The organism is Brevibacterium sediminis, from assembly GCF_024895295.1.
GTDB lineage: Bacteria > Actinomycetota > Actinomycetes > Actinomycetales > Brevibacteriaceae > Brevibacterium > Brevibacterium sediminis.
The window spans coordinates 1-56,189 of sequence record NZ_JAHQRN010000009.1 but is presented as its reverse complement, the minus strand read 5'-3'; the positions used below and the strand labels follow the sequence as shown (position 1 = coordinate 56,189).

Annotated in this window: 55 protein-coding genes (1 of these 55 running past the window's edge); 13 read left to right on the top strand and 42 right to left on the bottom strand. The window is 65.0% G+C overall.

Going from position 1 to position 56,189, the window contains the following annotated elements; translation table 11 throughout:
* On the top strand, positions 1-69 hold the 3' portion of the coding sequence (locus tag KTJ89_RS17225) for a hypothetical protein (protein ID WP_259358659.1). The gene continues 309 nt to the left of window position 1, outside the view; only the last 69 of its 378 coding nucleotides appear in the window; its start codon lies off the left edge, out of view; its stop codon occupies positions 67-69.
* Positions 70-101: 32 nt separating this feature from the next.
* Entirely contained in the window at positions 102-521 is a 420-nt protein-coding gene (locus KTJ89_RS17220) for a VOC family protein (RefSeq protein WP_259358658.1), read from the top strand.
* 67 nt (positions 522-588) lie between these two features.
* Here KTJ89_RS17220 and KTJ89_RS17215 read toward each other — a convergent pair whose 3' ends face one another.
* The 5 genes from KTJ89_RS17215 to infC form a co-directional block, all read right to left on the bottom strand.
* Complete coding sequence (locus tag KTJ89_RS17215) at positions 589-876, bottom strand: hypothetical protein (RefSeq protein WP_172174463.1); 288 nt, start codon at positions 874-876, stop codon at positions 589-591.
* Positions 877-1,024: 148 nt separating this feature from the next.
* On the bottom strand, positions 1,025-1,846 hold the full coding sequence (locus KTJ89_RS17210; RefSeq protein WP_259358657.1) for a TrmH family RNA methyltransferase: 822 nt from the start codon (positions 1,844-1,846) through the stop codon (positions 1,025-1,027).
* Positions 1,847-2,036: 190 nt separating this feature from the next.
* On the bottom strand, positions 2,037-2,426 hold the full coding sequence (gene rplT, locus KTJ89_RS17205; protein WP_039206669.1) for a 50S ribosomal protein L20: 390 nt from the start codon (positions 2,424-2,426) through the stop codon (positions 2,037-2,039).
* Between the two features lie 128 nt (positions 2,427-2,554).
* On the bottom strand, positions 2,555-2,761 hold the full coding sequence (rpmI, locus tag KTJ89_RS17200) for a 50S ribosomal protein L35 (protein ID WP_039206667.1): 207 nt from the start codon (positions 2,759-2,761) through the stop codon (positions 2,555-2,557).
* A gap of 100 nt (positions 2,762-2,861) precedes the next feature.
* A complete protein-coding gene (gene infC, locus KTJ89_RS17195; RefSeq protein ID WP_229664191.1) occupies positions 2,862-3,512 on the bottom strand; it encodes a translation initiation factor IF-3 in 651 nt (216 codons plus the stop codon).
* Positions 3,513-3,790: 278 nt separating this feature from the next.
* On the opposite strand from infC, the gene KTJ89_RS17190 reads away from it, so the two are divergent.
* The gene (locus KTJ89_RS17190) at positions 3,791-4,162 is read left to right on the top strand and encodes a DUF1844 domain-containing protein (RefSeq protein ID WP_039206663.1); all 372 of its coding nucleotides are present in this window, start codon (positions 3,791-3,793) and stop codon (positions 4,160-4,162) included.
* A 469-nt stretch (positions 4,163-4,631) separates the two neighbouring features.
* On the opposite strand, the gene KTJ89_RS17185 is transcribed toward KTJ89_RS17190, so the two are convergent.
* Positions 4,632-5,312, bottom strand: coding sequence for a TetR/AcrR family transcriptional regulator (locus KTJ89_RS17185; RefSeq protein WP_139908371.1), 681 nt, complete (start codon positions 5,310-5,312; stop codon positions 4,632-4,634).
* Positions 5,313-5,447: 135 nt separating this feature from the next.
* Between KTJ89_RS17185 and KTJ89_RS17180 the strand changes: the two genes are divergently transcribed.
* Positions 5,448-6,428, top strand: coding sequence for an NmrA family NAD(P)-binding protein (locus tag KTJ89_RS17180; protein ID WP_259358656.1), 981 nt, complete (start codon positions 5,448-5,450; stop codon positions 6,426-6,428).
* Positions 6,429-6,527: 99 nt separating this feature from the next.
* On the opposite strand, the gene KTJ89_RS17175 is transcribed toward KTJ89_RS17180, so the two are convergent.
* From KTJ89_RS17175 to KTJ89_RS17130, 10 genes are all read right to left on the bottom strand, one after another.
* Entirely contained in the window at positions 6,528-6,902 is a 375-nt protein-coding gene (locus KTJ89_RS17175) for a VOC family protein (RefSeq protein WP_259358655.1), read from the bottom strand.
* 13 nt (positions 6,903-6,915) lie between these two features.
* Positions 6,916-8,565, bottom strand: a complete 1,650-nt coding sequence (locus KTJ89_RS17170) for an AbgT family transporter (RefSeq protein ID WP_259358653.1) — start codon at positions 8,563-8,565, stop codon at positions 6,916-6,918.
* Positions 8,566-8,614: 49 nt separating this feature from the next.
* Positions 8,615-9,961: a M20 family metallopeptidase gene (locus tag KTJ89_RS17165; RefSeq protein WP_259358643.1), complete on the bottom strand. Its 1,347-nt coding sequence runs from the start codon at positions 9,959-9,961 to the stop codon at positions 8,615-8,617.
* Positions 9,962-10,007: 46 nt separating this feature from the next.
* The gene (locus tag KTJ89_RS17160; RefSeq protein WP_259358641.1) at positions 10,008-10,844 is read right to left on the bottom strand and encodes an SseB family protein; all 837 of its coding nucleotides are present in this window, start codon (positions 10,842-10,844) and stop codon (positions 10,008-10,010) included.
* A gap of 4 nt (positions 10,845-10,848) precedes the next feature.
* Positions 10,849-11,586, bottom strand: a complete 738-nt coding sequence (gene priA / locus KTJ89_RS17155; protein ID WP_166823785.1) for a bifunctional 1-(5-phosphoribosyl)-5-((5-phosphoribosylamino)methylideneamino)imidazole-4-carboxamide isomerase/phosphoribosylanthranilate isomerase PriA — start codon at positions 11,584-11,586, stop codon at positions 10,849-10,851.
* A gap of 58 nt (positions 11,587-11,644) precedes the next feature.
* Positions 11,645-12,328 carry an imidazole glycerol phosphate synthase subunit HisH gene (gene hisH / locus KTJ89_RS17150; protein ID WP_259358635.1) on the bottom strand — a complete coding sequence of 228 codons (684 nt, stop codon included), beginning with the start codon at positions 12,326-12,328 and terminating at the stop codon, positions 11,645-11,647.
* Positions 12,325-12,927: a hypothetical protein gene (locus KTJ89_RS17145; protein WP_139470129.1), complete on the bottom strand. Its 603-nt coding sequence runs from the start codon at positions 12,925-12,927 to the stop codon at positions 12,325-12,327. The genes hisH and KTJ89_RS17145 overlap by 4 nt, the downstream gene beginning before the upstream one ends.
* A complete protein-coding gene (gene hisB, locus KTJ89_RS17140) occupies positions 12,924-13,520 on the bottom strand; it encodes an imidazoleglycerol-phosphate dehydratase HisB (protein ID WP_259358609.1) in 597 nt (198 codons plus the stop codon). Before hisB ends, KTJ89_RS17145 begins: the two co-directional genes overlap by 4 nt.
* Positions 13,517-14,695, bottom strand: coding sequence for a histidinol-phosphate transaminase (locus KTJ89_RS17135; RefSeq protein ID WP_374990294.1), 1,179 nt, complete (start codon positions 14,693-14,695; stop codon positions 13,517-13,519). Before KTJ89_RS17135 ends, hisB begins: the two co-directional genes overlap by 4 nt.
* Before the next feature lie 138 nt (positions 14,696-14,833).
* Positions 14,834-15,172, bottom strand: a complete 339-nt coding sequence (locus tag KTJ89_RS17130) for a LysM peptidoglycan-binding domain-containing protein (protein WP_062244074.1) — start codon at positions 15,170-15,172, stop codon at positions 14,834-14,836.
* Between the two features lie 234 nt (positions 15,173-15,406).
* Between KTJ89_RS17130 and lexA the strand changes: the two genes are divergently transcribed.
* On the top strand, positions 15,407-16,162 hold the full coding sequence (gene lexA, locus KTJ89_RS17125) for a transcriptional repressor LexA (RefSeq protein WP_092012603.1): 756 nt from the start codon (positions 15,407-15,409) through the stop codon (positions 16,160-16,162).
* A 66-nt stretch (positions 16,163-16,228) separates the two neighbouring features.
* On the opposite strand, the gene KTJ89_RS17120 is transcribed toward lexA, so the two are convergent.
* Together KTJ89_RS17120 and hflX are read right to left on the bottom strand one after the other, a co-directional pair.
* Positions 16,229-18,199, bottom strand: a complete 1,971-nt coding sequence (locus KTJ89_RS17120; protein WP_259358607.1) for an ATP-dependent DNA helicase — start codon at positions 18,197-18,199, stop codon at positions 16,229-16,231.
* Entirely contained in the window at positions 18,196-19,668 is a 1,473-nt protein-coding gene (gene hflX / locus KTJ89_RS17115) for a GTPase HflX (protein WP_259358606.1), read from the bottom strand. Before hflX ends, KTJ89_RS17120 begins: the two co-directional genes overlap by 4 nt.
* Positions 19,669-19,797: 129 nt before the next feature.
* On the opposite strand from hflX, the gene KTJ89_RS17110 reads away from it, so the two are divergent.
* A complete protein-coding gene (locus tag KTJ89_RS17110; RefSeq protein ID WP_259358605.1) occupies positions 19,798-20,412 on the top strand; it encodes a class I SAM-dependent methyltransferase in 615 nt (204 codons plus the stop codon).
* A 2-nt stretch (positions 20,413-20,414) separates the two neighbouring features.
* On the opposite strand, the gene dapF is transcribed toward KTJ89_RS17110, so the two are convergent.
* The 13 genes from dapF to KTJ89_RS17045 form a co-directional block, all read right to left on the bottom strand.
* Complete coding sequence (dapF, locus tag KTJ89_RS17105) at positions 20,415-21,404, bottom strand: diaminopimelate epimerase (RefSeq protein ID WP_259358604.1); 990 nt, start codon at positions 21,402-21,404, stop codon at positions 20,415-20,417.
* Between the two features lie 75 nt (positions 21,405-21,479).
* A complete protein-coding gene (gene miaA / locus KTJ89_RS17100; protein ID WP_259358603.1) occupies positions 21,480-22,400 on the bottom strand; it encodes a tRNA (adenosine(37)-N6)-dimethylallyltransferase MiaA in 921 nt (306 codons plus the stop codon).
* A 6-nt stretch (positions 22,401-22,406) separates the two neighbouring features.
* The gene (locus KTJ89_RS17095; protein ID WP_259358602.1) at positions 22,407-23,072 is read right to left on the bottom strand and encodes a hypothetical protein; all 666 of its coding nucleotides are present in this window, start codon (positions 23,070-23,072) and stop codon (positions 22,407-22,409) included.
* Position 23,073: 1 nt separating this feature from the next.
* Complete coding sequence (gene miaB, locus KTJ89_RS17090; protein WP_259358601.1) at positions 23,074-24,570, bottom strand: tRNA (N6-isopentenyl adenosine(37)-C2)-methylthiotransferase MiaB; 1,497 nt, start codon at positions 24,568-24,570, stop codon at positions 23,074-23,076.
* Between the two features lie 35 nt (positions 24,571-24,605).
* Positions 24,606-25,565, bottom strand: coding sequence for a regulatory protein RecX (locus KTJ89_RS17085; RefSeq protein ID WP_259358600.1), 960 nt, complete (start codon positions 25,563-25,565; stop codon positions 24,606-24,608).
* Positions 25,546-26,637, bottom strand: a complete 1,092-nt coding sequence (gene recA, locus KTJ89_RS17080; RefSeq protein WP_139908395.1) for a recombinase RecA — start codon at positions 26,635-26,637, stop codon at positions 25,546-25,548. The genes KTJ89_RS17085 and recA overlap by 20 nt, the downstream gene beginning before the upstream one ends.
* A gap of 191 nt (positions 26,638-26,828) precedes the next feature.
* Positions 26,829-27,236 carry a VOC family protein gene (locus KTJ89_RS17075; protein WP_259358599.1) on the bottom strand — a complete coding sequence of 136 codons (408 nt, stop codon included), beginning with the start codon at positions 27,234-27,236 and terminating at the stop codon, positions 26,829-26,831.
* A gap of 120 nt (positions 27,237-27,356) precedes the next feature.
* On the bottom strand, positions 27,357-27,584 hold the full coding sequence (locus KTJ89_RS17070; protein ID WP_139470110.1) for a DUF3046 domain-containing protein: 228 nt from the start codon (positions 27,582-27,584) through the stop codon (positions 27,357-27,359).
* Positions 27,584-27,913, bottom strand: coding sequence for a helix-turn-helix domain-containing protein (locus KTJ89_RS17065; RefSeq protein ID WP_098731348.1), 330 nt, complete (start codon positions 27,911-27,913; stop codon positions 27,584-27,586). The genes KTJ89_RS17070 and KTJ89_RS17065 overlap by 1 nt, the downstream gene beginning before the upstream one ends.
* Before the next feature lie 177 nt (positions 27,914-28,090).
* Complete coding sequence (locus tag KTJ89_RS17060; protein ID WP_374990293.1) at positions 28,091-28,633, bottom strand: CinA family protein; 543 nt, start codon at positions 28,631-28,633, stop codon at positions 28,091-28,093.
* The gene (pgsA, locus tag KTJ89_RS17055; protein WP_172174408.1) at positions 28,626-29,294 is read right to left on the bottom strand and encodes a CDP-diacylglycerol--glycerol-3-phosphate 3-phosphatidyltransferase; all 669 of its coding nucleotides are present in this window, start codon (positions 29,292-29,294) and stop codon (positions 28,626-28,628) included. The genes KTJ89_RS17060 and pgsA overlap by 8 nt, the downstream gene beginning before the upstream one ends.
* Positions 29,295-29,419: 125 nt before the next feature.
* On the bottom strand, positions 29,420-32,203 hold the full coding sequence (locus KTJ89_RS17050) for an FtsK/SpoIIIE family DNA translocase (protein WP_259358598.1): 2,784 nt from the start codon (positions 32,201-32,203) through the stop codon (positions 29,420-29,422).
* A gap of 408 nt (positions 32,204-32,611) precedes the next feature.
* Entirely contained in the window at positions 32,612-33,151 is a 540-nt protein-coding gene (locus tag KTJ89_RS17045) for an ArsR/SmtB family transcription factor (protein WP_139908400.1), read from the bottom strand.
* Between the two features lie 150 nt (positions 33,152-33,301).
* Here KTJ89_RS17045 and KTJ89_RS17040 point away from each other — a divergent pair, with 150 nt between their 5' ends.
* Positions 33,302-34,663 carry an MFS transporter gene (locus tag KTJ89_RS17040; RefSeq protein WP_374990292.1) on the top strand — a complete coding sequence of 454 codons (1,362 nt, stop codon included), beginning with the start codon at positions 33,302-33,304 and terminating at the stop codon, positions 34,661-34,663.
* 170 nt (positions 34,664-34,833) lie between these two features.
* Here KTJ89_RS17040 and KTJ89_RS17035 read toward each other — a convergent pair whose 3' ends face one another.
* Both KTJ89_RS17035 and KTJ89_RS17030 read right to left on the bottom strand, forming a co-directional pair.
* Positions 34,834-35,490, bottom strand: a complete 657-nt coding sequence (locus tag KTJ89_RS17035) for a response regulator (RefSeq protein ID WP_139468945.1) — start codon at positions 35,488-35,490, stop codon at positions 34,834-34,836.
* Positions 35,490-37,292 carry an ATP-binding protein gene (locus tag KTJ89_RS17030; RefSeq protein WP_259358597.1) on the bottom strand — a complete coding sequence of 601 codons (1,803 nt, stop codon included), beginning with the start codon at positions 37,290-37,292 and terminating at the stop codon, positions 35,490-35,492. The genes KTJ89_RS17035 and KTJ89_RS17030 overlap by 1 nt, the downstream gene beginning before the upstream one ends.
* Positions 37,293-37,435: 143 nt before the next feature.
* Between KTJ89_RS17030 and KTJ89_RS17025 the strand changes: the two genes are divergently transcribed.
* The gene (locus KTJ89_RS17025; RefSeq protein ID WP_259358596.1) at positions 37,436-38,929 is read left to right on the top strand and encodes a CitMHS family transporter; all 1,494 of its coding nucleotides are present in this window, start codon (positions 37,436-37,438) and stop codon (positions 38,927-38,929) included.
* A 13-nt stretch (positions 38,930-38,942) separates the two neighbouring features.
* Positions 38,943-39,404, top strand: a complete 462-nt coding sequence (locus KTJ89_RS17020; protein WP_259358595.1) for a universal stress protein — start codon at positions 38,943-38,945, stop codon at positions 39,402-39,404.
* Positions 39,405-39,456: 52 nt separating this feature from the next.
* Here the strand turns inward: KTJ89_RS17020 and KTJ89_RS17015 are convergent, their stop codons facing one another.
* Positions 39,457-40,611, bottom strand: coding sequence for an FAD-binding oxidoreductase (locus KTJ89_RS17015; RefSeq protein ID WP_259358594.1), 1,155 nt, complete (start codon positions 40,609-40,611; stop codon positions 39,457-39,459).
* A gap of 162 nt (positions 40,612-40,773) precedes the next feature.
* Positions 40,774-42,378 carry a malate synthase A gene (gene aceB / locus KTJ89_RS17010; protein ID WP_139908405.1) on the bottom strand — a complete coding sequence of 535 codons (1,605 nt, stop codon included), beginning with the start codon at positions 42,376-42,378 and terminating at the stop codon, positions 40,774-40,776.
* A 336-nt stretch (positions 42,379-42,714) separates the two neighbouring features.
* Here aceB and KTJ89_RS17005 point away from each other — a divergent pair, with 336 nt between their 5' ends.
* Positions 42,715-44,607, top strand: a complete 1,893-nt coding sequence (locus tag KTJ89_RS17005; protein WP_259358593.1) for an L-lactate permease — start codon at positions 42,715-42,717, stop codon at positions 44,605-44,607.
* 259 nt (positions 44,608-44,866) lie between these two features.
* Here the strand turns inward: KTJ89_RS17005 and KTJ89_RS17000 are convergent, their stop codons facing one another.
* Together KTJ89_RS17000 and dapA are read right to left on the bottom strand one after the other, a co-directional pair.
* Positions 44,867-46,513, bottom strand: coding sequence for a ribonuclease J (locus tag KTJ89_RS17000; RefSeq protein ID WP_259358734.1), 1,647 nt, complete (start codon positions 46,511-46,513; stop codon positions 44,867-44,869).
* A gap of 34 nt (positions 46,514-46,547) precedes the next feature.
* Positions 46,548-47,471 (bottom strand): 4-hydroxy-tetrahydrodipicolinate synthase, encoded by a 924-nt coding sequence (dapA, locus tag KTJ89_RS16995; protein ID WP_259358592.1) that lies wholly within the window; start codon positions 47,469-47,471, stop codon positions 46,548-46,550.
* Positions 47,472-47,645: 174 nt separating this feature from the next.
* On the opposite strand from dapA, the gene KTJ89_RS16990 reads away from it, so the two are divergent.
* Positions 47,646-48,959: an ATP-binding protein gene (locus KTJ89_RS16990; RefSeq protein WP_259358591.1), complete on the top strand. Its 1,314-nt coding sequence runs from the start codon at positions 47,646-47,648 to the stop codon at positions 48,957-48,959.
* A gap of 11 nt (positions 48,960-48,970) precedes the next feature.
* On the opposite strand, the gene KTJ89_RS16985 is transcribed toward KTJ89_RS16990, so the two are convergent.
* Both KTJ89_RS16985 and KTJ89_RS16980 read right to left on the bottom strand, forming a co-directional pair.
* Positions 48,971-49,663 carry a TetR/AcrR family transcriptional regulator gene (locus KTJ89_RS16985; RefSeq protein WP_259358590.1) on the bottom strand — a complete coding sequence of 231 codons (693 nt, stop codon included), beginning with the start codon at positions 49,661-49,663 and terminating at the stop codon, positions 48,971-48,973.
* Complete coding sequence (locus KTJ89_RS16980; protein WP_259358589.1) at positions 49,660-51,660, bottom strand: oxidoreductase; 2,001 nt, start codon at positions 51,658-51,660, stop codon at positions 49,660-49,662. The genes KTJ89_RS16985 and KTJ89_RS16980 overlap by 4 nt, the downstream gene beginning before the upstream one ends.
* Positions 51,661-51,894: 234 nt before the next feature.
* Here KTJ89_RS16980 and KTJ89_RS16975 point away from each other — a divergent pair, with 234 nt between their 5' ends.
* Positions 51,895-52,554 carry a class I SAM-dependent methyltransferase gene (locus KTJ89_RS16975; protein ID WP_259358588.1) on the top strand — a complete coding sequence of 220 codons (660 nt, stop codon included), beginning with the start codon at positions 51,895-51,897 and terminating at the stop codon, positions 52,552-52,554.
* A gap of 48 nt (positions 52,555-52,602) precedes the next feature.
* Here the strand turns inward: KTJ89_RS16975 and ypfJ are convergent, their stop codons facing one another.
* Positions 52,603-53,481: a KPN_02809 family neutral zinc metallopeptidase gene (ypfJ, locus tag KTJ89_RS16970; RefSeq protein WP_259358587.1), complete on the bottom strand. Its 879-nt coding sequence runs from the start codon at positions 53,479-53,481 to the stop codon at positions 52,603-52,605.
* Positions 53,482-53,549: 68 nt separating this feature from the next.
* Here ypfJ and KTJ89_RS16965 point away from each other — a divergent pair, with 68 nt between their 5' ends.
* Entirely contained in the window at positions 53,550-54,830 is a 1,281-nt protein-coding gene (locus tag KTJ89_RS16965; protein ID WP_259358586.1) for a heparan-alpha-glucosaminide N-acetyltransferase domain-containing protein, read from the top strand.
* On the opposite strand, the gene KTJ89_RS16960 is transcribed toward KTJ89_RS16965, so the two are convergent.
* Both KTJ89_RS16960 and dapB read right to left on the bottom strand, forming a co-directional pair.
* Positions 54,793-55,251 carry a tetratricopeptide repeat protein gene (locus tag KTJ89_RS16960; protein ID WP_139908413.1) on the bottom strand — a complete coding sequence of 153 codons (459 nt, stop codon included), beginning with the start codon at positions 55,249-55,251 and terminating at the stop codon, positions 54,793-54,795. The genes KTJ89_RS16965 and KTJ89_RS16960 overlap by 38 nt on opposite strands.
* A complete protein-coding gene (gene dapB / locus KTJ89_RS16955) occupies positions 55,251-55,997 on the bottom strand; it encodes a 4-hydroxy-tetrahydrodipicolinate reductase (protein WP_139908414.1) in 747 nt (248 codons plus the stop codon). Before dapB ends, KTJ89_RS16960 begins: the two co-directional genes overlap by 1 nt.
* Between the last annotated feature and the right edge of the window lie 192 nt (positions 55,998-56,189).

The window sequence follows — 56,189 nt, the reverse complement described above, 5'->3', positions numbered from 1 at the left end:
TGTTTAGCCGTGACCTTTGTGATCATGGTGGTCTACGACGGAATAGTGACGTATTCGTCATGGGGCTGAGCGATCGACGTCTCCCCCACTAGACTGCAGGCATGAAGCCACTGACAACGATCCTGTCATTGCCCGTCGCCGACCCGCAGTCCACCGCGAACTTCTACGCCGATGGGCTCGGCCTCGAAACCGACGGTGTGGAGGACGGCATCGTCGCCTTCGAGCTGCCGAACCTCTCCATCTTCTTCATCACCGCCGACGAATACGGTCAGTACCTCGAGCTCTCAGGCCAGCCCGGTTCGAAGAATCCGGTTCCCGGCGCCAGCATCATCTCGTGTGCATTCGCCACGCGTGCTGAGATCGACGAGGTACTTGACCGTGCTGTCGCCGCCGGCGGATCAGCCGATCCTGGTCAAGATGTCGATGGCTCGTACATGAGCTACTTCGCTGACCTCGACGGCTACATCTGGGAGCTCGTCGCCAATGAGCAGACCGCGAAGGCCGCAACTGCGGCGGAATAGTTTTTACGTACCTGCTGGACGGTCGCGGAGGGCATTCGCGCACGATGAGCGCACAGTCGTCCGCGTCTCAGCGGCCGCGGGAAGCTGAGACTCCTGCCGTCGCCGTTTTCGGGACATCGACGAAACCGAGTCTCTTCACCGCCGAGGTGTAGACGACATACTCTTTGATGAGTGCAACAGGCACCGTCACCGTGAACAGCAGTTGCGGTACCGACGGAGAGGCCCCCGTACCGAAATCGAGTACCCAGAAAATACACGCAACAGCCGAGAAGACGACCACTGTCTCGATCGCTTCCTTGAGATGATGGCTCCGCAGCGTCGCCAGAGACTTCGGCGCATCGGCAATATCAACCACGCTCGTCTCACCGCCCTGACTGCTGCTGTTAATCGACTAGGTTACTTGTCGCCACAGTAGCGCAGATCACCGCAGAATTGAACCACGCCCGCAGATCAGCCAGCCAGTCGTGAGCACCGTCCTCAACCAACCGAGGCCGCCCAGCCCCTCACATCCGTTGGTTGCGAGCACTCTCGTAGATGCAGACTCCGGCGGCAGTGCCGAGGTTGAGGCTTTCGGCCGAACCGTAGATGGGGACGGCCACGGATGAGTCGCACAGCTCCAGATCCTCGGCGCTCATCCCCCAAGCTTCGTTGCCGAAGACCCAAGCGGTCCGTGCGGTCAGATCCAGACCCGTCTCCCACGGGTGGTGCAGATCGTGGGCTTCGTCGTTCGCGTCGGCGGCGAGCACCTGCAGGCCGCGCGCACGGGCCAGTTCGGTCACTTCGGAGAGTCCGACTCCGGTGACGACGGGAATGTGGAAGAGCGAACCGGCGGTCGACCGCACGACCTTGTCGTTGTAGACATCCACCGACGACGATGTCAGCACGACGGCATCGGCACCCGCGGCATCGGCCAGGCGAATGATCGTGCCGGCATTGCCCGGATCGCGCACTTGCGACAGGACGACGACGAGCTGCGCCTCCTTGTCGAGCACCGAGGTCAGCTCCACATCGAGGGCGTTGCACACGGCCACGACGCCTTGTGAGTTCACGGTCGATGCGAGCTCGGTGAGCACCTCGGGTGTGACGATGCTGCACTGCATACGCCCGTGCTTTGCTGTGGAGACGAACGAGGGATGCTCCTCGGCGGCCTCCTCGGTGATGAAGAGCTCGACGACGGAGCCCTTGCGCGCCAGGGCCTCACGGACGGCCTGCGGACCCTCGACGAGGAACTGCCCCGTGGCCTTGCGATCACGGCGCTTGAGCAGCTTCGCGGCGTTCCTGATCCGCTTCGACTGAGGTGAGGAGATGACGTCAGGGAGTTTCATGAAACCGTGTTCTCGATCCGTTGAATGCTGAGGTAGAAGAAGTGGTGCCGAAGAGACAGCAGCTGATATGGGGACCATGCGAGTCCGAGCGAAAAAACCGACGGCCCCGAACCTGCAGTTCGGGGCCGTCGTCGATCACCGAGGCGATCGGTCAGTCACTTAAGTGACCGGAGTTTAGATAAGACGCTGCTCAGGCGGCGTCGGTCTTCGCAGCGTTGACGTCAGCAGGAAGAGCTTCCTTGGCAACCTTGACCAGGTGCGCGAAGGTGGCCGAGTCGTTCACAGCGAGCTCGGCGAGCATGCGACGGTCGACCTCGACTCCAGCGGCCTTGAGGCCCTGGATGAAACGGTTGTAGGTCATACCGTTGGCGCGGGCGCCGGCGTTGATGCGCTGGATCCAGAGACGACGGAAGTCGCCCTTGCGCTTGCGACGGTCACGGTAGCTGTAGACCAGCGAGTGGATGACCTGTTCCTTGGCCTTGCGGTACAGGCGCGAGCGCTGTCCGCGGTAGCCGCTTGCCCGGTCGAGGATGACCCGGCGCTTCTTGTGAGCGTTGACCGCTCTCTTCACACGTGCCACGTGTTACTCCTTTGAAAAGTTCGTATCTGCCGGCGGTGCCGGACTCTGGTTCAAGCTGTGGGAGCCGCTTTCGACTGCCCGTGGGAGATCCCGGAGACTGTCCGGGAAGGAAAGACCCGAAAGGGGTCTCACCTGCCCTTGAGCTTGCCCAGAAGCTTGCGGGCCATGGCGCGGTCGCCGCCGGTGAGTTCCTGGTCGGTGGACACGCGGCGCTTACGAGCCGAGGACTTGCCCTCGAACTTGTGCTGGTTGTTCACGCCTTCACGCATGATCTTGCCACTGCCAGTCACGCGCATACGCTTCTTGGCGCTGCTGTTCGTCTTCTGCTTCGGCATAGTGCCGTTCTCCTTTGCAATTCGTTGCCCGCGTCAACCGCTGGCAACTACTTCACACGCACAGACCAGGATGGACCTGGAACGCGACGTACTTAATTTCTCACGCGTCCGGGCGAGCTGCGTTCTTCTCTGCAGCGACCCGATCGCGACGGGACTTCACCTCAGCGGACTTGCCCTTGGCATCTGCCGATGCCTTCCGGGCCTCCGCCTTGGCGTCAGACTTTGACTTGTGCGGGGCGATGACCATCACCATGTTGCGTCCGTCGACTCGCGGTGAGGATTCGACGGAGCCAAGGTCGGACACATCTTCGGCCAAGCGGTTGAGCAGCTTGATGCCCATCTCGGGACGGGACTGCTCACGTCCGCGGAACATGATCATGACCTTGACCTTGTCGCCGCCTTCGAGGAAGCGGGTGACGTGGCCCTTCTTCGTCTCGTAATCGTGTTCGTCGATCTTGAGACGGAAGCGGATCTCCTTCAGCGCAGTGTTCGCCTGGTTCTTCCGGGCTTCTCTGGCCTTCTGGGCAGATTCGTATTTGAATTTTCCGTAGTCCATGAGCTTGGCTACGGGTGGCTTCGCCTGCGGGGCTACCTCGACGAGGTCGAGGCCAGCTTCGCCGGCGAGATCGAGTGCCTTGCGAATGGCAACGATACCGACCTGTTCACCGTTGGGTCCGACCAACCGGACCTCGGGAACCCGAATCCGGTCATTGATGCGCGTCTCGCTGATGTGTTCACTCCTTTTGCTCAAATGTGGTCGTGACAACGAAAAAGGCTCCCGTTGACACATGCCAAGGGAGCCTGCACACACGAGCAGTACGGTAGACGTACGTTCAGTGAATACACCTCGATCTGCACCCGATCAGACTATGCCTGACGGACAGATCTTTGGACCCGATCGCTCTTCGCGATCAAGGTGGGAGACAGACTCCGCTTCGCACCAGCTACCAGTGTACTACGCTTCATGACTCTTCGCACATCGAGGCCCTGGTGTGATCGCCGCATTGATTTATATGTCAAGCTTATGGCATGAGTTCTGAAGAATCTGTTCCCGCCGAGGCGATCGCCGACGTTACGCGCGACATCGCCGAGGTCCCCGCTGTCGAGGTCATCACCTCCAGCGCCGTCCACCTCATGTCCGCCGCCGCCGTCAAGTGCGGCCTGGCCGAGGACACCGCCGAAGGTCGCGGCGCCGACCTCCAGGACCTCGATGAGGCCCGCAAGCTCATCACCGCACTGGCCGGCTTCGTCACCGGTGCTGCCACCGTGATCGGCGACCACCACGCCCGCCCGCTGCGCGATGGACTGCGCAGCCTGCAGCTGGCCTTCCGCGAGGCTTCGGAATACCCCGACGCCCCCGGCGAAGGTCCCGGAGAGAAGTTCACCGGCCCCGTCCGCTGACACTCCCCCGCTGACCACTCACGCTACGGCCCTCGATCTTCGATCGGGGGCCGTTGTCGCATTCTCATTCGCCGAGGCGGCGCACTCATTCACGGACTCGACCCTCTGCGCCTTTCTTAGGTCCGCGTCGCCCGAAGGCGATTTCAGGGAGGACGCCCACCACCAGGCCGATTCCCAGATACAAGGTAAGAGTTCCCCAAGCGAAATCGACCTGAGAATCAAGGTCGACTTCTCGACTGCTCACACTGATTCCAGTCAGGACCTGAAATCCGTATAAGAGTCCTGCGCCAATCGCACAGGTGATGCCGGGAAGTAGGGCATGCGTGGCAAATCGTCGCATGGTCAGGTCCTCCATTCGCGTTGAGACCAGGTTGAGAGAGTGCCTTGCTCTTTGGGCTGCAGGACAGCCGTCAACCGACAGCATCACTCGCCGAGGCGGTCGTGTCCTTGCCCGCAGACGTTCACCGATTCACGCGCCGAGGCGGCCGATCACCTCGGACATGAGATCGCCTTCGACGTGGTCGAATCCCGGCCCGAACTGGCCGAACCGCAGACCGTTGATCAGCCCGACGATGGCCACCCAGACCGTGATGGTCTCCAGGATCACGGCATCGTCGTAGTCGAGTCCGAGTTCGTCGAGTCCCTGTCGCAGCGGCTCGAGCGTCGCGCTCAGCTCCTGAGCGTCGGCACTCTGGGCCGTGCCAGCTCCGTTGGCCGCCTCGGTGCCGGTCGCTGACTCCGCCACCAAGGACGCCAAGGCCACCATGATGCGTGTTCCCGGAACCACGGTCTCCTCACGGGGAGCCTCATACCCGTCGATCGGAGTGCCGTAGATGAGCGCCCACCGATTCGGATACGTGCGCGACCAGTCAAGCATCGCCAGCGCGAGCACCCGGACGCTCCGCTCCCCGGCCAAAGCCTCATCGACAGCATCGGCGATCTGCGTGAAGGCGTCGCGGATGAGGATCGTCAGCAGTTCATCACGACTCTTCACGTACCGATACACCGCACTGGAGACTACTCCGAGCTCACGGGCGATCGCTCGCAGCGACAGCCCGTCGACGCCCTCGTCATCGATCATGCGATTGCCGATGGCCGTGATCTGCGCTTCCGTTTCGATGCGGGCGCGCTGCCGCGGGGTCTCAGTCATGGCTTCACCTTACGATCCGAGAGCAATGATGACAACAGTGAGCACTGCTCTTGAATTGTCGGCTGCCGAGCCTTACGCTGATTCGAGAGAGCACCGCTCTCGTTTAATCATCGGAGGCATCGGAAGGGATCCGTCATGAAAACAGCACTCGTCATCGGCAATGGTCAGATCGGTTCGGAGATCGCGACTCAGCTCATCGCATCAGGCACAGATGTCCGCATCGCCACCCGCTCCGGCAGAGGTTCGTCCAGCGCCTCGGGCGGAGCGACCAACACCACCGCCCCATCGGAAACGTCGTCAACGTCTGGCACGACGACAGTCAGCGCTCCAACTCACCTCAAGGCCGATGCGAGTGATCGGGCCCAGTTGGCCGAGGTGGCGGCGGGAGTCGATGCGATCTTCGCATGTGCTCATGCCGCGTACGACAGCCGCACATGGGAGCAGCTTCTCCCCCGCCTCGATGCGGCGATCCTCGATACCGCCGCAGAACTCGGCATCCCCGTCGTCTTCCCTGAGTCCGTCTACGCTTTCGCCGGACTCGACTCCCCGATCACCGAAACCTCACCGTTCGCTCCGGTCGAGGACAAGGGACGAATCCGGCAGCGACTCATCGAAGCCCGTGACTCTCATCCCGCAACGAGCGCAAGCGTCATCGCCGGGGACCTGCTCGGCAGAACCGCGGAAAAGTGGTCGTCGGTCGTGCGGATGTGCATCACCGAACCCGTTTCCGCCGGGCGTAGGGCCATGGTGCCGGCACGGACTGATGTCCCGCACGGAATCACCGTCATCGCCGACCACGCAGCCGCAATGATCCAGGCGGCAGAGGATCTGAAGGACGTCCCCGCAGGGACGCACCAGCTGCGGATCGCACCGGCATCAAATCCGACACTGGCCGAGATCGCCGACTTCACCGCCGACGTCCTGGAGAAGAAGCACAAGCGTCCGCTCTCAGTCCCACGCTGGGCGACCCGTGCCATCGGTGCTTTCGAACGCTCCTTCTATGAGCTCAACCAGTTGGCACCGATCTGGTACGAACCCTGCGTCATCGCCTCCAGCGATTTGGCCGAAACAGTCGGCACAACCGACTGGCGCGAAGGCGTACGGCAGATGCTCTGAGGAATAACGGTCGCGAACGTCCTCTGACCGCGGATGTTCGACAGTGATCCGCAGAACTGCATGGTCGTTTCATGTTTCTGTCACCGATTGGGTTAGGACTCAGTCATGGAAGTCGTTCGGCTCTGCTGGGATGCGCTTCGCCATGAGACAGAACTTGTTGCCGTCCGGATCCGCGAGAACATGCCAGCTTCCGGACGGCACGACATCAGTCTTCGTGGCACCCAAAGCCATAAGTCTTTCGAGTTCGTCCGCCTGGCTGCGGTCAGTCGGACAGAGGTCGAGATGCAGACTGTTGTCCCCAAACGAATCGCTCGAACGCTCGAAGAGAATAGTCGGTGCATTCGACGCCCCGGAGATCGCGACACCGGTTTCATCTGTGGCCGTCACCTCGTAGCCCAGTGCTTCGCACCAGAATCGGCTCAGCCGAGCCGGGTCCGGGGTTTTGACGATAAGATCGCTGATTCGACTCACCATCGGCAATCGAACCTCACAGTCGGATCCCGTTGCCCGGGCCCAACGGCAGGTCGAAGACGAACCAGATGCCCAGCAGCACGGCCCAGGCCAGCCAGAACGGGATGACGAACGGGAACATCCGAGAGATGACTGTGCCCAACCCGGCGTTCGGCTCATACCGGCGAACGAGGCCGAGCAGCACGATCATGTACGGGTTGAGCGGAGTGATGACCTGAGTGGCCGAGTCACCGACGCGGAAACCGGCCTGGATGAACGCCGGTTCGTAGCCGAGCAGGGCGAATAGCGGGACGAACACGGCGGCCATGAGTGTCCACATCGACGATCCGGACACGATGAACAAGTTGAGCACGCTGGCCAGGAGCATGAAGCCGATGACCGCGGCGAACCCTGTCAGCCCGATCGCCTCGAGCCCCGACGCCCCTGCGACGGCGATCCACGAACCGATTCCCGTCCAGTTGAACAGGGCGATGAACTGGCCGAGGATGAACGCGAGAATGAGGAACGACATCATGTCGATGATCGACTGGCTCATCATTCTCACCAGGTCGTTCATCGATCTCACGGTGTGCACGACGATGCCGTAGACGACGCCCATGAGCATGAAGTAGGCGAAGACGATGAACACGATCGACGACAGCAGCGGGGACTCCGGGAGGAATCCGCCGTCCTCGTTCCGCCAGGGTGAAGCGGGGAGCAGGAATGCGAAGAGGAAGACCGCGGTGAGGACGAGCCCCGAGACGACCGCCCAGATCAGCCCTTTCTTCTCCTCCGGTTCGAGTTCGGCCTTGATCTCTGTGGACGACTCTTCGTCCGAGGATTCAGAGGATCCCTCTGTTTTCGCCGAGGCATCTCCGTAGGGGCTGTCAGGTGCCTGGTATTCGCGGGCCAGTCCGCTCGACGAGGCATTCGCGTATTCGCGGGGCACTCCCTTGCGCACCATGTTCGGTTCGATGAGGCGGTCGATGATGAAGCCGGCGATGATCGCCAACACAATCGACGAGGCGATGTTGAAGTAGTAGTTCGATACCGGGTTGACCGCGGTGTAATCGGTGTTCGGCAGGGTCTCCATCACCGAGGTGGTGATCCCGGCGAACAGAGCGTCGAGGCTCGTAGGGACGATCGAGGTCGAATAGCCGGCACCGGTGGCGGCGAACCCGCCGATGAGACCGGCCATCGGATGCCGTCCTGCGGCTTTGAATACGAGCGCAGCCAAAGGCGGGATGATGACGAACGCCGAGTCGGCCATGATCGACCCGACCACCCCGACGAAGCCGACGGCATACGGCAGCAGCCACTTGGGGCTCTTACCGAAGGCGATGCGCACGGCCGCGGCGAGCATTCCCGACTTCTCTGCCACACCGACGGCCAGCAGAATCGGCAGCACCGTGGCCAAGGGCGGGAACCCGATGTAGTTGTCGCCCATCGTCGTGGTCAGCCACGACAGACCCTCCCCGGTGAACAGGCCCTTGATCGCGATGGTCTCGTCGCCGCCGGGAATGGCCACGGTGACTTCGGCCATGGCCATCGCCGTGGAGACGAGGCCGGTGATGATGAACAGCCCGAGGAACAGTGTGAACGGTTCGGGCAGCTTGTTTCCGATGCGTTCGATCCAGTCCAGCGTGCGCTGGCCGAAACCGACTTTCCCATCTGTCGTCGTCGACATGAGCGGTCCTTCTCTTCGATGGCGCGGGTCTGGGTGCGGCGGGACGATCTCAGTCGAAGAAGTGCTCGACGTCGATGGCTCCCCCGTCGCGGGCGAACTCTTCGGTCACCTCGGCGGCGAGGGCATCGTCGACGAGGAAATCCAGGGCGGTGCACGCAAGACCGTAGGCCCCGTCGAGTGCCGCGGATTCGGCGGCAGGGGTCTTGGCGGCTGCGGCGAATTCTCGGGTGTGCAGCGCCACCTCGGCGTCGGCGGTCTTGATGAGCGGATGGATGCCGGGAATCCGGTAGGAGACGTTGCCGAAGTCCGTGGATGCGGCAATCGATTCGTCGAGCACTCCGGCGGGAAGCGGTTGGCGGCCGCGCGTCTGTTCGTGTTCGGCCCAACGAGCGGTCAGCGCCGAATTCGTCCGCACGGGCAGCGACGGCGGATGTTCGTCCCAGTCGACGGTGACGCCGGTGCCGGTCATAAGCGCGGCACCCTTCGCCGCATCCTCGACCCGGTCGGAGAGCTCTTTGAGCGTCTCGGGGAACTTCGAACGGACGTAGCACTGCACGGTGGCGGTTTCGGTGATGATCGACGGCCTCGTTCCGCCGTCGGTGATGACCGCGTGCAGGCGGGAGATCGGCGGCATCTGCTGTCGCATCAAGCCGAGCCCCTGGTAGAAGAGGTTCGCCGCGTCGAGGGCGTTGCGCCCCATGAAGGGCTGGGCCGAGGCGTGGGCGGCGACCCCTGAGTACGTGACCTTGAGCAGGCGGCGTCCCAGCCACACCTGGTCGGCGCAGTCATAGCCGTATCCGTGGACCATGATGGCCGCGTCGATACCGTCGAAGGCGCCGGCGCGGGCCATAACCTCTTTGCCCGAATGGCCTTCTTCGGCCGGGGTGCCCAGCAGCACGACGGTGCCCGGCACGGCGTCGGGGTCCTTCTCATACAAGGCGTGGAGGGCGAGGAAGGCACCGACTCCGGCGGTGGCGATGATGTTGTGTCCGCACGCGTGCCCGATCTCGGGCAGGGCATCGTATTCGGCGAGGATCGCGATCGTGCGACCGTGTCCGGATCCCGTCGTCGCCCGCAGCGTCGTCTTCACACCGTAGAGGCCGGTCTCGACGTCGACTCCGTGTTTCTCCAGCAACGAGGCGATCGCAGCGACCGAATCGAACTCTTCGAATGCGGTCTCGGCGAGGTCATGGATGGTGTGGAGCAGACTCGTGAGGTCGCCTTCCGCAGTGTCGAGGCCCGCGGCGATGCCGGACCGGCCCGCCTCGGGGGCACCGGTGAAGTCGGAGGCCCACTCGGCGGCCTGCTCGGCCCGCGCCCGGGTCTGTCGAGCCATCTCATCGAGGTAGCTGTCGTCCGGTGCGGTCGAGTGGCCGAGGTCACGGATTTCGCTCATGGGTCATAAGCATAGGTGCCCTGCCGATCTGACACGCCCGGAACGGTCAGACTTCGACGAGGCGGATGGCCAGGGAGTCGATCTTCGCGACGAGGTCCTCGTCACCGGCGACGGTTTCCTGGAACCGGCGCACTTCTTCCGGCGGCACCTCGGACTCGACACCGAGCGTGATGCCGAGCTCCGGCCCACCGAGGTGGACGCTGTTGCTGCCGGGGCTCACACCGATCCGAGCCAGCCATGGGAAGGACTCGGCGATGGCACGCAGACGCTGGGCCACCTCGGCGTCGGCCCAGGACGGGGTCCAGGGCTGGGACTGCACGAACGCGAACATGGCGGGGCGGCGCAGCAGGAATGAGGACTCGGCTCCGGGGTCGAGGACGACGAGCTGGGACTCGGCCTCGATCGCCCCGAGGACGAGCCGTTCGGACTCGATCGGGACGGGACGGGCATCGGAATGCCACGCCGTCAGCGGTGGGATTCCGGAGAATCCGGGGGTGCACTCGCGGCCGTCCTCGGCTTGGAGGCGGACCATCGCCATCTCCGAGGAGTTGTCGGCCATGAGCCCGTTCTCTCCGACCTCCTGGTCGACGACCATCGGCACGATCGGGGCATAGAGCCTGGCCCCGGACAGGGCTGTGACGACCTGCTGGTGTGCGGCCGGGTCCAGGGGTGTCTGAGCGACCTGGGTCATGGCCTCCAGCAGGGCCGCATCCGCGAGTCCGGTGTCGCCGGAGAACGGGTTGGGTTTGAGGTCCCGGCCTTCCCACGCCTGTCCGGCGGAATCCGTCGGGGCGTGGGCGTCGCCTGACCGGGCATCAGACGCGGCGGACCGGGGCTCGTCCGGCCCATGGGGCTGGTCCGGCTCGTGCGAGTGCGTGCTCACCGGCTCACCGTCCTGCGACGTCGAGGGCTTCTTCCAGAGTGAACTTGCCTGCGTAGAGTGCCTTGCCCACGATCGCCGAGTCGACGCCGAAGGGCACGAGCTCACGGAGGGCTCGCAGGTCGTCGAGGCTCGAGACTCCGCCGGAGGCGACGATCGGAGAGTCCGTCTTCTGCGCGAGATCCTTGAGCAGGTCGACATTGGGACCCTGCAGGGTGCCGTCCTTGCGCACATCGGTGACGACGTAGCGGGAGCAGCCTGCGGCTTCGAGGGTGGCGAGGACTTCGTAGAGGTCGCCGCCGTCCTTCGTCCAGCCGCGGGCGGCCAGGGTGGTTCCGCGCACGTCGAGGCCGATGGCGACCTGATCGCCGAAGCGCGAGATCATCTCGGCCGTCCACTCGGGGTTCTCGAGAGCAGCGGTGCCGATGTTGACGCGCTCGGCTCCGGTGTCGAGTGCGCGTTCGAGGCTTTCGGTGTCACGGATGCCACCGGAGAGTTCGACCTTGATCCCCACGGCCTTGACGACCTGGTTGAGCAGATCCGAGTTCGAACCGCGCCCGAAGGCGGCGTCGAGGTCGACGAGGTGGATCCATTCGGCGCCGCGGTTCTCGAAGTCCTGAGCGGCGTCGATGGGTGAACCGTAGTCGGTTTCGGTTCCGGCTTCGCCCTGGACGAGGCGGACGGCCTTGCCGTCGGCGACGTCGACAGCGGGAAGGAGGACCAGCTTGTTCGAACTGTCTGTCATTGTGACCTTTCTGCCAGGGTGCCACGGGGTTTGAGGCAACCATAGTCGGTGTGCTCGGTCAGGAGCTGAGTGAGTCTGTGGGGTTGGTGCCGGAGCTGCCGGTGCTGCCGGGATCGCTGCCCGGGTTGCTGTCGGCGGCGAACGAGGCGAGCCAGTTGCGCAGGAGCCTGGCGCCCGCCTCGGCGGATTTCTCGGGATGGAACTGTGCTGCCCAGGTGGTTCCGTCTTCGACAGCGGCGATGAAGTCATTGCCGTGGCGGGCGGTCGTGACCGTCGCGTTCGCCGGCGGCTCGGTCGCGGCGTAGGAGTGGACGAAGTAGAAGCGTTCGTCTCCGATTCCGGCGAACATGGCCGAGTCTGCGGGAGCGTTGACCTTCGACCATCCCATATGCGGGATGACCGGCGCTTCGAGGCCGGTGACGGCTCCAGACCACAGACCGATGCCCTCGGTCTTGACTCCGTGTTCGACGCCGCGGGCGAAGAACACTTGGAGGCCGACGCAGATGCCGAGCAGCGGTCGACCCTGTTCGTGGCGTGCCCGGATGAGGTCGACTCCCCCGACGTTCTCCAGTCCGGCCATCACGGCCGAAAACGCGCCGACGCCTGGGACCAGCAGTCCGTCGGAGTCGTTGATGACATCGTGATCGGCCGTGAGAGTGACCTCGGCGCCGGCTGCGGCGACCGCACGGACGGCGGAGCGCACGTTGCCGGCACCGTAGTCGAGGACGGCGACAGTCGTCATCGCTTCGCCCCCTTGCTCAGCACCGACCAGATCCTCCACAGGGAGAACCCGAGGACGATGGCACCGAGTGCGGCGACGACCCAGGCGATGGTGTTCCCACCCAGGGCCAGTGCGATGCCGAAGGCCATCACGAGTCCGGCGAGGACGGCGGCGATGATCCACAGCAGCGCGGTGCGTGCCATGGCGGCCCGACCCGGGCTCATCGTGGCCGCACTGGCCTGCAGCTTCGTCATCGACGAGGTCGGGATATTGCCTTCGACGTCCTCTGCTGCAACGGTTTCGAGCAGCAGACCTTCGAGCACATCGGGCAGGTTCTTCAGCGCCAGCCCGGCCGGCACATCGGACTCCCGGGCACCGTGGCGGAAGTGGCCGGCGTCGATCTGCTCTTCGCTGCGCACGAGGAGGAGGACCTCATGTTTGCCCGCGAGCTTCGAGATCGCGGCGGCCGCCTCGTTGCCGGCTTTGACATCCGTGTCGGCGAGCACGATTCCGCTGAACTCGCCGATCGGCACGATGGTGCCGGAGATGTTCGACAGCACGCAGGCGGCGGCCAGCTGTTGGGCGACCCCGAACGGGGTCACGATGACGGTCGTGCTCACAGGACTCCCTTGGTGCTGGGAACGGAGTTGCTGCGCGGATCGGTTTCGACGGCCTCGCGCAGCGCGCGGGCGAAGGCTTTGAACTCGGCTTCGACGATGTGGTGCGGGTCGCGACCGCGCACCAGGTCGAGGTGGACGGTCAGTCCGCCGTTGAAGGCGATCGATTCCAGCGAGTGGGAGGTCATCGAACCGGTGAAGTGACCGCCGATGAGGTGGTACTGCTGGCCCTCGGGCTCGCCGTCGTGGACGAAATAGGGGCGACCAGAGACGTCGACGACGCACTGGGCCAGGGCCTCGTCCAGCGGCACGGCGGCGAAGCCGTAGCGGCGGATGCCGACCTTGTCGCCGAGAGCCTCGCGCAGGGTCTGACCGAGCACGATCGAGGTGTCTTCGACGGTGTGGTGGACGTCGATGTGCGTGTCACCGGTCGCGGTGATGTCGAGGTCGATCATCGAGTGCTTCGACAGGGCGGTGAGCATATGGTCGAAGAACGGCACACTCGTCGAGATGTTCGAGGTGCCGGTGCCGTCGAGGTTGACGGACACGGACACCGTGGACTCGGACGTGGTGCGTGAGTTCTGGGCCTGCCTCATGGAGTGCCTTTCGTCGGGACGGCTGATGACGGGGTCGGAGACTGCGGACGGTCCGCGAGGATGTCCGGTGATTCGGCGAGGATATCGTCGATGGCGGTCAGGAACGCTTCGGTCTCTGCCTCGGTGCCGGCGTTGACGCGGGCGTGGCCGGTGATGCCGATATCGCGGATGAGGACTCCGCGGTCGAGAAGCTTCTGCCACAGGTCGGCCGGTGAGGCGATGTTGCCGAAGAGGACGAAGTTCGAATCGCTGTCGTGGACGGTGAAGCCCGCCTCGGCGAGGTGGCTGGACATCCGGTTGCGCGAGTCGATGAGCCGGTCGACGTTGCCCAGCAGCAGTTCGGCATGTTCGAGAGCCGTGCAGGCCAGCACCTGGGTGACCTCGGACAAGTGGTAGGGCAGACGGACGAGGCGAAGGACGTCGATGAGCCCGGGGGCGGCGATGGCGTAGCCCAAGCGCAGTCCGGCACAGGCGAAGGCCTTGCTCATGGTGCGGGAGACGACGAGGCGGGGCCGACCCTCAAGCAGAGTCATCGCCGAGGACTTGGCGGGGCGGGAGAATTCCGCATATGCCTCGTCGACGATGACTATCCCTGCGCAGTTGTCGTAGGCGGCTTCGATGACGTCGAGGCCGATCGAGGTGCCGGTCGGATTGTTCGGAGTACACAGGAAGACGATGTCCGGATTCGCACGAGCCACCTCGGCGGCGACCGTCTCGGCATCGAGAGTGAAGTCGTCCTTGCGTTCGACGTGCTGCCATTCGGCACCCGTGCCCGTGGTGATGAGCGGGTGCATCGAATACGAGGGGGTGAAGCCGAGGACTGTGCGGCCCGGGCCACCGAAGGCCTGGACGATATGGCTGAGCACTTCGTTCGAACCATTGGCGGCCCAGATCATGGAGGGGTCGAGGTCGACGGAGTCTCCGGCGCGTTCGTTCACACCGTCCAGATAGGTGACGAGGTGTTCGCGCAGTGCGGTGAATTCGCGATCGGGATATCGATTGAGTCCGGCGAAGTGATCGTCGACGGCGGCGCGCATGCTCTCGACGACGACGTCCGGAAGCGGATAGGCGTTTTCGTTGACGTTGAGCTGGACCGGCACGTTGAGGTGCGGAGCCCCGTACGGCTTGAGGCCGACGAGGTCTGAACGCACTGGCAGAGAGTCGATGTTTCCCACGACGATCATTCTACCGAGAGGCCCCCGCCGCCCGGGCGGCGGGTCGGGCATCGAGATCGGCCGGTCGGCTCACCCGATCGAACAGGTCACCGCGCTGCCGGTCGGGCCGGCGCCATGCCGGTCGAGCAGGGTTCGACCTCAGCGGACGGGGACGTCGAGGGTCTGTCCCGGGTGAACCGTCGGGGTGTCCAGGTGGTTGATCTCGACGATATCGGCAACGACATCGCGGGTGTCGCGGTCGATGCCGAGATTCGAAGCCACGGTCCACAGCGATTCGCCCTCACCGACGACGACTGACTCGGCGTCGATGCCGATGCTCTCCGTCTCCGATTCGGCGACAGCAGCGGCCGAGAACGACTGGGTGGCGAGGAGGACCGCCCCGCCGATGACGACGAGAGCGACGAGCAGGGTCCGGAGAAGGCGCACAGCCTGGCGTCCACGAGGGGTCAGGTGCAGCTCGGTGTTCTGTGCAGACATCGCATTACCTCTTTCATTCGTACGATTCCACCAGTAATCGGTAGAACGTCTGTTCTATTCAACATGCCAATCGAACAAATGTCCAGTCCAACTCGAACATCTATGCGACAATGAGAGGGAACCAGCGTTGTTGATTGATCTGTCAGAACCATCTCAGTCGGCACTGACACGAGAATTTCCGAAGCGGAGATCACGGCGTTCAGCGGCTGGGAATAGAACGAAGGGGAACGAGCAATGGTTCAGAACAAACGAGGCAGAGGCAGGCCTCGCAACGAAGATGTTGCCAGCGAGATCGCTGCCGCTCGCACCGATGACGACGTCGTGCAGATCCCTGAGGGATCATCCGGTGAGGGCGACTTCCGCCTCACTCCCCGTCAGCGCCTCGTGCTCGAAACCATCGAACGCGCGGTCGTGACCAACGGCTACCCGCCGAGCATGCGCGAGATCGGCAAGGCCGCCGGGCTGGCCTCGCTCTCCAGCGTCGCCCACCAGCTCTCCCAGCTCGAACGCCTCGGCTATGTCCGCCGCGACCCGAAGCGCCCACGTGCCATCGAAGTGGTCAATCCGTTCGAAGAGGAAGAGGCCGAGCGCGCGAAGTACGAGGAGCTGGCCAACAACACCGTGCAGGTGCCGGTCGTCGGACGCATCGCCGCCGGTGGTCCGATCCTGGCCGAACAGGAAGTCGACGATGTCTTCTCCCTGCCGACCCAGGTCGTCGGTTCTGGTGAGATGTTCCTGCTCAAGGTCGTCGGCGATTCGATGATCGAAGCCGCCATCTGCCACGACGACTGGGTGGTCGTGCGCAAGCAGCACACCGCTGACAACGGTCAGATCGTCGCCGCCCTCCTCGACGGCGAGGCCACCGTGAAGACCCTCAAACGCAAGGCCGGTCAGCAGTGGCTGATGCCGCAGAACGAGAACTACGAACCCATCGACGGCACCTACGCGCAGATCATGGGCCTCGTCGTCGCCGTCATCCGCCGCCTCTGACCCTCTGTCGGCTCTCCGCAGTCTGAACACGAAGGCCCGCGACCGATTCGGTCGCGGGCCTTTGTGTCATCCTTCGTCGGTTTCGGCCAGCCTCGCCAGGCTCTTGCGGACGAGATCGGAATTCGTCGTCGGCCACATCCTCGGCATCGAATTGACGAGGAACCCGGCATACCGGGCCGAGCGCAGCCGCGAGTCGAGCACGGCCACCACTCCCCTGTCCTTGGTCGACCGGATGAGTCGTCCGGCTCCCTGAGCCAGACGCAGGGCAGCATGCGTGGCCGACACGGCCATGAATCCGTTGACTCCCCGCTGGTCGGCATCGCGTGCCCGCGCCTGCATGAGCGGGTCGTCCGGACGTGGGAACGGCAGACGGTCGATGATGACCAGGCGGTTCGTCCGTCCCGGCACGTCGACTCCCTGCCACAGGGACATGGTTCCGAACAGGCAGGTCTGATCATCGGCGGTGAACTGAGAGACCAGCGCCGGCAGGCCGTCATCGCCTTGGAGCAGGATCGGGAAGTCGAACTTCGTCCGCAGGTGTTCGGCTGCCGCGTTTGCGGCCGCCCGGGAGGAGAACAGCCCCAAGGCACCGCCGTTCGAGGACTCGACGAGTTCCTCGAGTTCGGTCAGCGCTTCCTCGCTCAGTCCGCTGCGTCCGGGTTTGGGCAGGTGGGAGGCGACATAGAGGATTCCCTGTTTGCCGTAGTCGAAGGGAGATCCGACATCGAGACTGTCCCATTTCGGGGCGTCGGGTCCGAAGAGTCCCAACGAGGCGGCCACCGCGTCGAAGTTCCCACCCAGGGACAGGGTCGCCGAGGTGGCCACGACCGTGGATTCTTCGAAGATGCCGTTGCGCATGGTCCCGGCCACGCTCAAGGGCGCGACGACGAGATTCGTCGTCTCCTTCTCCCGGAAGGTCGAGCGCGACAGCCAGATGACGTCGTTCTTGCCCGGGTCACAGAAGCGTTCGGCGAGTTCGAAGATCTCCTGGCAGCGCGCCTTGGCCATCTGCCGGCCGGCATCGGCGTCCTCGGTCTTGCCGCCGATGTCGTTGATGATCTGACGGGCGGAGTCGCGGATCTGTGCCAGGGCCAGTCCGAGCGCCTCGCTCATGTGGAGGATGAGCCCCTCGGGTACCGAGGTCTGCGCACGTTCGAGTGCTGCCGCGGCGGAATCGAGCAGAGACACGACCCCGTCCTGGACGGTGGTGTGTTTGCGTACGGAACTCGTCGCGGCCGAAAGCATGCTCGTGTTGATCTGCCCGGACAGGGCGCTCGTCACTCGGTCCTTGAGCTCATGGGCCTCGTCGATGATGATGACATCGTGTTCGGGCAGCACGTTCGATTCCCCGAAGGCGTCGATGGCCAACAGGGCATGGTTCGTCACGACGATATCGGCTTCGGCGGCCTTGTTCCGGGCGATTTCGGCGAAGCATTCGGTGAACAGCGGACAGTTCGATCCGAGGCAGTCGAAGGCGTTGACGGACACCTGTGACCAGGCACGATCGCTGACGCCGGGCAGGAGATCGTCCCGGTCGCCGGTGTCGGTGGTCTTCTCCCAGGTGCGGATCCGCTGGATCTCCTCCCCCAGGCCGGAGCGTTCTGTGGGTTTGCGTCCCGCCTCGGCGTCGGCACCGAGGTCGAAGAGCATGCCCTCGCCCTCGTCGGGGTACCCGCCGGCGAGCTTGTGCTTGCACACATAGTTCCGGCGCCCCTTGAGCAGTGCGGCCCGGGGCAGCGGATCGAGGTCCTTCTTCACGGCCTTGAACAGCCGAGGCAGATCGCGGTGGATGATCTGCGTCTGCAGAGCCAGGGTCGCCGTGGACACGACGACCTTCCCGCCGGTGCGGGTGACGTACTCGGCCGCCGGCACGAGGTAGGCCAGCGATTTGCCGGTGCCGGTTCCCGCCTGCACGAGCAGATGGATTCCCTTGTCCAGCGACGAGGCGACCGCCTGCGCCATCTCCTGCTGACCCTCACGTGGCGATCCGCCGATGGCGCCGACAGCGGATTCGAGGAGGGTGTCGACAGCCTTCACTCGTCGATGACCAGGTCCGGACGCTGGAATTCGCGCAGTTCGTCGACGAGTTCGGTCGGCACCTTGGCCTGCAGGCTGGTGCCCTCCGTGCCGTGCGATTCGTGTTCGACCGTGCCGAGGGCGTAGATCTTCGACACGAGGTCACCGCGTTCATAGGGAATGAGCACGGTCATGTCGATGTCCGGGACGGGAAGGCGGTTCTCGATGGCCTCGATGAGGTCATCGATTCCTTCCTTCGAGACCGCGGAGACGAACTGTGCATCGGGATACTCCGCGCGCAGGCCGGTGATCACGGCCTCCTCGGCGATATCAGCTTTGTTGAACACAAGGAGTTCGGGGATGTCCCCGGTCTCGACATCTTTGAGGACGTCGCGCACGGCCTGGATCTGACCGTGCGGATCCGGGTGGGAGGCATCGACGACGTGGAGGAGCAGATCCGAACCGGCGGCCTCCTCCAGGGTCGAGCGGAAGGCCTCGACGAGCTGGTGGGGCAGGTTGCGGACGAACCCGACGGTGTCCGTGTAGGTGAACACGAGGCCGTCGGCGGTCTTGGCCTGCCGGACGGTCGGGTCGAGGGTGGCGAACAGGGCGTTCTGCACCATCACCTCGGCGTCGGTGAGCAGGTTGAGCAGGGAGGACTTGCCCGCGTTCGTGTAGCCGACGATCGCGACGGAAGGCACGTGGTGGCGGGCGCGGTTCTTCCGCTTGGTCTCGCGGGAGGGCGCCATGGCGTTGATCTCGCGACGCAGCTTCGACATGCGCGTACGGATGCGGCGACGATCGAGTTCGATCTTCGTCTCACCGGGTCCGCGGGAGCCGATTCCGGCACCGCCGGCGACACGGCCGCCGGCCTGACGGGACAGCGATTCACCCCAACCGCGCAGTCGCGGCAGCAGGTATTCGAGTTGGGCGAGTTCGACTTGGGCCTTGCCTTCGCGGGATTTCGCGTGCTGGGCGAAGATGTCGAGGATGAGCGCGACGCGGTCGACGACCTTGACCTTGATGACGTCCTCGAGTCCGCGCCTCTGGCTGGGGGCGAGTTCGGAGTCGATGATCACGGTGTCGGCGCCGACGGAGGCGACGACCTCGGCGAGTTCGGCGGCTTTGCCCTTGCCGAGGTAGGTGCCTGGGTCCGGCTTGTCGCGACGCTGGATAAGTGCGTCGAGGACTTCGGATCCGGCGGTTTCGGCGAGTGCGGCGAGTTCGCGGATCGAGTTCTCGGCTTCGGCCTGGGTGGTGTTCCAGATGCCGGCGAGGACGACGCGTTCGAGGCGGACCTGACGGTATTCGACCTCGGTGATGTCTTCGAGCTCGGTGGAGAGTCCGGCGACGCGGGTGAGTGCGGCGCGCTCGGCGAGGTCGAACTGGTCATCGCCCGGGGTGGTGTCGTGATCGTCGAGGGCTTGGGCGCCTCGGGAGAGCACACGGTCGAGCATCGCGTTGCGACGCTCCTTGTCTTCAGACGTCATTCATTCCTTTGTTCTCTGCCGCCCGCACGGGACTTCTCGTGCGGACGTCGTCATGCTTGCCACCGGTCGCGGCGATTCGCACCGACGGTGGTGTCCATCAATTCTCCCACAGCCGTCTAGACTGAAACGGTGTCAGAGCACTATTTCACCGAATCGCCGAGCAGCGAGGCCAAGTCGCGGGTACTCGACCTCGATCTGGCCGGCCGCGCCGTCACCGTCGAAACCGTATCCGGCACGTTCTCGCCCACTCGCCTCGACCTCGGCACGGCTGTGCTGCTGCGGCATCTGCCTCAGCCGCCGGCCGGCGATATCCTCGATCTCGGGTGCGGTTGGGGTCCGATCGCCCTGCACACGGCCTTGGATGCCCAGGACGCCGAGGTGGATGTGCGAGTATGGGCACTCGACGTCAACTCCCGGTCCCTGGAGACCACCGCGGCGAATGCGCGCAGGCTCGGCCTCGATACGATCAACACCGTCACCGCCGCGGATGTTCCCGCCGACCTGCAGTTCGAAGCGATCCGGTCGAATCCGCCGATCCGCATCGGCAAGGAAGCGCTGCACGAACTCTTGGAGACCTGGCTGCCGCGTCTGGCGCCGGGCGGCCGCGCCGATCTCGTCGTATCGAAGAACCTCGGCGCCGATTCTCTGCAGAAGTGGATCGCCGGGATGCTTGGTGACGGGTTCGAGGTCGTGCGCACCGGATCGTCGAAGGGTTTCCGCGTGCTCACGGTCGAGCGCGACTGAGTTCAGCTGATCGTGCCGCTGGCGACGAGGACGGCTGGGCCGGCGAGGCTGACGCGTCCGCTCGTGCCCTCGGCGTTGGGTTCGATCTCGATACGCAGCTGACCGCCGGGCACGTCGACTCTCCACTGCAGAGGCGACTTCTCACCGGCCCAGTGGTGGGCTGCGATCGCTGCCGCGCAGGCTCCGGTTCCGCAGGAGCGGGTCTCACCGACGCCGCGTTCGAACACGCGCATGCGCAGGGCGCCTTCTCCCCCGGCCACATCGGATCGGGCCGGTTCCATGACGATGTATTCCACATTGGATCCCTGCGCCGGGACGGGGTCGAGGACGGGTGCATCGCGCAGTTCGGCTGCGGCGAGTTCGGCGTTCTCGGCCAGGGCGACGACGGTGTGCGGGTTGCCGGTGGATACGCGCAGTCCGGGACGGGCGACGTCGATGCCGCCGGTGGTCACGAGTACGCTGCTCGCGGGGTCGAGTGACCATTCGCCCATGTCGATGGTGTACCAGGCGTCGCTGGCGGATCCGGGTCCGGCTGTACCGGTGTCGACGACGTCGTCTCCGGTTTGGACGCCGAGGGCGGGATTGAGGGTGGTGCGCACGGCTTTGATGCCGTCACGGGTGCCGACGAGGATCTCGCGGGCATCGGCGGGGACGCGACCGCTGGTCAGGAGTGCGTGGGCGAAGACGCGAACTCCGTTGCCGCACATCTCGGAGAGGCTGCCGTCGTTGTTGTAGTAGTCCATGAACCATTCGGCACCGGCTTCGGCCTGTTCGGCGGCTCCGGGGATGCCGCTGGCTGCGGAGCGGACGATGCGGATGATGCCGTCGGCGCCGAGTCCGGCCCGTCGATCGGCCAGGGTGGCGACGGTTTCGGGATGCATCTCCAGTGTGCTGTCGTCGTCGGAGAGCAGAACGAAGTCGTTCTGGGTGCCGTGCCCCTTGACGAAGCTGACATCGGTCCAAGCGGCGAACGGGGTATCCGGAGTGCTCATGGCTCCATCCTATCTGTGAGCGTCCAGTCGGGTCTTCAGTGCCCGTTCAGGACGTCGAGTGCAGTCGCCACTTCATCAGCGATCATTCAGCACATCGAGTGCAGTCGCCAGATTCTGTTCGGCGTCGGCGGCGCTGCCGTCGATCCAGCGGATGCGCGGGTCGCGACGGAACCAGGTGTCCTGTCGGCGTGCGAACTGCCGGGTGCGGATCGTCGTCTCTTCCTTCGCCTCGGCGGCGGTGAGCTCTCCGTCCAGATGGCGTTGGATCTGTGCGTATCCGATGGCACGTGATGCTGTCTTGCCTTCGGCCAGCCCAACGCCGAGCAGACGCGTCACTTCGTCGACCCATCCGTGCTCCCACATGAGGTCGACGCGGGTGGCGATGCGCTTGTGCAGAATGGCCCGGTCCATGCTCAAGCCCAGGTGGATGGTCGGTTCGATCTCCTGGTAGTCCGGCAGTTGGGCGCTGAAGGGACGTCCCGTGAGTTCGATGACTTCGAGCGCTCGTGCGATACGTCGTTGGTCGTTGACGGTGATCTTCTCGGCCGCTTTCGGGTCGAGTTCGCGCAGCTTCTGATGCAGCATCCACCGGTCTGTTGCGACCTCGGCCTCGAGGCGAGCCCGCACCTCGGAGTCGGTGCCGGGAAACTCCATATGATCGACCGCGGCACGAACGTAGAGCCCGGACCCGCCGACGAGGATCGGCCGCAGACCGCGCTCCCGTATGTCCGCAATTGCTGCCCGCGCACGTGCCTGGAAGTCCTGCACGTTCGCTTCTTCGGTGACGTCGAGGATGTCGATGAGGTGATGCGGAATCCCCCGACGCTCATCGATCGGCAGCTTCGCCGTGCCGATGTCCATCCCTCGGTAGAACTGCATCGAATCCGTGTTGATGATCTCCCCGCCGAGGCGGTCGGCCAGATCCAGCGCAAGGTCCGATTTCCCGGTGGCGGTGGCTCCGACGACGGTGATGATCGGCGAAGTGTCCTCAGCCATCGGCGATCACTCCCAGAGTCCGGTGCCGCAGAGTGTCCGGACTTCGTGGACACGTTCGTCGATGACCGATTCCAGAGACGAGAAACGTGCACCCTGGTCGACGGCGTGGCGGATACCAGCAGCCAGCACACTGAGGTTGGCAGCCATGGTCTCGGCTTGGTCGCAGAGGTCGAGCAGTCTTTCGGTGTCGATCGACGTCCCGGAGGTGAGTGTCTCGACGACGGCATGATCGAATTCCGGAGCGCCGTCGATCGGGGCCAGGGGTGCGTCCTCTGTTGCAGCTCCGGACAGGTCGATGGGGAGCAGAAGGTGCTCGCTCGATCCGAGCGGGCCGATGTCGACGCCTGCGGCGTGAGCGTGAAGGATCGCGACGATGACGGCGGGGTCGGCCGCCTCGGCGAGTCTGCGTTCATCCATCGTCAGGGTATCAACGGTTTCGACCCAGTCGGTCCCGGACAGCAGCCGACCGGTGCGAGTATCGACGCCGCGATCGATTCCCCAGCCGCCGAGCCCGGCCACGGGTGGCAAGGTCTCGATGGGCAGGGCCCAATCGGTCTGCGTACTCACGGTATCGCGGGCGGCAGTCCGCAGTTCGGCCATTCGCGCCGTCTCGCTGCGGTCGATGTTCTCGAGCAGCACGGGGGCTGCCGGGATGATGGCGAAGGCGCCCATCTCAGCCGCGGGGGCGGATGGTCGGCATGCCGAGGTTCGTTGCACCGGCGGCGCCCTGTCCGGGGCTCGGTGCGCCGCAGCTGTCGGCCTGAGCCCGGTCGTAGGCGTCACCGGCTCGAGACGGGCGTACGGAGAATCCGGAGTCGGCGAGGAGGAAGTAGGGTTTCGCCTCGGTGACGGTGGCGGTGACGAAATCACCGGGTCGCGGCATCTGGGCGCCTTCGGGGATTCCGACGTGGACGAGGCGGTTGTCTTCGGCGCGACCGCTCAGTCGTGGGGAATCGTCGTGGGGCAGCTTGGTCACGAGTACCTCGACCTCACGGCCGATCTGGGCTTTGTTCTCGTCCCAGGCGATCTCGTCCTGGAGTGCGGTGAGGCGTTCGAACCGCTCCTGCACGACATCCTTCGGCACCTGGTTGTCCATCGTGGCTGCCGGTGTGCCGGGGCGGATGGAGTACTGGAAGGTGAAGGCCTGGGTGAAGCGGGCACGGCGGACGATGTCCATCGTCCCTTGGAAGTCCTCTTCGGTCTCTCCGGGAAAGCCGACGATGATGTCGGTGGTGATGGCCGCGTGCGGGATGCGTTCGCGCACTGAGTCGAGGATGTTCATGAACCGTTTGGTCCGGTAGGACCGCCGCATTGATTTGAGGATCGTGTCCGAACCGGACTGCAGCGGCATGTGCAGCTGCGGCATGACGGTCGGGGTCTCGGCCATGGCGTCGATGACGTCGTCGGAGAAGGCGGCCGGGTGCGGGCTGGTGAAGCGGACCCGTTCGATTCCGTCGACGTTGCCGACGGCGCGCAGCAGTTTCGCGAATGCGCCTTTGTCGCGGAATTCGGCGCCGTAGGAGTTGACGTTCTGGCCGAGCAGGGTGACTTCGACGACTCCGTCGGCGACGAGGGCTTCGACCTCGGCGAGGATGTCGCCAGGGCGGCGGTCCTTCTCTTTGCCGCGCAGGCTGGGCACGATGCAGAAGGTGCACGTGTTGTTGCAGCCGACCGAGATCGATACCCATCCGGAGTGCTGGGATTCGCGGCGGCTGGGCAGGGTGGAGGGGAAGATGTCGAGGCTTTCGAGGATCTCGACCTGGGCTTCCTCGTTGTGGCGGGCGCGTTCGAGCAGCGCCGGCAGGGATCCCATGTTGTGGGTGCCGAAGACCACGTCGACCCAGGGGGCCTTCTTCACGATCGTGTCCCGGTCTTTCTGTGCCATGCATCCGCCGACGGCGATCTGAAGGCCGGGGTGGTTCTCTTTGACCTTCGCGAGCTGGCCGAGGTTGCCGTAGAGGCGGTTGTCGGCGTTTTCGCGGACGGCGCAGGTGTTGAAGACGACGACGTCGGCCTGGTCGTCGGTGTTCGCCTGAACGTAGCCGGCATCGTCGAGCAGTCCGGACAGACGCTCGGAATCGTGCACGTTCATCTGACATCCGTAGGTCTTGACCTCGTAGCTGCGAGGGGTGGTTCCGGATGTCGTCGGGGATTCAATCAGTTCAGTCATGGCGCACCCATTCTAGCCGTTCCCCGGGAGCCGTTTCAGTCTTCGGCGAGCACTTCCCGTGTGACCTTGATGCAGATCGCCGAGGGGAAGCCGCGGCGGGCGAGCATGCCGAGGATTCGGCGCTCTCGCACGGCATACTCGAGACGCCGGGTGGAGGCGGCTTTCTTCTCGGCGACTTCGCGGGCGAGTTCTTCCTCGCCGTCGATGTCGGCCACTGCGTCGGCGGCCAGTTCGGGGCTGATGCCCTTCTTGCTCAGTTCGCGTTTGAGCACGGATCGGGAGAGTTTCCGGTTCTCGCGCTGTGCCCGTGCGAAGCGGTGGGCGAACTCTTCGTCGTTGAGCAGACGCGAGTTCTGCAGTTTCTCGATGAGGACATCGATCGCTTCGGGCATGAGGTCGCGTTTGAGGAGCTTCTTGCGCAGTTCGTCGCTGGAGTGATCACGCATGGCGAGCATGTTCATCGCCGTCTTCTTCGCCCGAGCGTAGTCCGCGTCGAAGTCGGGGGCGTCGTCTTCGTCGTCGTCGAAGCTCAGCCCGGGACCGGCAGCGAAGTCAGGCGCGGCATTGCCATCGCTCGCCAGGAAATCTGGACCATCATTCTCGGCTGCAAGGAAATCGGGGACGTCGATGAAATCCGGAGTCGAGTCGGTACCGCCTTCGACCCACCCGTTGTCCGGTTCCTTCTGCTGTCGCTTCCAGCCGCTGGAGTTCTTCTTGCGCTTCGAACCCGAGTTCTTTCGTTTGTCGGTTCGACCATTGCCACCGGTGACATCGTCGTCGTCGAGTCCGGAGAGGCCGGCGAAGGACCCGGCCTCTCCTTCGGCATGACGTTGGTCGATCTCCGAGATCGCACTGCGCAGCTGCGAGAGCGTCTCGGTCTGAGACGAATCGCTCCGACCCGAGTCCCCCGCACCGACCGTCTCGGTCGATGCGGCGGACTCGCGGCCCGGGAATTCGTCGTCGGTCGACGAGGCGTCAGGAGACTTCGACGTCATCCGTCTGTGCTTCTCCGGCCGCCTCGGCGCCTTCCTCGGGTTCGTCGACCTGGATCAGGCCGAGCTTGTGCTTGATCTTCAGCTCGATCTCTTCGGCCAGGCCCGGGTTGTCGCGGAGGAAGTTGCGGACGTTCTCCTTGCCCTGACCCAGCTGATCGCCGTCGTAGGTGAACCAGGATCCGGACTTGCGCACGATGCCGTTGTCGACGCCCATATCGATGAGGCTGCCTTCGCGGGAGATGCCGTGGCCGTAGAGGATGTCGAACTCGGCCTGCTTGAACGGCGGAGCGACCTTGTTCTTCACGATCTTCGCACGGGTCCGGTTGCCGACCGCGTCCTGACCTTCCTTGAGGGTCTCGATGCGGCGGACGTCGATGCGAACGGAGGCGTAGAACTTCAGCGCCTTACCGCCCGAGGTGGTCTCCGGGGAACCGAAGAAGACGCCGACCTTCTCACGCAGCTGGTTGATGAAGATCGCGGTGGTCTTCGACTGGGCGAGGGCACCGGTGATCTTACGCAGAGCCTGCGACATCAGGCGAGCCTGCAGGCCGACGTGGCTGTCGCCCATCTCGCCTTCGATTTCGGCCTTGGGCACAAGGGCCGCGACGGAGTCGATGACGATGATGTCGAGGGCACCGGAGCGGATGAGCATATCGGCGATCTCGAGTGCCTGCTCACCGGTGTCCGGCTGGGAGACGAGGAGCTGATCGGTGTCGACGCCGAGCTTCTTCGCATACTCGGGGTCGAGTGCGTGCTCGGCATCGATGAACCCGGCGATTCCGCCGGCCTTCTGAGCGTTCGCCACGGCGTGGAGAGCCACGGTCGTCTTACCGGAGGATTCCGGACCGTAGATCTCGACGACGCGACCGCGTGGCAGACCACCGATGCCCAGAGCGATGTCGAGTGCGACCGAACCGGTCGGGATGGAGGCGATGGGCTCACGCACACCGTCACCGAGGCGCATGATCGCGCCCTTGCCGTAGTTGCGATCGATCTGGCCCATTGCGGCTTCGAGTGCCTTCGACTTGTCTCCGCCGGTGGGAACCTGAAGGTTCTTGGGTGTACGTGCCATGACGTCTCCTCTTCGTTGCTTTTCCGTTGAGACCAAGGCTAGAAGATGGCACTGACATAACGACAGAGGAAGCGATTCCCCCGTGGATAACCAGCCACTCGTGGTCACAGGTCCCGTGATTCCTCACCAGGATAACCCACATGGGAACAGGTGTTCTATATATTCGGGTGTGTCGCGTGTCTCCGGGAGAGTCAGGCCTGGGCCAGGCCCAACTGCCAGGTGAGGCCGAACCGGTCTCCCACCCACCCGAATGGCCCGAATCCGTAGTCGTCGAGCGGCATGAACACAGTTCCGTCTGCGCTCAGTGCGGTGAAGATGCGCTCGAGTTCCGCGGCCGATTCGCAGTCGACCATGAGTGACACGCCGGGAGTGATGTCCCACTCGTGTGCGACGAAGCTGTCACTGAAGCGCAGTCTCTGTCCGGCAATCTCGATCTCGGACATGATGACCGTGCCCTCGGCGCCCGGACCGTCGGGACCATAGCGATTATCGAGGATCACTCGCCCGTCGGCGAATACCTCGAGGTAGGTCTCCATGGCCTCGGCGGCGCTCTGTCCACGACTGGGCTGGAAGGTGATGAACGGGACGGCCTGATTCATGCGGTCAGTCTACACTCGGCCGACACGGCGCCGACAGTAAAGACCAGCGCTGTTCCGAGCAGGCACAGCCACAGACGGTGCGAGGTAACTCCGATCCAGCAGAACGGCGTCGAGTCTCGGTCAGAACGGCGTCGAGCGCGGCTTTTCCTTGCCGAGACGCCGAGATTCGGGAACGCCCATGGAATCGCAGACGGCAGTCCAGATGTCGCGGGGTTCGACCCCGGCTTCGAACGCCTGAGCTGCGGTCCGCGAACCCAAGGAGCTCAAAGTGAGGTCGGTGTGCAGGGAGGCGGCGCGCGCCTCACCGAACTCCTCGTTCATGAGGATCCAGTACAGCGTGTGCCTCATCAGGGCTTGGCGGCCAGCCGCGGAGCAGAGTATCCCTCGGGGTGACCGAGGACCTTGTCCGAGAGCTCCTGCGGAATGGTGTCGGGGATCTGCACGCCTTCTTCGAGAGCGAAGCGATCGGACACAGACGACAGCAGTGCCGACAGCGGCAGGTCGAGTGCTTCGCAGATCGCCGACAGCAGCTCCGAGGAGGCTTCCTTCTGTCCGCGCTCGATTTCGCTGAGGTAGCCGAGCGAAACGCTGGCCCCGGTCGAGACATCGCGAAGGGTGCGTCCTTGACGACGGCGGGCGGAACGAAGTGCGTCGCCGATTTCGACTCTCAGTAACATAACGCGGCCCTCCCTTTGTCAGCGCGTCCCGTCAATGTAGTTCCAATAACTTTACAACCTGGCCGTGACACAGCACCAACCTGGTGCCCCGAGCGGATGGTATTGCCAGTCCATTCGAAGACTTTGGAGAATTTTCGTCCGATGGTCATCACCCGGTCAACCCCACAGCAGACGAACTTATTCCGTGGCGTCCTCGCCAGTATTCGACGCCTGCCCGGCCTCGGGCCCGAAGGCGAGTTCGCCGACGAATTCGTCGAGGTTGACGGCCATCGCCTGCACCGTCTGGCTGCGGATGGAATCGCGGTCGCCGGTGAACTCGTGTTCGAAGACCTTCGCCTTCCCGCCGAAGGCGATCGCCGTGTAGACGAGTCCGACCGGCTTGTCGTCCTGCGGATCGGGACCGGCGACTCCGGTGCAGGAGATCCCGATATCGGCGACGCACTGCACGGCCGCACCGACGGCCATCTGCGCGGCGACGACCGGGTCGATCGGTCCGGTCTCCTCGAGGTGGTCGGCATCGACTCCGGCCAGGCTCGCCTTGAGGTCGGTGGCGTAGGTGACCAGTCCCCCGCGCACCACGGCGGAGGCCCCCGGCACATCGACGAGTGAGGCGACGAAGCGTCCCCCGGTCAGCGACTCTGCCGACGCCAGCGAGATCCCCAATCGAGTACAGGTGGAGATGATGCGACGCGCGGTCGCCATCAGCTCGGACTCAGCCACGCTGCGCGTCCCCGCCGGTCTGCGTGCTCCCACCGCTCTTCGCGTCCTTGTACAGCTTCGCCGCCTGCACGCAGTAGTCGACGCCGGTGACGATGGTGACGACGATGGCCGCGGTCATGATGATCCAGGCGAAGACGAGGAGGATGACGTAGACGACGGAGGGCACCACGTCCGAGAGCGGGAAGACCAGCAGGAAAAGTCCGATCGCAGCGGTCTGCAGCACGGTCTTGATCTTGCCTCCGCGTGAGGCGGGCATGACGGCGATGCGGATCATGAAGAACCGCAGCACGGTGATGCCGAATTCGCGGACGAGGATGATCACGGGCACCCACCACGGCAGTTCGACGATGATCGCCAGACCGATGAGCGCGGCCGCCATGAGCGACTTGTCGGCGATGGGGTCGGCGATCTTGCCGAAGTTCGTGATGAGGTTGTTCCGCCTGGCCAGGTAGCCGTCGACGAAGTCGGTGAACATGGCCAGCAGGAACACGATGAGCGCCCACCAGCGCAGGGTCACATCGTTGCCGCCGTCTGCCAGCAGAAGCACGAGAAACAGGGGCACCATGAGGATGCGCAGCACCGTGAGTGCGTTCGGGACATTCCACGGACTCGGTTCCGCAGAGGGCTGTTGAGAGGCTCCGGCCTCGACTCGATCGTTCACGCATCCAGCCTATCGGAGTCAGCTGAGCAGATCATTCCAACCTGGACCATCTCAACGACAATCGCCGAGGCGGCGCACCGTCGGTACGGTGCGCCGCCTCGGCGAGGGTTGGGGTTCGGATGAGGTCAGCGGCCGGTGAGCTGCCAGGCGTCCTCTCCGCTGGCTTCGACGACCTCGAGTCCGGTCTCCGGATCGACGTCACCGACGGTGAGGTCGCCGGCATGGCCTACGCCGTTCGCATAGCGGTCGGACGATGCCGAGCTGTACGCCGACGCCGAGCCGTGGGAGGTCTCGCCGTAGTCGTCGTCGAACTCCTCGTCATAGTCCCCGGCTGCCGAGGCGTGCCCGGATCCGGTCTGTCCGGACTCGCCGTGGCCTCCATCGGTCGGGACGTCGGCAGGGGCGCCGCCGGAATCCTCGGGCGGGGTCTCGCCCTTGATGATGGCCAGGGTTCCCGGCAGGTCGTCGGGGCGCACGAGCACGTCGCGGGCCTTCGACCCCTCGGAGGGTCCGACGATTCCGCGGGACTCCATGAGATCCATGAGGCGACCTGCTTTGGCGAAGCCGACGCGCAGCTTGCGCTGCAGCATCGAGGTCGAGCCGAACTGCGTGGTGACGACCTGCTCGATCGCCTGGAGCAGCAGGTCGAGGTCGTCTCCGATGTCCTCGTCGATCTGCTTCTTCGGCGCTTCGACGGCCACGTCTTCGCGGTAGTTCGGGGTGAGCTGGCTCTTGACGTGTTCGACGACCTTCTCGATCTCGGACTCGTTGACCCAGGCGCCCTGGACACGCATCGGCTTGGCCGCGCCCATCGGCAAGAACAGGGCGTCACCCTGACCGATGAGCTTCTCAGCACCGGGCTGGTCGAGCACGACTCGCGAGTCGGCCAGCGACGAGGTCGCGAATGCCAGGCGGGAGGGCACGTTGGCCTTGATGAGACCGGTGACGACGTCGACGCTGGGTCGCTGGGTGGCGAGCACCAGGTGGATGCCGGCGGCACGGGCCAGCTGCGTGATGCGCTGGATCGAGGCTTCGACGTCGCGCGGGGCGACCATCATGAGGTCGGCGAGCTCGTCGACGACGACCAGCAGGTACGGGTAGGGCTGGAGGACGCGTTCGGATCCGGCAGGCGGCTGGATGCGGCCCTCACGGACTGCCTTGTTGAACTCCTTGACGTGCTTGAACCCGTAGTTCGCAAGGTCGTCGTAGCGGGCGTCCATTTCGCGCACGACCCATTCGAGCGCCTCGGCGGCCTTCTTCGGGTTCGTGATGATCGGGGTGATGAGGTGCGGGATGCCTTCGTAGATCGTTAACTCGACGCGCTTGGGGTCGACGAGGATCATGCGGACCTCGTCGGGGGTCGCGCGCATCATGATCGAGGTGATCATGGAGTTCACGAAGCTCGACTTACCGGCACCGGTGGCACCGGCGACGAGGAGGTGGGGCATCTTCGAGAGGTCGGCGACGACGAATCCGCCTTCGACGTCCTTGCCCACGCCCATGACCATGGGGTGGTCGGTCTTGCGGGCGGCCTTCGAGCGCAGCACATCACCGAGGGCCACGTTCTCACGGTCGGTGTTCGGGATCTCGATGCCGATGGCCTTCTTGCCGGGGATCGGCGAGAGGATGCGCACGTCGGCGCTGGCCACGGCGTAGGCGATGTTCTTCGACAGGGCCGTGACCTTCTCGACCTTCGTGCCGGCGCCGAGCTCCACCTCGTAGCGGGTGACCGTCGGGCCGCGGGAGAAGCCGGTGACCTCGGCGTCGATCTTGAACTGCTCGAGCACATCGCGCAGGGCTTCGACCACGCGGTCGTTGGCCTCGGAGCGTTCCTTCGCGGGAGGTCCGGGCTGGAGGTTGTCGGAGGCGGGCAGGGTGTAGGTGACGTCGCCGGCGAGGGTGAGCTGTTCGACGCGTTCGGGCAGCTGCTCCGTGGGCGGAGGTGCGGGTGCGTTCGTCGTCGGCACCGGCGTCGAGGCGGCAGCGGGCTCGGACTTCTTCGCCTGGTTCGCGGCGTCGTCGTCCATCCCGATGGTCTTCTTCAGCTCGGCCATTTCGCGTTCGGCCTTGGTGGGCCGGCGCTGGCCGGGCTTGAGCTTCGGCTCCGGGCTGGTCTCGATACGCGTGGTGTCGGCTTCTTCGTCGCTGACGTCGTCTTCGTGGATGTAGGCCTTGTCGTAGGCCTTCGTGGCGGTGTCGTCGTCGGCGGATTCGGCGTCGAGATCGGGGACCTCGGTCTTCTTCTTCCGGCTGCGGCGCTTGGCGCCCATCACGGGTTTGAGGTCGGAGGTCCGGCCGTTCTCGGCAACGAGGTCGGACTGTTTGGTCTCGGTCGCCTCGGCGTCGGTTTCGGGTCGGGCACCGCCGGTGAGTCGGTAGTACAGGTCGGTGAGGCGACGGGGAATCGCGCGCACCGGTGTCGCGGTGACGACGAGCAGGGAGAACAGCCCGAGGAGGACGAGCAGCGGCACCGCTACGTACACGGTGGTCGCAACGACCAGTGGTGAGGACACGACGAATCCGAGCGCGCCTCCCCCGTTGGCCATGGCCTCGCGGGAGTTCGTGAAGGTCGGGTTGCCGGCGGCGATATGCGCCAGGCCCGAGGCGGCGAGCAGACCGAAGATCATCCCGATGAGGATGCGGTTGTTGCCGCGGTTGTCGTCGCCGCGCAGGAACAGGCGGATCGCGTAGCAGGTGAAGACCACCGGCAGGGCGAGTGCCACCCGGCCGAAGGTGCCTTCGACGATTCCGCGGACGCCGTCGCTGATCGCGCCGGGGATGTTCCACCATTCGAAGGCGGCGATGATGATCGAGAGTCCGATGAGGAAGAAGGCTGTGCCGTCCCGCTTCGTCGGTGATTGATCGGTCGGTTCGTCGCTGAGAGTCTTTCGCGCACGGTTTCCGGCCATGTGGGCCACTCCCCTCCATGCACCGGTGACAACGTTTGTCCCGGGTTCTTCGGTCCCCGCTTGACCGGACCGACCAGCGTTTTTGCGCGCTGTGCGTTTCCCGGAACCAGAAGCGGGGGAAGTCGTTCTGGTCGCCATGTCTCTCATCTTAGGACGATATTGCGCTCCTGCCCAGCAAATCCGCAGGTTTCGGCGTGCCACCAGGGGCGATGTTCGGCTCCGCGTGTCACTGCGGCTGCGCTAGCCCGGAACATGCGATTTTGCGGCCGTGAGCAAGCTAAGTGTGCTCAGATTGCCCGTTATCCTAGACATTCTGGCATTCTGAGCACACTTAACTTGTCATTCGCGGCAGCGCATCGCGCGTCGACATAACTGTCACCGGCGTTATCAGCGGGATCCCGGCCGCCGTCAGCGGTCATGTGGATCGCTCGGGTGCATGGCGATGAACAGACCCCATTGGGTGGCACCGTCCTTGTTGCGCCGGCTGCGGAACTCTTCGAACAGCTCATCGATGCGAGCCCGGAACTCCTCGACCTCATCCTCGGTGAGCATCGCCGCCATCCGACCCATCGTCCGCTCCTCATACGGTGCGGCGGTGAACTCGGCTGTGAAGGCCTCGAGCATCTCGGTCGTCATATCGCCGGTGTTGAGGAACCAGCTCTTGCCCGTGGCGAGGTATGGGATCTCTCTGGACCCGCGCTTGCCGCGCCGCGCCTCCTGAGGTTCGAGGAATCCGGTGTCGGCGAGCATCCGCACATGATGGAGCGAGGTCGCGGGATTGAGGCCGGTCGCCTCGGCGATCTCTCGATTGCTCAATGCCTCGTCCAGACACAGCCGCAGGATCCGAATCCGAATGCTCGACGCCAGCGCCTTGGCCTCGGCATCAGTGGCGTCCCTGCGCTCCACGGCTCGGGCGAGGGCGGCCGCGGCAGGTGTGTCATCGTTCATGTCTCAACGCTAACGAGTGATCGGGAGAAGTCAATCAATCGTCCAAAGTGATTGACTTTCCTCAATCGCTCGTGGAGCATTACTGATTGACAACCCTCAATCACTGACCTTCAATCACCGATCCTCCACCCGCCGTCGCGAGGAAGAGCCATGGCAGCAGCCGACCAACCGCCGTCGAGCGAACCACAACCGCAGCACGGTCCCGCCTCATCGCAGCGGCCGAAACACGTCTCCCTGTGGAGACACCGCGACTTCATGAAGTTATGGGCAGGCGACACGGTCTCCGTGTTCGGCTCCCAGCTCGTCCTCTTCGCCCTCCCCCTCATCGCCGTACAGCTCCTCCACGCCGACGCCTTCGAAATGGGAGTGCTCGCCACCCTGGAATCGGCGGCTTTCCTGCTCATCAGCCTGCCCGCCGGGGCCTGGGTCGACCGACTGCCGAAGAGACTCGTCATCGTCTCCGGCGACATCATCCGCGCCGCCATTCTCCTGACCATCCCGCTGACCTGGGCGTTCGATGCACTGAGCATGGTCCAGCTCTATCTCGCAGCGGCCGGGGTCGGAATCGTCAGCGTCTTCTTCGACATCGCCAATCAGTCCTATCTGCCCGAACTCGTCGACGGCGACGCGATCTCCGACGGCAACGGCAAGCTCCAAGCCAGCCAGCAGACCGCCGGAGTTGCCGGCCCCACCCTGGCCTCCGGCCTGGTCACCGCGATCGGTGCCCCGCTGACCATCGGACTGACCAGCATCTGCATGGGTCTCTCCAGCATTCTCGTCGGACTCATCAGACACCGCGAAACCCCACGACCGGCCGAGGGCCGGTCCGGGTTCGTCGCCGAGATTCGGGAGGGACTCGGATTCGTCCTCGGTCACCCGCTGCTGCGCCGGATCACTGCCTGCACAGGTCTGACGAACTTCGCGTCGTCGGGCATCTTCGCGCTCCTCGTGCTGTACGCCCTCACCACACTCGGTCTTCACCAGGTCGAACTCGGAATCATCATGTCAGTCGCCTCGGCCGGCGGCATCCTCGGCGCACTCACGGCGGCGTGGGTGCAGAAGATCCTCGGCGAAGGAACGAGCATCGCCGTGTCCGCGCTGATCGGCGGCCTCTGCTTCCTCGGTGTTCCCCTCGCCTCCGTCCTGCCGGCGCTGCCGACCGTGCTGATCAGCTGGTTCCTTGTGACCTGGGCAATCGTCGTCTACAACATTGCGCAGGTGAGCTTCCGGCAGCGCCTCTGCCCGAAGCCGCTGCTGGGCCGGATGAACGCGTCCATCCGCTTCCTCGTATGGGGACCGATGCCGTTGGGCGCCTTCCTCGCGGGCATCCTCGGCGACCGGCTCGGAGTGACGAGGACGATGTGGATCCTGGCAGCCTGCGCGCTGCTCGGCTCACTGCCGGTACTCGCCTCCCGCCTGCTGCGGATGCGCGAACTCCCCCGCGAACTCGATCTGCTCGCCGAGGCGACCGACCCGATCTCACCGTCGGCGGAGGCCGAAGGTCGCGGTTGAGCTCTCCTGCCAACAGCGAGATAAGTGTGCTCAGATTGCACATTCTCTTCGCATTTTTGGCAATCTGCGCACACTTAACTTGCCGTTGGCGGCAGAATCACTGCGGCCAGGCAGCGCCGAAGTCGTCGATCGAAAGAGATCGAGAGTGACCGAGACGAACCCGAAACACCTCAGCGGGTGGCGTAGAGGTGTTCGGGGCGGCCGGTGTTGCCGTACTGCAGGGACACCGTGATCGTGCGGGCTTCGGCAAGTTTCGCCAGATGCCGCTGCGCGGTCGCACGGGAGGCACCAACCGCCTCGGCGACCTCGAGGGCCGTCATCGGACCGCTCGCCTCCTCGAGCGCGGCGAGGATCCGGGTCGTCGTCGACGATCCCGCCGGGCTCGCTCCGGTCCCGCCGACGGCCGCGGCATCGTGGAGGTTGCGCAGCTGCCGCTCGAGGTCGGTCTGCCCGACCTTCTCTCGTTCCCAATAGCGGAGGAATCGTGCGTAGCGGCGCAGGAAGTTCTGCAGCACCTCGGCGGCGAAGGGCTTGACGATGTACGTCATCGCCCCCGCGCGCAGCGACGAGCGGACCACCTGCGGATCCGTGACCGCCGAGAGCACGATCGCGTCGATATCGGTCTCGCGGATGAGTTCGACCCCGGTGCCCTCCGGCAGGACGTAGTCGACGAGAAGCAGATCGACCTCGTTCTCGGCGATGACCTCGCGGGCCGTCTTCAGGTCGCGGACGGGTTCGAGTGCCGTGAAGCCGGGCACTTCGTCGACGTACCGGGCGTGGATCTGCCCGACGAAGAAATCGTCATCGAGCACGAGAACGTTGACCATCATCTCTCCTCATCTTGCTGAAATTCATCGAGGGCGTCGGGCAGGCGCATGCCGAAGCTCGCCCCGCCGAGGTCCGGGTCGTGGCCGTCGATGAGCCACACCGCTCCCCCGCCCATCTCCGCGACCCGGCGGCTGAGCGCCAGTCCGATGCCGAGTCCGTGACCGTCCCCGGTGCCGGTTCCGGTGGTCAGCCCGATCCCGAAATCCGGCGCCGAGGCGGCCGTCGAGGTCGAGAATCCCTCGTCGAAGATCTTCCCCGCCACCTCGTCGTCGATCCCGTCACCGGTGTCCGTGACGACCGCGTGGAGCTCCGTCCCGGAGCTGAGCACCTGCACTTCGACCCGGCCTCCGTCCTCGGCGTACCGCCGGCCTGCGACGGCCGCACGGACGGCATTGTCGATGAGGTTGCCGAGGATGAGCGTGACTGCCTCCGGGTCGCGGACCGCACCGACGGCCAGGGAGTCCGGGGTGACGGCCAGGGCCACTCCCGCCTCGGCGGCGGTCGTTCCCTTCGCTTCCAGAACGGCCCGCAGATACGGGTCGGACACGAGGTCGATGTCCTCGACGGGAGTCGTGATCGGCCCGGTGCCCAGGATGGAGGACAGGTAGGTGTGGGCCTCATCGGTGGCGCCCGTGTCGACGAGTCCGAGCACGGTATGCAGCCGGTTGGCGAACTCGTGCCGCTGGGTGCGCAGGGCCCGAGCCATGGCGGTGACGGACTCGAGCTGGCGAGCCATCGTGAGCATCTGGGTCTCGTCGCGGAGGGTCACGACCCCGCCGACGGACACCCCGTCGCGTTGGACCCGCACGGCTGTTGCCAGCAGGATCCGGTCGCCGATCGTGACACGCCGCCGCAGGGCTCCGTCCGCCGGGGCGTCGGCCATGAGCGCGGTGATCTCATCGGGCACATTGACGAGTTCGTCGTCGGAGGCGTCGACCAGTTCGCGGTCGGAATCCCCCGCCGAGGCGGCTCCCCCGTTCGCGCCGGCCGTTTCGCCCGCGCGGTCAACGTGCTTCGCCGAGGAGGCACCGAGCAGCTCCTTCGCGTTCGAATTGCTCAGGGTCAACTTCCCGTTCGTATCGAACCCGAGCACCCCGTCGTCGAGACCGTGGAGCACGGCCCCTTGGTCGCGGGCCATCTCGGCAAGCTCTTCGGGTCCGACGCCGAGCGTCTCCCGCCGCAGACGGCGCCCGAGCATGACGGAGACGACCCCGCCGAGAGCGAGGGCGAGCACCGCCACGGTGCCGAGCAGGATGAGTTCGCGGCGGACATCGGCATCGAGCACGGAGGCGAAGATGCCGACCGAGACCTCACCGACGACGGTCTTGCCGTCCTCATTCGAATAGATCGGCACCTTCGCCCGCACCGTCTCGCCCAGGGTTCCTGATTCGTGGGAGACGTTCTCGCGTCCGGCAAGTGCCTCCTCCGGCGACGTCGAGACCCTGTGTCCGATCTTCGACCGATCAGGGTGGGTGAGTCGGATGCCGCGGTCGTCGGTGATGACGGCGAAGCTGATGCCCGAGCGGTCGCGCAGATCATCGGTGATCGCCAACATCGAGGTCACGAGCTGCTCATCGGGTTTCTCGGCATGCTCGGCCGAAGCCTGGGTGGCGGCGGCGCGGACGTCCGGATCGATCGCCAGCGTGCGGGCAGTGGCCAGCGCCTTCGTCTCGGTCACCTCGGTGACGGTGCGCGCACCCATCCACGCGAACACTCCGGTGACCAGGGCGAGGATCACAATGACGAGCGCGAGCTGAGAGATCAGCACACGCCGGGAGAACGAACGATGGGACCGGGGCACGCGCTCAGCGTAGCCGCGTTTGAGCGCAATGCGCAAAAGGCGCGCAACGATCTAAACGCCATCAGTGCACACAAGCGCGCGCGGCCCGTGATCTGGGCCCTACGGTGTTTCGAGCCTCACATTCGCCTTCGAAGGAGAAGCTCGTGCTTGTCATTCTCGGTTTTGCCATGATCCTCGTCTTCATGACTCTGATCATGACCAAACGACTCTCGCCGATCCTCGCGCTCATCCTCGTGCCCACGATCTTCGGCCTCTTCGCCGGAGCAGGACTGGGCATCGGGGACATGGTCATGGACGCGATCGCCTCGATGTCGTCGACAGCAGCGCTGCTGCTCTTCGCCATCATCTACTTCGGCATCATGATCGACGTCGGCCTCTTCGACAAGCTCGTCGAGTTCATCCTCAAGGTCGCCGGCAACGACCCCGTCAAGGTCGTCCTCGGCACCGCACTGCTCACCGGCGCCGTGTCCCTCGACGGTGACGGATCGACGACGTTCATCGTCGTCACCGCGGCCATGTTGCCGATCTACCAGCGCCTCGAGATGTCACCCGTGGTGCTCACCTGCGTCGCCGGCCTCATCAACGGCACGCTCAACATCGTCCCGTGGGGCGGTCCGACTGCCCGAGCCTCCTCGGCGCTGCAGATCGACGCGAACGAGATCTTCGTCCCCATGGTTCCTTCCCTGGTGGCCGGCCTGCTCGTGTGCCTCGTCTTCGCCTACGTGCTCGGCATCTCCGAACGTCGCCGCCTGGCCAAGAACGGCGTCACCTGGGTCGAGGACCGCGGTTCGAATCGTCGCATGGACCTCGTCGGCGCCGTGGCCGGAGCCAGCACGACCGCGGGTTCGTCCGCGGGCACCACCGCGGGTGGTCACGGACACGGATCCGGCTCGGCCGCCTCGGCGAATGATGACACCACCCCCGAGGCGGGACCCGCCTCCGCGAACGACACAGGCGATTCCGCCGGTTCCGGCACGGGCCTGTCGAACACCGCGCTCGATCCCAACCGCGCAACGCTGCGTCCGAAGCTGTTCTGGTTCAACCTGGCTCTGACCGTGGCCGTGATGGTCCTGCTCATCATCGACATCCTGCCGCTGCCGTACCTGTTCATGATCGGCACCGTCATCGCGCTCATGGTCAACTTCCCGAAGATGAAGGACCAGCAGGAGGAGCTCGCCTCCCATGCGACCGCGATCATCTCCGTCGTGGCCATGGTCATGGCCGCGGGCGTGCTCACCGGCATCATGTCCGGCACCGGAATGGTCGACGCGATGGCCGAGTGGCTCGTCGAGGTCATCCCGAACTCGATGGGCCCCTACATGGCCGTCATCACCGGTCTGCTGTCGATCCCGATGACGTTCTTCATGAGCAACGACGCCTTCTACTTCGGCATCCTGCCCGTGCTCGCCGAGACCGCCTCCCACTTCGGCATCTCCGCGGCGGATATGGCCCGCGCCTCGATCACCGGCCAGCCCGTGCACATGCAGTCGCCGCTCGTGCCCGCGATCCTGCTGCTCGTGTCCCTGTCCGGCGTCGAGCTCGGCGATCACCACAAGAAGGTGCTGTGGCGCGCGCTCATCGTCGCCCTCGTCATGCTCGCCGTGGGTGTCGCCGTCGGCGTCATCGGAATCGGCTGAGCGGAGGACTGCGATGACTGACCTCTATTCGACTCCGCAGCGCCGCTTCCCTGCCCCGTCGCTGCAGGTCACTGCCTCACCGAGCATCAATTCGGCTTCAAATACCGTGGTCCTGGCGCTGCGTCCGGATGCCTCGGATGAGGTGCTCAAGCAGGCGATCGCCGCGGCCCGCCGTGAGAACGCTGCGGTGCAGGCGGTCGTGTTCGGCACGGATACGACGACGGCCCCGTCGACGTCGTCCCTGTCCGAATGCACCAAGTTGGGTGCCTCCCTCGCCGAGGCGGGGCTCGAGTATGCCGTCCACCGTTCCGGGCCCGACCCGGCCGAGCAGATCCTCAGTCTCGCCGACGAGCACGATGCCGCACTCATCGTCATGAGCACGAAGCGACGCTCGCCCGTGGTGAAGCTGCTCCTCGGGTCGAGTGCACAGCAAGTCATCCTTGAGGCCGAATGCCCGGTGCTGTTGGTCAAGTAGAAGTACGGAGCCGGCCGCACGAATTTGGTCGCCCGGCCTCGGTGGCGCGACGCTAGATTCCGGCGATCCCGCGGCCCGGAGCCAGGATTCCTCGAGGGTCGACCAGTTTCTTGATCTCGCGCAGACCCGACCGCCCCGGCTGCGGACCCCAAGCGTCCACCTCGTTCCAGACCGGTGCGGGTGCGTGGATCAGCCGGGCGGCGATGACATGCAGGCCGAAGCTGCGCAGATGCTCGAGGGCCACTCGGGTGGCCACCCCCGGTTCGGATTCCGGTGCGCCGATGCCCAGTTCGAACGTGCCCGTTGCACTGCCGCGCAGCTGCAGCGGAAAGCCAATCGTCGTCTCCAGTCGGGCGACGGCATCGATGAGCGTCGGAATGAAACTCGGCACCACGGATACTCCGATAGTCGCGGCCAGTCGCGCCCTGCGCCCCCACCATTCCGGCTCCCCGCACGGGGTCGCACCGGGGTTCCGATCGACGAGGTGGCCCACTTCGGCCTCGACTTCGTCGGTCTCCCCTTCGATGAGGACCACTGTCGCCGCCAGTGAACCGGGTGGGCGTTCGATGACGACCGCGTCCGGGACTCTGCGGGCGATGAGGAGATCGGCAGCCGCCTCGGTGCCGGGAATCCAGACGAATCTCTGCGCTGCGGGGCGCTCTGTCAGACGGATCTCGGCCTCGGCGATGATCGCTCGGGTTCCCCAGGATCCGGTGACGAGTCCGGGCAGATCGCGGCCGCCCAGGTCCCGGTGGAGCCCATGAGAGGTGCGGGCGATGGTCCCATCGGCACCGACGACGGTCACGGATTCCACGGTCTCGGCCAGGCGGGGACGGCGCAGACTGCGGGGCCCGGTGGCCGCGGTGGCGATCATGCCACCGAGGGTGGCGCCGGCTTCGATGCGGTCGGCGGGAAGGTCGCCGAGGAGCTCCAGATCTGACTGTGCGGCGAACCTGGTCAGGGCGCTGATCCGGGAGCCGGCTCCGGCACGGATGGTGCCGCCGCGAGGATCGGCCGCCTCGGCGATGGATGTCAGGTCGATGAGGAGCCCCGGAGTGGAGACCGGCGGATGATCGTCGAAGGCGGTACCGCCGCCGAACACGGTCACGGTGCGGCGCTCAGTATGGGCGCGGGCCATGAGCTCGGAGAGTTCGGCGATGCTTGAGGGGCTGGCCAGTCGGGGCAGTTCGTCTGTGGTCAGGCTCATCCCCACCTCCGTAGATCCATCCGTCGTCGGCACCTCCCATCTGCGGGTCGAGCTGGAACCCTCACGTGGGAGCGTGTATGTCGAGCTTAGCGAAGAACGCCCCCGAAATCGGTGCGTCAGGCACAGATTTCGGGGGCGTTCGGCTTCGTCAGCGAGTGCCGATCACGGCATGCGGGCGTACGCCGGCAGGGTGAGGAAGTCGACGTACTCGGGGTCGAGGGCGACCGAGGTGAACGTATCGGTGGCGTCCTTCCAGCCTGCGTCGTCACCGGGCAGCTTGGCGACCTCCTCGGCGACGATGCGCTCGACGAGCTCCTTCGTCACCTTCTCACCGGAGTCCAGGGTGATTCCGGCATCGAGCCACTGCCACACCTGGGACCGTGAGATCTCGGCGGTCGCGGCGTCCTCCATGAGTCCGTTGATGGCGACCGCGCCGTTGCCTTCGAGCCAGGCGCGCAGGTACTGGATGCCGACGGACACGTTGGTACGCAGGCCCGCCTCGGTCATCGCACCCGGGGTCGACTTCACGTCGAGCAGATCGGCAGCGGTGACGTTGACGTCTTCGCGCTTGTTGTCGATCTGGTTCGGCTTCTCGCCGAGGGTCTCGGTGAAGACCTCCTTGCAGAGGGCGACCATTCCGGGGTGTGCGACCCAGGAGCCGTCGAAACCGTTGGAGGCCTCACGCGACTTGTCCTCGCGCACCTTGTCGAAGGCGGCCTTGTTCGCGGCTTCGTCCTTCGAGGGGACGAACGCGGACATTCCGCCGATGGCATGTGCCCCGCGCTTGTGGCAGGTGCGCACGAGCAGTTCGGTGTAGGCGCGCATGAACGGCACCGTCATCGTCACGTCCGAACGGTCCGGCAGCAGGAAATCGGAGCCGCGGGAGCGGAAGTTCTTGATCACGGAGAAGATGTAGTCCCAGCGACCGGCATTGAGTCCGGCGGAGTGCTCGCGCAGCTCGTAGAGGATCTCCTCCATCTCGAAAGCCGCGGTGTAGGTCTCGATGAGCACGGTGGCGCGGATGGTGCCGCGGGCCAGGCCGAAGGCATCCTCGGCGTGTTCGAAGACCTGGTTCCACAGGCGGGCCTCGAGGTGGGATTCCATCTTCGCGAGGTAGAAGTAGGGGCCGCGGCCCTTCTCGATCTGGATCTGACCGGCGGTCGAGAAGTACAGCGCGAAGTCGACGAGCGAACCGGAGGTCTCCTCACCGTCGATGAGGATGTGCTTCTCCGGCATGTGCCAGCCGCGAGGACGCACGACGATGGTCGGCAGCTCCTCGTCGGGGGCGAGCTTGTATTCCTTGCCCTCGGGCGAGGTGAAGTCGATTTCGCGGTTGAGCGAGTCGAGCAGGTTGATCTGGCCCTGGATGACCGAGTCCCACTGCGGGGTGTTCGCGTCTTCCTGGTCGGCCAGCCACACCTTCGCGCCGGAGTTGAGCGCGTTGATCGTCATCTTCTTGTAGGTGGGGCCGGTGACCTCGACGCGGCGGTCTTCGAGACCGGGTGCCGGGGGTGCGACCTGCCAGGAGGGATCGTTGCGGATCTCAGCGGTCTCGGGGAGGAAGTCGAGGTCCTTGCCTGCGGCGATTTCGGCCTGGCGTTCCTTGCGAGCCTCGAGGCGCTCGAGACGGTCGCCGTTGAACTTCCGGTGCAGATCGACGATGAGCTCAAGCGCCTTGGGCGTGAGGACCTTCTCAGCCCCGTCCGGCAGCTCACCGGTGATCTCCATCCCGGCGGGGATGTCCAGGTTTTCGATATGAGCGGTCATCGATGGTTCTCCTTAGTCAGCACATCGGTGCTGCGTCCTTATCCACATCTGGTGATGCGATATGTTCGCTGGTCAACGGGGTTTTGACTGCGAAACTTTCACATTGTGAAAATGTTTGTTCACACAACGAAAGAATATGAGGTGATGCACGTCTCGTCAAACCATATCCTGCATTCGAGACGGTGTGTTCATTGACTCTGATCAGGCGGCTGGGGAGGATAAGGGGAACATCTCTCATGGACTCGCCGAGGCGGCCCATCGTCACCGACCACCGCTGGTTCTCGGTCGGCTGAGGAAGATCGTCGCACCAGGTCGGTTCCTTGGAACGATGCGGCAATGACGCCGCGGATCGGACTCATGGTGGACAACCTCGCTGTTGCAGCACTCCTGGCCCTCTCCCCCATCCTCTTAGCCGGAATCCTTCTCATCGGATTCCGCTGGCCCGCGAAATACGCCATGCCTGTCGGACTGATAGCCGCGGCGCTCGTCGCGAACTTCGCCTGGAAGATCGAGTGGGTGACGATCGGCGCCTCGGTCGTCCAGGGCCTCCTCGTCGCGATCGGCCTGCTGTGGATCGTCTTCGGTGCACTTCTGCTGCTGGCCACGATCACCCGGTCCGGAGCGATCGAAACGATCCGCGCCGGCTTCATCGCGATCTCCCCGGACCGGCGGGTGCAGGTCATCATCGTCGCCTGGCTCTTCGGATCCTTCATCGAGGGCGCCGCCGGATTCGGCACTCCGGCCGCCGTGGTCGCCCCGCTCATGCTGGCCCTCGGCTTCCCCGCGATCGCCGCGGTGCTCGCCGGTCTCATCATCCAGTCGACACCGGTGAGCTTCGGCGCCGTCGGCACCCCGATGGTGCTGGGCATCGGCTCCGGGCTGGCGCAGGAGGACGGATCGATGTCGGCCGACGTCGCCGAACGTGCCGGTCAGCTCAGCCTCGGCCAGGCCGAATTCGTCGCCCACACCGCCACGCAGGTCGCACTCATCCACGCCTGCTGCGGCATCCTCATCCCGCTGCTGCTCTCCTGCCTGATGACCGGGTTCTTCGGTGCCAACCGACGCTTCGCCGACGGCCTGGCCATCGCCCCGTTCGCGATCTATGCGGCCCTGGCAATGATCGTGCCCTACCTCATCGTGGCCAATGTGCTCGGGCCGGAGTTCCCGTCTCTGCTCGGCGGGCTCATCGGTCTGGCCATCGTCGTGACGACCTCGCGGATGGGCTTCCTCATGCCGAAGAAGACCTGGGACTTCGCACCGCGCGAGAACTGGCCGGCCTTCTGGATGGGCACCGTCGACCCGAACAAGGAGAAGGCGCAGCTGACCAAGAAGATGTCGCTGCCCCGGGCGTGGTCGCCCTATCTCATCGTCGTCGCCCTGCTGCTCATCACCCGCAATGTGCCCGCGATCAAGGAGTTCCTCAACGGTCCGGCCGTGATCAAGATCGACAACATCTTCGGCACCCCGATCAGCCAGAACATGGATCTGCTGTGGTCGCCCGGCGCGATCTTCGTCCTCGCCTGCGGACTGACGTACTTCATCCACCGGATGACGAAGAAGCAGATCGCAGGGTCCTGGCAGATCGCCGGTTCGCAGATCGCCGGCGCGGCCGTTGCCCTGCTGTGTTCCCTGCCGCTGGTTCGCGTGTTCATCAACTCCGGCGCCGACTACAACGGCGCCGGCTTGGAGTCGATGCCGGTCACCCTCGCCGAGGCGGCCGCCAGTTCCGTGGGCGACGCCTGGCCGCTGTTCGCCCCGTTCGTCGGTGCCCTGGGTGCCTTCGTCGCCGGATCGAACACCGTCTCGAACGTCATGTTCTCGCAGTTCCAGTTCTCCACCGGCACCGCGATCGGTGCCGCCAGCCCCGAGACCGTGGTCGCGGCTCAGGCGGTCGGCGGCGCCGCTGGAAATATGGTGGCCGTGCACAACGTCGTGGCCGCCTCGGCGACGGTGGGACTCATCGGCCGGGAGGGCGAGCTCATCCGTCGCACCTCGATCCCGATGCTCGTCTACTCATTGGCCGCGGGTGCCCTGGCGTTCATCGGACTCAACGGGCTGGGCTTCAACGCGGGCACCGTCGTCCTCACTGCGATTGTCATCGGCCTCGCCGCCGTCGTGGTGATGATCCGCCGCTCGCCGGGCAAGCCCCTGCCGGGCCTTGAAGCGGGCGTCAGCGACCTTCGCACCTCCGACCCCGACGACGAACCGGAGCCCACCGCTCGCGCTTGACGCTCACGCCCGCGCGGATCGTGCCCGCACTTGACGCTTCCGCACGCGCGAATCGTCCCCCGCACCAGGTGTCATCGCCTTTTGAGTCGGGAGTCATCGCCTTTTGATCCACGCATCGGGTTCAAACGCGATGCGCCGATCAAAAGGCGATTCGCCCAGAACGCGACAACGCCCGCAGAGCCTCACGAGGAGGCATCCGCGGGCGTTCGCAGTTTCGTCGGGCAAGAGACCGACGACGGAGCCGCTCGAAAGCGGAGTCTCAGACGATGACGACCATGGGGACGATCATCGGCTTGCGGCGCAGCTTCGACGACACCCAGCGGCCGATGGTGCGGCGCACCACCTGCTGGAGCTGGTACTGATCGGTGGTGCCGTCACGCAGAGCATCCTCGACGGCCTTCTGGACCTTCGGGACGATCGAGTCGAAGACGTCATCGGACTCGGCCACACCGCGGGCGTGGATCTCGGGTCCGGCGATGAGCGACTTCGTCTGCGAGTTCACGGCCATGAAGATCGTCACGAAGCCCTCACCGGACAGGACCAAGCGATCCTTGAGGTCCGCCTCGGTGATCTCACCGACCGACGAACCGTCGACGAAGACGTAGTTGCAGTCGACGGCGCCGACGACCTCGGCATGACCGTCCTTGAGGTCGACGACCCAGCCGTCATCGGCCAGGACGATGTTGTTCGGGTCGACGCCGGTCGCCTCGGCGTGGCGGGCGTTGGCCAACAGGTGGCGCCATTCGCCGTGGACGGGCATGACTCCGCGGGGCTTGACGATGTTGTAGCAGTAGAGCAGCTCGCCGCCGGAGGCGTGGCCGGACACGTGGATCTTCGCGTCGGCCTTCGAGATGACACGCGCGCCGAGCTTCATCAGGCCGTTGATGACCTTGAACACGGAGTTCTCGTTGCCGGGGATGAGCGAGGAGGCGAGGATGACGGTGTCGCCGTCGCCGACGTCGACGCGGTGGTTGCGGTTGGCCATGCGGGACAGGGCGGCCATCGGCTCACCCTGGGAGCCGGTGCACATGAGGACGATCTGGTCCTCGGGGTAGTCGTCGACCTTCTTGATGTCGATGAGCGTTCCCGCCGGCACGTTGAGGTAGCCGAGGTCCTCGGCGATCTTCATATTGCGCACCATGGAGCGGCCGACGAGGGCCACCTTGCGACCATGGGCGGTGGCGGCGTTGAGCACCTGCTGCACACGGTGGACGTGGGAGGAGAACGAGGCGACTATGATGCGCCGTTCGGCGGTGCCGAAGAGGTTCTCGAGCACGGGCCCGATGTCCTTCTCCAGCGCGGTGAAGCCGGGAACCTCGGCGTTCGTCGAGTCTGTCATGAACAGGTCGACGCCTTCTTCGCCGAGGCGGGCGAAGGCGCGGAGGTCGGTGATGCGGCCGTCGAGCGGCAGCTGGTCCATCTTGAAGTCACCGGTGTGCAGGATGTTTCCGGCGCCGGTGCGGATGAACACGGCCAGGGCATCGGGGATCGAGTGGTTGACGGCGACGAATTCGAGGTCGAAGGGACCGAGCTGGTCGACATCGTCTTCCTTCACCACGCGGGTGATGGGCTTGATGCGGTGCTCTTTGAGCTTGGCTTCGATGAGCGCGATCGTCAGCTGCGAACCGAGGATCGGGATGTCGCCCTTGCGGCGCAGCAGGTAGGGAACGGCGCCGATGTGGTCTTCGTGGCCGTGGGTGAGCACGAGGCCGATGATGTCGTCGAGGCGGTCATCCAGGTAGGAGAAGTCGGGGAGGATGAGGTCGACGCCGGGCTGGTCCTCTTCTGGGAAGAGCACACCGCAGTCGACGATGAGGAGTTTGCCGTGGTATTCGAAGACGGTCATATTGCGACCGACTTCGCCGAGTCCGCCGAGCGCGACGATGCGGACGGCTTCTTTGTCCATCTTCGGCGGGAGGGACAGTTCTTGGGTCAATGCATTATTCACTGAGGTAACCACTCCTGGTCAATTGGGCGGCGACGAACGCCATCTGCTCCTCATCAGCTGGGAGCAGCGGCATACGCACGTCGCGGTTGTCGAGTATTCCTTGGGCCTGCAGAGCGGCCTTCGCCGAGATCACTCCCGGCATGTGGTTCATGAGCGCATCCACCACGTCCGCGGTGTCGCGGGAAAGGGTGCGTGCGGTGTTGAGGTCGTTGTTCGCCACTGCGGAGACCATGGCGGCGAACCGGTCCGAGCAGACATGTCCGGCCACGGACACGAGTCCGAGCGCGCCGAGGGACAGCAGCGGCAGGTTGAGGGCGTCCTCGCCGGAGTAGTACACGAGCGAGGAGTTGTTCATGACGTACGAGGAGGCGAAGAGGTCGCCCTTGGCGTCCTTGACCGCGAGGATGTTCGGGTGGTCCGAGAGTCGCAGCAGGGTGTCCGTGATGATCGGGGCACCGGCCCGGCCGGGAATGTCATAGAGCATGACCGGCAGGTCGGTGGAGTCGGCGGCCGCGCGCATATGGGCTTCGATCGCCGGTTGGGTCGGCTTCGAATAGTACGGGGTGACGAGCAGGATCCCGTCGGCTCCGGCATCGGCCGAACGGCGGGAGAGGTCGATGGTGTGTGCGGTGACGTTGTTGCCGGTGCCGGCGACGATCTTCGCCCGCTTGCCGATGACACCGCGGACGACGCGGATGAGTTCGACCTTCTCGTCGTCGGTCGTCGTCGGAGATTCGCCGGTGGTGCCGGAGACGACGAGCATGTCGTTGCCGAGCTCGACGAGGTGGTTCGCCACCTTCTCCACGGACGCATAGTCGATGCTGCCGTCGCGCTTGAATGGAGTCACCATTGCAGTGCCGACGGAACCGAACGCGTCAATGGCAGTCGCTGCTGCCTGGTCACCGAGAATCGCCATAGAACCAGGATAGCGCCCACGTCCTCTCATGAGTGCAGTGGTCCACCCGCGTTGCGGGTGTCGTTCGCCTCGCCTGCGGCGACCGTGCGGTCACGTTGAGAGACGGATCACACCTGCAGCCGCTCGATCGTCTACTCTTGAGCCCTGCCCGCCACCGAAACAAAGGAGTTTTCGATGACCCGCACCCGCATCCGCGATTTCCATGATGATGACCTCGACGGAATCATCCGTCTCTTCGAAGCCGCCGTCCCGGAATCCGAGTCCGCTCCCCCGCTCTATCCGCTCTCCGAGGTGTTGGCCGCCTGCCAGCGCAATCAGGCCGTCGTGGCCGTCCGCGATGAGGAGATCGTCGGAGCCGCCGTCGGTCGCGCCGCACACGGTCAGGGAGTTCTCGTATTCTTCCATGTCCTGGAGGCGGTGCGTGCCGATCCTGAGCAGGGCACCCGCGCCGAGGCGGGGCTGCTCGATGCACTCGAACGACGCCTCATGCCGCTGGGCTTGGGGAAGCTGTCGATGCTCATTCCCGCGGGGACGTCGGCCTGCGATGGTCTGGTGGCCAACGGTTTCGAGACCCGGTCCGGGTTGAAGTACGTCGAGCGGCATCTGCCCGTCCAACGTCGTGAGCTCGACCGGCTCAAAACGGTCGGGGGACGGATTCTGCCCCGCCACCTCTGGGATGGGGTGAGCGGGATGCAAGAGGAGAAGGACATGCTCGAGGATCGCCTCGTCGTGCCCTTGGCCGAACCGGATCTCGCCGATCATTTCGGGGTCGTGCCGCCTCGGGCGGTGATGCTCTTCGGTCCGCCGGGGACGGGGAAGACGACGTTCGCGAAGGCGGTGGCGTCGCGGTTGGACTGGCCGTTCGTCGAGGTGTTCCCGTCGCGTCTGTCCGGTGAGCCCGGCGGTGTGGCGGCGGGTCTGCGCACAACGTTCGAGCAGATCAATGAGCTCGAGCATGCTGTGGTGTTCATCGATGAGGTCGAGGAGATCGCGTCGAAGCGCGGAGGTGAGCCGCCGTCGCCGACGCAGGGGGTGACGAATGAGCTGCTCAAGCAGGTTGCGGAGTTCCGGGATCGGGAGGGCCGGCTGCTCATCTGTGCGACGAACTTCGTCCGTGCCCTCGATGCGGCGTTCCTGCGGCATGGGCGCTTCGACTATGTCATTCCCATCGGATTGCCGGATGCGACCGCCAGGGAGGCGATCTGGTCGCGCTACATTCCCGAGCATACGATCGCCGGTGTCGATCTCGATGTGCTCGTCGATGCCAGTGACGGGCTGACCCCGGCCGATATCGAATATGCGGCCCGGCGGGCTTCGCAGGAAGCTCTGGCCTCGTCGCTGCGACAGCAGCACGTCGATATCGCCTCCCGGTCTGATGTGCTTTCGACCGATGACTATCTCGAAGCGCTGCGGGCGACGCGGGCGACGGTGTCCGAGGAGACGGCCCGGGAGTTCGGTGAGGACGTGGAGACGATCGCCAGGCTGTGAGGCGGGCCGGGCTATGACCGGACCGGATTGTGCGGACCCGAATGCGTCGCAGCGGCGCCCGGACTCCCACCGCTCAACAGGCCGTCCGCAGTAGCGCCGAGGATGCGCGCCATCGTCGTCGGCTCGGGTCCCTGTCCGGCAACGGCGGCGAGGTCGAAGCCGTCGATGATGGCGATGAACGTATCGACCACCTCGGTGGCGGTGAGCCCGTAAAGAGTGAAATCTCCGGTCCTGATGCCGTCACCGATGATGCGTGAGAACAGGCTGCGCCAACCGGCGAAGACGGAATCGACACAGTCTTGCAGGCTCGTATGGGTGCGTGCCGCGGTGACGAGCTCGATCCAGATCCGCGACCTCTGGCCGTGGTTGCCGACCTCGTGGACGGCGGTGAAGGCCGCGTGCAGGCGGGACCGAGGCGAACCGGTTTCTGTCCCTTCGCCTGTGTTCTTGCCATTATGGTTCGCCATGTCGGCGATGTCCTTGAGCACCGCATCGCTGTGGGCCGAGAAAGCTGCGGCGAGCAGGGCATCGCGTGACCCGAAGTAGTACTGCACTGTCCCGACCGACATGCCGACGGCCTTCGCTACATCGGACATGCGGACAGCCGTGGGGCCTCGGTCGACGATCTGGTCGAGGGTGGCCGCGATGATCGCCGCCTTCTTCGCCTCGGTTTCGGCGGCAGGTTGGGCCGGTCGTGGGCTCACGCCGTGACCGGTGTTCGTCGTTCGGCCAGAGTGGTGGCCGCGGTCAGCCCTTCGTACACGGCCTCTTCGACCGTGCGCGGGGCCAGGGCGTCACCGATCACCGTCACCGAGGCGGCCCCGAAGTCGAGGTCGACCGGAACAGAGCGTGGTGCTCCGGAGACGATCGTCGCGGCGACATCGGCGACCTCGTGGACGACCTCGCAGAGTGTGGATTGCAGGTACCCGGTGTCGACATCGACTCCGACGAGGCGCACGTCGTTGACGAATTGCACCCGACCGGTCCGCAGCGCTTGGGACACGAGCAGGGTGCGCGTGTACTGCTGGATCGCGGCACCGGCGAAGTTCGCCGCCGTCGCCAAGCTCACGTGTCGCCCGGCCTCGGCCAGCCGCAGGGCGATGCCGAGTCCGATCCAATCGCCCTTCCAGTCCGTGACGAGCACGCGGCCTGGCGGCAGGTCCGGGGACTCCCGCAGATAGTCGCGGGCACCGATGACGAATGCGTCGTCGGCGATCTCGAGGGCGGGCATGCGCTGTTCGGCTCCCGTGGCGATGATGACGTGGTCGGGGGCCACCTCGGTGATGAGGTCCTGGGTGGCCGGTACGGAGGTGCGGATGTCGACGCCGGCGCGGGCTGCCTCGGCGGAAAGGTTCGTCGCCGCTCCCCCGAATTCGGATCGATACGGCAGTTCCTGAGCCAGCAGCACCGCCCCGCCGAGGTGGGGCTCCTTCTCGCACAGGACGACGTCATCGCCCTGTTCGGCGGCGACCGCGGCGGCCTTGAGTCCGGCCGGTCCCCCGCCGACGACGAGGATCTCGCGTCGGGTGCGCACCGTCGGTCGGGGAAGGAAGGTGAGTTCCCTGCCCGATTCGGGGTATTGGATGCACGAGATCGGCACGCCCTGTTGGAAGTGGCCGATGCAGGCTTGGTTGCAGCCGATGCAGGCGCGGATCTCGTCGACTTTGTCGGCCCGGGATTTGTTCGCGATTTCGGGGTCGCAGATCATCGCGCGGGTCATGATCGCCATATCGGTGCGACCCTCGGCGATCGCGGTTTCGGCTTCGTGGGGTTGGTTGATGCGGCCGGCGACCATGACGGTCTTGTCGGTGATCTTCTTGACCTGCTCGGACAGGTTCGCGGCGTAGCCGGGGTCGATCTGCATCGAGGGCACGATGTGGACGGCGCCCTGCAGAGTGGAGGAATCGCCGGCGGTGATCGAGAAGTAGTCGAGGCAGTCGACGCCGTCGGTGGTCAGGGAGTCGAGGTGTTCGATGAGGTCGAGGATCTCGGTGGCGACGAGGCCGTCCTCGGTCTTCTCCTCACCGGAGATCCGCACGCCCACCACGACATCAGGACCGACTGACTGGCGGACGGTCTGGGCCACCTCGGTGAGGAAACGGCGACGGTTCTCCGGGCTGCCGCCGTAGTCGTCGGTGCGGGTGTTGACGGCGGGGTTGAAGAATTGGATGGGCAGGTAGCCGTGGCTGGCGACGATCTCGACGCCGTCGATTCCGGAGTCGGCGATGCGTTTCGCGGCGCGTCCGTAGCCGGCGATGATGTCTCTGACCTCGGCGGTGGTCAGAGTCTCGGGGACGACTTTGAAGCGTTCCTGCGGTTCGTCGCTCGGGGCCTTAGCCCGGGGTGCCATGCCACGCTCGCCGTCCATGACTTCGCGGCCGGGGTGGAAGAGCTGGGCGAAGATCGTGGCACCGTGGCGGTGGACCGCCTCGGCGACGTTTTGGTAGCCGGGGGCGGAGGATTCGTCGGTGGCCATGAGGACGTGGCTGGTGTAGCGGGCGGTTTCGTGGACGCCGGAGACCTGGAGGACGATGAGTCCGGCTCCGCCTTTCGCGCGGGCCTCATGGTAGGCGACGAGGTCGTCGCCGATGTGGCCGTGATCGTCGAGGACGGTGTCATGGCCGGAGGAGACGATGCGGTTGCGGATCACCGTGGAGCCGATGGTGATGGGTTCGAAGAGGTGTGGGAACAGCTGAGACATGATCGTCCTTGATCAGATCGTCGGGTGGGGCTGGGTGGCTGCCCTCGATGGGGCTGCCTCAGTTATTCATATCACCGTATGACGAACGGCGGCAAGGGTCGCTGCCGTTGATCGAATGCTTCATTTGCTTCCTGCAGTTACCCTGAAGCTATGCCTGACGCCTGCTTTTCACATCCCCGGCTAGCCCAGGTCTATGACCCTCTTGATCCTGACCGATCGGACCTGGACACGTATGTGAACCTGGCAACCAAATTCGGAGCGCAAACTGTGCTCGACGTGGGGTGCGGCACCGGGGAGTTCATCGCTCGGCTCGTCGACATGGAAGTCAGTGCTCTCGGCGTCGATCCGGCTGCAGCATCCTTGCAGATCGCACAGTCCAAACTGACACCTGGTTCAGCAGAGCTTGTCATCGGCACAGTTTCCGCCCTGGCTGGGGACAACGCTCTGAGAAACTCCTTCGATATGGCAACGATGACCGCGAATGTCGCACAGGTCTTCCTCGACGACGATGAGTGGCTCTCCACATTGCGCACAATCCGTCGGTGCCTTCGTTCCGGGGGAAGGTTGGTGTTCGAAACACGTGATCCAGCGGACCAAGCTTGGGAGCGGTGGACCAAAGAAGCGACTCACCGCACCGTCGACCTGGGAGATTTGGGCGAGGTCGAGGAGTGGATCGAGACGACGAATGTGGGAGGTGAGTTCGTCACCTTCGTATCACCAACGATCTTCCACCTTGACGGAGAACGCATCGATTCGACGTCCACACTGCGGTTCAGACCAAAGTCTGTGCTCGAACAGACTTTATCGGAAGCAGGATTCACCGAGGTCGAGATTCACGATCTCCCCTACGCTCCCGGCCGCGGATGGCTGTTCATCGCCACTGCCGGTTCCTGATGATGCCGGCAGTGGCAATCGGGTCGTCACACTTCGCAAATCTGCGCATCACAGCTGATCGCCGGACACTGCGAAGGTGTCGCAGCTGTTCAGGCCCTCGTTGTATCCGGTGGTGAACCATTTCTGGCGCTGCTTGCTCGAGCCGTGGGTGAACGATTCCGGGTTGACGAAGCCGGACTGCTCCTGGATGTGGTCGTCGCCGACGACGAAGGCCGCGTTGAGAGCGTCGTCGAGCTGCTCTTTGGAGGGCTCTTCGAGATACGGAGTGCCGTTGTCGTCGGTGAGAGTGGTGACCTTGCCCAGCCAGGCGCCCGCGTAGCAGTCGGCTTGGAGTTCGGTGCGCACTCCGTTGCTCTCCGGACCGGTGCCGTTGTTCGGGTGCTCGCTCATCACGCCGGTGATGTTCTGGATGTGGTGGCCCCATTCGTGGCCGACGATATAGAGCTGGGCGAGTTCATCGGCCGAGGCACCGTACTGCTGACGCAGAATGTCGAAGAAGCTCGGGTCGATGTAGACGCCCTGATCGGCCGGGCAGTAGAAGGGTCCGACCTGGTTCGATGCGGTCCCGCAGCCGGTCGAGGTCTGACCGTCGACCAGTGTCATCGCCGGCGGTTCGTAGCCGTCGACCTGCTGTGCCCAGTAGTCATCGAGGACGACCTGCGCGCCAGCCATTCGACAGTCGATGTTCGTGTTCGCGTCCTCACCCGTATCGCACTGGGACATGCTGGTCCCGCTCGACTGGTTCTGGCCGCCGTCGTCCGGGGTGATTCCGCCCATCAGTCCGGTGACATCAACGCCGAGCAGCGGTCCGATGAGGAAGACGAGCAAGCCGACGATCCCCACGCCGCCACCGCCGACGATGGCGGTGTTGCGACCGCGTTTGCTCGTCCTGTTGCCGCTGATATCGGCGTTCGGGTTGAAGGTCATGGCATAAAGATACCCCGGGAGCGTACGCGGGAGGGCGCGCAGAAGTGAAGTCGTGTGAGAATCGTTCCATGAGCTCTCACCCGGCGGAACCTCACCGAGCGCACGACGCGGACTCCACGGCCACCTCGGCGAGGGTTGCCCGTCGGCTCAGCCCCGATGGTCGGCTCGTCGGACTCGATGTCGCCCGCGGGATCGCGCTCTTGGCGATGATGGTCACGCACATCTTCGCGCTCGGCGACGAGACGGGGATGCCGACTTGGGCGGCGGTCTTCGCCGGGCGCGCCTCGGCGCTGTTCGCGGTCCTCGCCGGCTGTTCTCTGGTGCTTTCGACCCGATCGCGGATGGCGGTGTCGGGGCGGTTGCGCGATGCGGCACCGAGCGTGCTCATCCGGGCGGCGGCCATCGTCCTCATCGGGCTCTGCCTCGGGTCGATCTCCGGACTGCTCGCGGTCATCCTCGTCAACTACGGGATCATGTTCGCCCTCGCCCTGTTCTTCCTGCGGCTGCGCGCGGGGGCGCTGTTCACGATCGCCGGGGTCTGGATGGTCCTCTCCCCCGTTGTGTCGATGTGGGTGCGTTCGACGTTCCTCCTCGAACCGAGCTACCTGCCGATGGGCTTCTTCGACTTCGCGACGCCGGGGACGATGCTCACCGATCTCTTCCTCACCGGCTATTACCCGGTGCTGCAGTGGCTGTCATACATTCTGCTCGGCATGGCCGTGGCGAAGCTCGACATCGGGCGCCACCTACTCGCGCTGTTCACCCTCGGGCTCTCACTCTTCGTCGTCGGCCGCGGCGCCTCGTGGCTGCTGCTCAATGTCTTCGGCGGGGATGCCGCACTCGTGGAGGTTGCGCAGATGTGGGGCACGGATCTCACGGCGGCCCTCTTCACCGGCAGCTACGGGGTGACTCCGGCGACCTCGTGGTGGTGGCTGGCGATCGCGGGACCGCATTCGGGGACACCGTTCGACCTGCTCTCGACCGGCGGGACCGCGGTGATGACGATCGTCGCCTGCCAGGCCGCCGCGGTGCTGTTGGGTCGGCGGTCATGGGTGCTCGCCCCGCTGTCGGCTCCGGGATCGATGCCGTTGAGCGTGTATTCGGCGCACGTCGTGCTGTTGGAGATCACGAGGTCTCAGATCGTCGGCGATCCGTTGGAGGAATCCGCAACTGCTGGCGAGCAGACTCTCGAGTTCGTCATCCACGCACTCACATTCGTGCTGCTGCCTCTGCTGTGGAAAGCATTTGTCAGCGCCCGCGGCCCGTTGGAAGGCGGAATCGCGGGCATCATCAGGGTGGCGTCGCCGGGACCTAAGCGCCCTGCTTCTGACCTTCCCGGAAAAGGCTGATCGATTTGCGCATCGTGGCGCGCGCTCGTTTGCGGTCGCCGCTGGCATCGTAGGCGCACGAGAGCCGGAACCAGGACCGCCAATCCTCGGGTGCGGCCTCGGCTTCGGCCTGGTACTTCACGAATTCCCTGTCGGCGGCCTCGCGGATGATCTTCCCGCCCGGCGTCCTGGGCAGGTCGTCGACGGGCAGTCCGCCTTCCTCACCGAGGATGCGCGCGAGCTTCTCCGTACGGGCACCGAAGACGAGTTCGACGATGAGCGTCCACGCGCCGATGACGGGCAGGACGAACAGGGCGATACCCATGATCTTGGGGATCATCGCGGGTTCGCGGACGAGGATCCACGCCCGCTGTCCCATGAGGACGAAGTAGAAGACGAGGACGACGGAGACGATGATCGCTCCGATCTTGGCCTTCGACATCAGAGGTCGAGCATGTTCTCGAGGCCGTGGATGAGCCCCGTGTAATCGGCGATGGACCGCACGGCGGTGACGATGCCGGGCATGAACGCCGAGGTGGAGTGCGAGTCCGTGCGGATGGTCAGGGCTTCGCCGTCGGAGCCGAAGAGGATCTCTTCGTGGGCGTTCATGCCCTGCTGACGGATGGCGTGGACGTGGATTCCGTCGATGACGGCACCGCGTGCACCCTGCGGATCGGACTCGGTGGAGTCGGGAACGGCTGGCAGTCCGGCGGCATTGCGGGCGGCGGCGATGCGCTGGGCCGTGTGGTTCGCCGTGCCGGACGGGGCGTCGAGTTTGCGGGTGTGGTGGATCTCGACGACTTCGGCCGAGTCGAAGTAGGGGGCCGCGAGCTCGGCGAAGCGCATGGCCAGGACGGCACCGATCGAGAAGTTCGGGGCGATGAGCACCGCAGTCTCCGGGTGGTTCTTCAGCGTGGCTTCGAGTCGGGCCAGGCGGTCGTTGTCCCAGCCGGTGGTGCCGACGACGGTGTCGATGCCGTTCTCGACGAGGAAGGTGACATTGTCCTCGGTGGATTTAGGAACGGTCAGTTCGACGGCGACGTCGATGTTCTGATCGAGCAGAGTCTCCAGCGAATCGCTGCTGCCGAGTGCGGCGACGAGTTCGAGTCCTTCGGCATCGTTGATCGCATCGACGGCGTGGGATCCCATCCGACCCTTGGCTCCGATGACGGCTACGCGAATGCTCATATGCTGTGACTCCTTGTGCGATGATCCCTGCGAGGTGTGCCGGTCGGGCCGAGGCGAAACGACCGGAACGATCTCCGCCAGTCAGTCTAGCGACCCTCGGCAGTTCTCTTCACATCCAGTGACCATCCGAACACTCCCAAGTACTACCTGACGGCGGCGCAGCAACCTCGCGCGAGGTTGCTGGGCCGATCC

Excerpts from the sequence above, each read along its gene's own strand:
- KTJ89_RS17015 (WP_259358594.1), bottom strand. The coding sequence starts at position 40,611 with ATGAGCCTGACCACAGACGAACTGCCCCGACTGGCCAGCCCCTCAAGC.
- KTJ89_RS17175 (WP_259358655.1), bottom strand. The coding sequence starts at position 6,902 with ATGGTGAGTCGAATCAGCGATCTTATCGTCAAAACCCCGGACCCGGCT.
- KTJ89_RS17170 (WP_259358653.1), bottom strand. The coding sequence starts at position 8,565 with ATGTCGACGACGACAGATGGGAAAGTCGGTTTCGGCCAGCGCACGCTG.
- KTJ89_RS17180 (WP_259358656.1), top strand. The coding sequence starts at position 5,448 with ATGAAAACAGCACTCGTCATCGGCAATGGTCAGATCGGTTCGGAGATC.
- KTJ89_RS17065 (WP_098731348.1), bottom strand. The coding sequence starts at position 27,913 with ATGTTACTGAGAGTCGAAATCGGCGACGCACTTCGTTCCGCCCGCCGT.
- dapF (WP_259358604.1), bottom strand. The coding sequence starts at position 21,404 with ATGAGCACTCCGGATACCCCGTTCGCCGCTTGGACCGATGTCAGCTTC.
- KTJ89_RS17070 (WP_139470110.1), bottom strand. The coding sequence starts at position 27,584 with ATGAGGCACACGCTGTACTGGATCCTCATGAACGAGGAGTTCGGTGAG.
- dapA (WP_259358592.1), bottom strand. The coding sequence starts at position 47,471 with ATGGCGATTCTCGGTGACCAGGCAGCAGCGACTGCCATTGACGCGTTC.
- rpmI (WP_039206667.1), bottom strand. The coding sequence starts at position 2,761 with ATGCCGAAGCAGAAGACGAACAGCAGCGCCAAGAAGCGTATGCGCGTG.
- KTJ89_RS17165 (WP_259358643.1), bottom strand. The coding sequence starts at position 9,961 with ATGAGCGAAATCCGTGACCTCGGCCACTCGACCGCACCGGACGACAGC.
- ypfJ (WP_259358587.1), bottom strand. The coding sequence starts at position 53,481 with ATGACCTTCAACCCGAACGCCGATATCAGCGGCAACAGGACGAGCAAA.
- KTJ89_RS16965 (WP_259358586.1), top strand. The coding sequence starts at position 53,550 with ATGAGCTCTCACCCGGCGGAACCTCACCGAGCGCACGACGCGGACTCC.
- miaB (WP_259358601.1), bottom strand. The coding sequence starts at position 24,570 with ATGACTGAACTGATTGAATCCCCGACGACATCCGGAACCACCCCTCGC.
- KTJ89_RS17020 (WP_259358595.1), top strand. The coding sequence starts at position 38,943 with ATGACTGACCTCTATTCGACTCCGCAGCGCCGCTTCCCTGCCCCGTCG.
- KTJ89_RS17040 (WP_374990292.1), top strand. The coding sequence starts at position 33,302 with ATGGCAGCAGCCGACCAACCGCCGTCGAGCGAACCACAACCGCAGCAC.
- hisH (WP_259358635.1), bottom strand. The coding sequence starts at position 12,328 with ATGACGACTGTCGCCGTCCTCGACTACGGTGCCGGCAACGTGCGCTCC.
- recA (WP_139908395.1), bottom strand. The coding sequence starts at position 26,637 with ATGGCACGTACACCCAAGAACCTTCAGGTTCCCACCGGCGGAGACAAG.
- lexA (WP_092012603.1), top strand. The coding sequence starts at position 15,407 with ATGGTTCAGAACAAACGAGGCAGAGGCAGGCCTCGCAACGAAGATGTT.
- KTJ89_RS17185 (WP_139908371.1), bottom strand. The coding sequence starts at position 5,312 with ATGACTGAGACCCCGCGGCAGCGCGCCCGCATCGAAACGGAAGCGCAG.
- KTJ89_RS17005 (WP_259358593.1), top strand. The coding sequence starts at position 42,715 with ATGACGCCGCGGATCGGACTCATGGTGGACAACCTCGCTGTTGCAGCA.
- KTJ89_RS17075 (WP_259358599.1), bottom strand. The coding sequence starts at position 27,236 with ATGAATCAGGCCGTCCCGTTCATCACCTTCCAGCCCAGTCGTGGACAG.
- priA (WP_166823785.1), bottom strand. The coding sequence starts at position 11,586 with ATGACAGACAGTTCGAACAAGCTGGTCCTCCTTCCCGCTGTCGACGTC.
- KTJ89_RS17045 (WP_139908400.1), bottom strand. The coding sequence starts at position 33,151 with ATGAACGATGACACACCTGCCGCGGCCGCCCTCGCCCGAGCCGTGGAG.
- KTJ89_RS17130 (WP_062244074.1), bottom strand. The coding sequence starts at position 15,172 with ATGTCTGCACAGAACACCGAGCTGCACCTGACCCCTCGTGGACGCCAG.
- KTJ89_RS17190 (WP_039206663.1), top strand. The coding sequence starts at position 3,791 with ATGAGTTCTGAAGAATCTGTTCCCGCCGAGGCGATCGCCGACGTTACG.
- KTJ89_RS17035 (WP_139468945.1), bottom strand. The coding sequence starts at position 35,490 with ATGGTCAACGTTCTCGTGCTCGATGACGATTTCTTCGTCGGGCAGATC.
- aceB (WP_139908405.1), bottom strand. The coding sequence starts at position 42,378 with ATGACCGCTCATATCGAAAACCTGGACATCCCCGCCGGGATGGAGATC.
- KTJ89_RS17095 (WP_259358602.1), bottom strand. The coding sequence starts at position 23,072 with ATGGGCGCCTTCGCCATCATCCCGGCAGCCCCCGTGCTGCTCGAGAAC.
- KTJ89_RS17220 (WP_259358658.1), top strand. The coding sequence starts at position 102 with ATGAAGCCACTGACAACGATCCTGTCATTGCCCGTCGCCGACCCGCAG.
- KTJ89_RS17000 (WP_259358734.1), bottom strand. The coding sequence starts at position 46,513 with ATGGACAAAGAAGCCGTCCGCATCGTCGCGCTCGGCGGACTCGGCGAA.
- KTJ89_RS16990 (WP_259358591.1), top strand. The coding sequence starts at position 47,646 with ATGACCCGCACCCGCATCCGCGATTTCCATGATGATGACCTCGACGGA.
- hisB (WP_259358609.1), bottom strand. The coding sequence starts at position 13,520 with ATGAGGCAGGCCCAGAACTCACGCACCACGTCCGAGTCCACGGTGTCC.
- dapB (WP_139908414.1), bottom strand. The coding sequence starts at position 55,997 with ATGAGCATTCGCGTAGCCGTCATCGGAGCCAAGGGTCGGATGGGATCC.
- KTJ89_RS17210 (WP_259358657.1), bottom strand. The coding sequence starts at position 1,846 with ATGAAACTCCCTGACGTCATCTCCTCACCTCAGTCGAAGCGGATCAGG.
- miaA (WP_259358603.1), bottom strand. The coding sequence starts at position 22,400 with ATGGCTGAGGACACTTCGCCGATCATCACCGTCGTCGGAGCCACCGCC.
- KTJ89_RS17085 (WP_259358600.1), bottom strand. The coding sequence starts at position 25,565 with ATGACGTCGAAGTCTCCTGACGCCTCGTCGACCGACGACGAATTCCCG.
- KTJ89_RS16960 (WP_139908413.1), bottom strand. The coding sequence starts at position 55,251 with ATGTCGAAGGCCAAGATCGGAGCGATCATCGTCTCCGTCGTCCTCGTC.
- KTJ89_RS16980 (WP_259358589.1), bottom strand. The coding sequence starts at position 51,660 with ATGTCTCAGCTGTTCCCACACCTCTTCGAACCCATCACCATCGGCTCC.
- hflX (WP_259358606.1), bottom strand. The coding sequence starts at position 19,668 with ATGACGTCTGAAGACAAGGAGCGTCGCAACGCGATGCTCGACCGTGTG.
- KTJ89_RS17050 (WP_259358598.1), bottom strand. The coding sequence starts at position 32,203 with ATGGCCGGAAACCGTGCGCGAAAGACTCTCAGCGACGAACCGACCGAT.